Below are 55,554 nucleotides of genomic sequence, written 5' to 3'. Positions count from 1 at the left end.
ACCTCCACCAAGAGCAATGATTAATGAGCTGCGCTCCAGTTGATGCTCATAAGCGGCGTTATGAATTTTGGAAATGGAGGCAGGATTCTTTTGATCTTCTCCACTCGGCAGCAGTAGTAATTCAGTGAGAAAGCCTTCGCGGTTGAGGCCGCTTAGCAATTGCTGCCCGTAATGCTGAGCAACGGCTTGTTGGCTTACCACTAAAACCCGAGCGCCAGATTTAAAGCCGAGTTTGCTTATTTCTTGCCCCAGCAATTCAATGGCACCGCAACCGATCTGAATCGCATAAGAATTCTCGCCAAGCTCAACCAAAACCTTGCTCAAGGCCTTATCAACGTCCATTTGACTCCACTTCCGCAGCAATTAATGTATGGCCATCTAGCCCCAGAATGGAGCGGTTTGTGGGATTGATGATTGTCTAGATCACCCCTGCTCCCTTGGCTGTTCATTGCACCGGCCCTCCTGCTCGTGCTGCTCACTGTGCTGCTGCCAGCCCTGATGGCTTTAGTGATGAGTTTTACCCGATCAGGGCTTGATCTAGATGCACCGCTGCAATTCATCGGTTTGGCAAATTTGAGGCGCTTATCAACTGATCCTCTTTTTTTACGGGTTCTCGGCACCACTTTTTTATATCTGCTGGGGGTGGTGCCGCCAATGGTGGTTGGCTCCCTTGCTCTAGCGGTTTTAGTAAACCGTGCTCTGCCTGGAATGCATTTCTTTCGCGGTGCTTTCTACACTCCCGTGTTGGTTTCTGTGGTGGTGGCGGCCATTGCCTTCCGCTGGATTTATGCCGAAAACGGCCTGTTAAACGGTTGGGGTGGTTTCATTTTTGGTGAAAAATTTCAAGCAATTGGTTTTTTAAGCGACCCAAGCCTTGCCTTGTTTGCGGTGATGTTTGTAACTCTATGGAAAGGAATTGGTTATTACATGGTGATTTTTTTAGGAGGCCTACAGGGAATTTCAAAAGATCTCTATGAGGCAGCCGAACTTGATGGAAGTCGCGGCTGGCGCCAGCATCTTGATATCACCCTTCCACTGTTAAAACCCTATGTGGCATTGGTGGCTGTGATTTCATCAATTGCTGCAACAAAGGTATTTGAGGAGGTGTTCTTGTTAACCCAGGGCGGCCCAGCAGATTCCACTCGCACAGTTGTTTACTACGTATACGACCTTGCATTTCAGGAATTAGATATCAGCTACGCGTGCGCCGCAGGGCTCGCTCTATTCCTGGTGGTTTTACTGCTTAGTCTTTTGCAACAGCTTCTCAAAGGGGCAGGGTTGCCTAAATTGTTGGATTAAGCAACGCAGCTTTTGATGCCCGTTGGAATAGTTGGTAGCGGTCAGCTGGCCGGGATGCTTGCTGAGGCTGCCCAAAAGATGGGCCTGGAACTTCACCTCCAGGCCAGTGATCCAGATGATGCGGCGGTTGCTCTTGCAGCAGCAGCAGTTTTTGGGCCTTCTGAAAATGGTGATGCCACTACCCAATTGGCAAAACAATGCAAGCGAATCGGCTTTGAAAATGAATGGGTAGATCTTGAAGCAATTCAGGCCTTAGAGGTTGAGGGCGTTGAATTTCAACCCTGCGCTGAAGTGTTGGCGCAGGTGGTGGATAAACGCCAGCAACGCAACTTGTTGGAAAGGCTCAATTTGCCAAGCCCAGGCTGGTGTGACCTGGCAACTGTTGTTAGTGCTGGTGGCAAGCTGCCTGCGCAGTTTGAATTTCCATTGATGGCAAAGGCCGCCGCTGGCGGCTACGACGGGCGAGGTACGGAGAAATTGCTCAACCGTGCTGCCTTCGAGGCCCTATTGATGCGAGTGGATTGCCGCGAGTGGATTCTTGAGGAATTGGTGAATTATGAAAAAGAGCTCTCAATTTTGGTGGCAAGAAATTCAGCTGGTGAGATCAGCGTTTTCCCTCTGGTGGAAACCCACCAACACCAACATCAATGCGAGTGGGTGCTTGCCCCGGCCCATGTGAACCACGGCGTTGAAGCCCGCGCCCGATCCATGGCGGTTTCAATCGTTACCGCAATCAACTACGTGGGGCTGTTGGCCGTTGAATTTTTCCTTTCCCCCCAGGGTTTGCTGATAAATGAATTGGCGCCTCGTAGTCATAATTCCGGCCATTACACAATCGAAGCTTGTGTTACGAGTCAGTTTTGCCAACAATTAAATGTGCTCAGTAACCAACGGCTTGGTTCAACGGCCTTGTTGGTGCCTGGGGCATTGATGGTGAATCTGGTGGGCTTTGAAGAATCCAACAACACCTACCAAGAACAACGCAATTTATTGCAGGCTCTACCTCAGGCCCATCTGCATTGGTATGGAAAACGCTTAACCAGGCGTGGGCGCAAGCTTGGCCACATAACTCTGCTCTTGCAAGCTTGCGATCCGGTTTTGCGCCGCCGCGAGGCCTTGGAATTACTCGCGAGAGTGAGGAGTATCTGGCCTAACCCAGCTTGAAAGCCTTAGATTTGAGTTGAACTGCTGCGTTGGTGTTTGCCCTTTCCAGTGTTCTGATCTGACTCCCTTTTCGACATGGGAGTGGTGTCGCGATGGTGACGTATACCGGCCCCGTAGCCGGAAATGAAGCCCCGCTTTCCATTCCCTTCTGGTTCTTCCAGGTCGAAGACTGAGGGCACCACGGCATGGCGGTTCACCCCTTTCAAACACTTTCAATCACTTTCTAAATACTCTTTAATTTTAATCGATTGCAGCCAGCAGTTCCTTCAAAGCAGCTTGGCTCAATTTAGTTACTACAAATACCTCTTGGGCACTACTTCCCCTACGGGCAATTAGTTTGTAACCGCCTTTAATTTCAGTAGATACACGTATCTTTAATCCCTCACAGCGTCCGTTAACCCTGCTGATAACTGCTGGGGTAACTGTATCTATATACGGTTTACTAGCCAAAATTTTCAACAGGGGGATCAAGCCATCGAGGTAAGTGCTGTGGGTAATAACCAGCCTTCCCAATTCTTACCTCAGGCGCGCTCTAACGGAGCCATGGATAAACCCTCTGATCCGAGCTGCATGTGATAGAGCTCTGCTTGTTCCATCGGCCCCACCCAAACCACTGCCTGGCCTTCGTTATCAATGGCTTGGGCAAGGGCCCAAGCGCGATCAGGATTCATTGCGGGTATGTATTTCAACAAACAATCCACTACATGTTGAAATGTATTTATCTCATCATTTAAAACCACCACCTTGTAAGCCGGGTATGGAGCCCTTTCAAGAGTGGCGCTCCCGGATGGTTTGAGTTCGGGTGTGCTTGTCGTCACGATTGAAATCTAGATATTTTTATTCTGCTCCGCTCAGCGCCCCTTTCGGTAGGATTAACGAAATTGAATGCTTTCATATGTTGATCACTTTGGGCTGGGCTGCTCTAGCGGCTACTTTTACCTTCTCTATTGCGATGGTGGTGTGGGGTCGCAATGGTGATGGTTCGATTAATTTCTAAATTTTAAGCCGGCTGTAATGCCTGAATTACAACTCGATTTAACCTTAAACTCGGCTTTAGCTGGAGTGGCGGCACTGCTGCTGGTGTTTGTTAGTGGTGGAGTTGTTTATCTATCGGCGATGGAATGGAAAGACAAACGTCGCCGGGCGGCAGTGAGTTCCCCTCGCGCTCCTCGACGCCCCGGCAAAAATTGAAAGCCAGCTTTGGGGTATGCCTAATTCCCCTATTTGGCGGTTTTATTTTATGGATCACGGCCCCTAAGCCTCCGCAGGGTGATTTGAAATCACTGTTGAGCCAGGCATCCTTAGCCCAGAGCTTGCCGATTCAGCCGCAGCAACCATTGCCGCGGATCTGGAAACAACGCCTGCCTCCGCTTTTAGCAATGCGCTTGTGGCGGCAAGGCAAAGGTTCTTGGTTGCAGATTTGGGGTCCCCATGCGGATTCATCCCCTCTGCTATTGCTGAGAGCTGGTAGAGAAGCGGATACGGTTCCTTTAAGCCTGCGCTGGGGCCCATATCGCGTAGTGGCAGCTGATGCCTTGGGTTTGCAGAGTTTGCAGCAATCGCTTCGCAATCCAGCTCAGCATCGTTTTGGCCCCCGCTGTGCGGCCTTGGAGAGCTCAGACGCAGCCTTGTTTTGGTCGGGATCTGGCTTAGTGGCAACAACGGCTAATTGGTCGCCATTTTTAATGCCGTTGCAGCAGGGGTGTTTCCAGTTGCAAGGTATGCGCTGGTGGGGAAAAACAAGGGGTGGCGACGGGGTTTTGCGCTCCACTGCTCCTATGGCACAACCCCAAGAACCGGTTTGGCCAACCAGTGCAGCTCCTTTGTTACTGCAGGGGGATTCATTGGCCCCACTACTGGGGCCCTTGTTAGAGCCTTTGCTCGATGGGGCTAGCAAAAAACTTTTACTGCAAAGCCCCTTTCAGCTGCAGCTGCTTTTTAATCCAGCGAATAACCCCTATCAAGCCAGCATTTGGATCAGCCTTCAGCCCCAGGGCAAGCGAGCCCGGCAAGATTTTGAAAGGCTTTTAGAGCGTTTAAAAACACAATTGCCAGCTGAACTGCAGCTAAAAAGCCGAAACGGTGTTTCTGAACTGCGAAACCCTAAGGGTTGGGTGCAGGCCGGTTGGCGATGGCAGCAGAGCAACAAGCTTCTAATTGTGCTGGGCGCTTCTCCAAATAATCAGCTAGCGCCAGGTGTGGTTTTATCTGGTTTCAAGCAGTTGTCTGGTCTCACGCTTGTGGCGGCTCCCCGGCTTCTCGATCAACGCGGCCTGTTGCCAGGAGATATGCCTTTGGTATTAAAAAAGTCGGCCCTGTTTAAGGGCCATTGGCGAGCTGGTAGGGCAGGAGCTGCTGCTCAAGTGATAGGTGTTTCAGAAACGCTGGACTGACGCTCCCGCCGGCGTTTTACCGAAGCCACGGTTTCTTCCATCATTTCCACCGCTTGGGCCATCTTTTCTAAATTGCTTGCATAAAGACCCATGTCTTTATCAAGTTTTTCTTGTTGCAGCCCCATTTGTTCGCCAACGCTTGCAGCGCGCTTACGAATCGCTTCAGGTTCTTGATCATTGCCGCCGCTTAGATCCTGGATTAGGGCAATTAAGCCAACAGCATGGAGCCGGGAATAATGAAAATCGGCGCGAGTTGCCTGTTGCAACACTTGCTTAAGCGGTTCAGGTGCCCCCTCTCCGCGGGCTTCTAGCCAGCTGCTGATCTCCTTTTCCCCGTGGGGGGAAATTCCGTTTGTGAGTTCCGAGGCTTGCCGCCGCATTACTTCGGTGCTGAGGCTTGTGGCAACGCAGAGAGCTTCAAAAAGGTCTTCCCTGCGATCCTCCGGTTGGAAGCCCTTGGTGAAATTGTCGAATACTTGGGTGAGCCCAAGGGAGAAGAGAGCATCTGCCTGGAAGCCCTGTTGGCAGGAAAGAAGATGCAATTCCACAAGCAGCTCATCCACCACGCGGCGATAGAGCCCGGGGATCACCCTTGGATAAGCGGCGAAGAAACGCCTTTTGCTGTCTGCCACGGTTTGGCAATCACCCACTGGATTCCCTTTCTGATAAAAACGACCTTAGCGCTCGGCAGCCATAGGGCAGTTAGTAGTATTTGTGCAAATACTTTGAAGAACGCCATGATCCCTATTGTTATTGAAGATTCAGGTAGGGGCGAAAGGGCTTTTGATATCTATTCAAGGTTGCTAAGGGAACGGATCGTTTTCTTAGGAGAACCAGTTACATCCGATTCTGCAAATAGAATCGTTGCCCAACTTTTATTTCTTGAGGCTGAGGATCCAGAAAAAGATATTTTTCTATATATAAATTCCCCAGGTGGATCTGTTTACGATGGGTTGGGTATTTTTGACACAATGCAACATGTAAAGCCTGATGTGCAAACAGTTTGCGTTGGTTTAGCTGCCAGCATGGGTGCATTTCTTCTTGCTGCAGGAGCGGCTGGAAAACGCAGCAGCCTCCAACATTCGAGAATTATGATCCACCAACCTTTGGGTGGCGCTTCGGGTCAGGCTTCTGATATACGGATCCAAGCAAATGAAATTTTATATCTTAAGAATCGCCTCAACGAAGAGTTGGCCAGCCGTACCAATCAGCCTCTAGAAAGGGTTAAAAAAGACACAGATAGAGACTTTTTTATGTCTCCTGTTGAAGCTGTTAGTTATGGGCTTATAGACAAAGTTATAGATCAACGCCCAATTCACGCAGTATAGTTAATTATTTATTCAAAAGCTCTAAATGACTGTCTCTAAGTTGTTTCCATATTTGCTTGATTTCAGAATAAGCATGTTCTTGGCTTACTTTTCCGTTACCTTGCAAGGCAACGATTAAACCAACTCGTTCTGCAAACTGTTCTAAATTTTGATGGAAAGCTAGCTTTTCTGGGCTCCAATCTTCACCTCTATAACTTGTATGTGCTTCTAGAGGTGAATGAGTGCCATCTAATCCAGGTAAAATCGGATCTTCAAATGAACTTAAATCTTCTGACATTTTTTAAAAGTGATTGATGTTTTTATTGTGATTTATCAAGAGCCTGCAGGTAACAAAGGAGAGAACCTTTCTTTTTCGGGAATAGGGGAGAACTGACTCACCACCTCTCTAAATTTTTCGCCATCAAGGCTTTCGCTTTCTATTAATAGTTCAACCAAGCAATCCATGCAGGGGCGCTGCTTCTCAAGGAGCGCCAAGGTGTCTTGATAGCACTTATCAACGATCAGCCGCACTTGCCCATCAATACGATTTGTTATTGAATCTGATACGTCGCTGCGGGTCATTAAATCTCTACCAACAAATACCTCTTGATTACCAGCTTCTAACGACATTGGGCCTAAATCACTCATGCCAAAACGGGTAACCATTTGGCGGGCCATACCGGCCACCTGTTGAATATCGCCAGCAGCGCCAGTTGTTACCTCAGCATGGCCAAAAACGATTGCCTCAGCGGCCCTTCCCCCAAGCGCCCCCATGATGCGGGCCCTCAATTGTGCGCGGCTCACAAGCATTTGCTCTTCATCTGGAGCAAACCAGGTGAGGCCCTGGGCCTGCCCCCTTGGGATAAGAGTTACCTTTTGCACCGGGTCGTGGTGCTGCACAAGCGTGCCCACTAGGGCATGACCAACCTCGTGATAAGCAATTAAGCGCTTGCTACGCCCATCTGTGAGGGGCGTACCTTCCATACCCGCAATTACACGATCAACAGCATCGTCTATCTCAGCAAGGCTGGTGGCTGTTTTGCGACGCCTAGCGGTAAGAATCGCTGCTTCATTTAGTAAATTTGCAAGATCAGCTCCTGTAAAGCCAGGGGTGCGCCTGGCAATCATCTCAAGGCTTACATCTTCTGCAAGTGTTTTATTGCGGGAATGAACTTTCAAAATAGAAAGACGACCCTTTATATCTGGCGCATCAACAGTTACTTGGCGATCAAACCGGCCCGGGCGCATGAGAGCTGAATCCAACACATCGGGGCGATTTGTTGCAGCAATAATGATTACACCGTTATTGCCTTCAAAACCATCCATCTCAGTGAGAAGTTGGTTCAAAGTTTGTTCCCTTTCGTCGTTGCCTCCACCGATACCAGCCCCACGCTGACGACCAACTGCGTCGATTTCATCAATAAAGATCAAACAAGGTGCGCTCTCTTTAGCGCGCTTAAACAAATCTCTAACTCGGCTGGCACCCACCCCAACAAACATTTCAACGAATTCAGAGCCCGCAAGTGAGAAGAAAGGAACCCCTGCCTCCCCCGCAATCGCTTTGGCAAGGAGAGTTTTACCTGTTCCAGGGGGGCCAACTAATAGAACACCTCGGGGAATTGTTGCGCCAACAGCTGTAAATCTTTCTGGTTGTTTGAGGAAAGTAACTACTTCCTGAAGATCTTCTTTCGCTTCTTCTACACCTGCCACATCATCAAATTTCACGCCGGTTTCGGCTTCCATTGCAAAACGAGCTTTGGTTTTACCAAACTGCATCGCTTGGCCAGGGCCGCCGGGCATGTTGGAGGAACGGCGAGCCAGCAGAATAAGGGAGCCAATAAGTAATAACGGAAATAATAAATTGCCCAAAATACCTAGGGCAGGTGGCGTAGTGCGAGGGGGGTGTATATCAAAACTAATTCCTTCTTCTTTTAATTTGTTAACAAGCTCTGGAGCAAGGCCAGGAAGATCTACCCGTAAACGTTGCACGCGGTTGTCAATATCTGGATCCACCGCTTCAACAACAGCGCTGCGGCCGCCATCAAAAATATCAACAGATGTAACCCTGCCGGCGTCCACATAATCGAGGAAGCGCCCGTATGTCATTCGGGCAACAGCACTGTTGCGAGGAGCAAGGTTTGGTTGAGATACAACCTTGGCTGGGCCACCGTTAGACACCACTTGCCAGAGCAAAAACAAACCGAGGCCAATGGGAAGGGCCCAGAGAAGGATTGTGCGCCAGCGATTATTCATGGGTGCGATTGCAGCCTATGGCTAAAAATGTTTAGTAATTGTAAAGACCCAAAGAAGCCAGCGGAGTGGTTTAGCGCGAATTTTCTTGCAACATTTGATCTACAGCCCATTGCAGAGAAGGGGCAAAAGACCTTGTTTCACCGCAAACCTTGCTGCTTACCTGGCCGCTGCAAAGTTCCTCAAGGCTGGCAAGGGCCATGTCTTGCCCCTCCAGCAGTGTTAGAGCGCTCAGCGGCACTGTGAGAGCAGCGCGAAAGAAGTGGGCTATGCGCTGGGGGCTTGATTTACTGAACCAAGGCTCTAGCTGCGTAGTGGTCCAGTTGATTTCCTCCTTTAGCTCCCGTTGCACCGCTTGGGCGGGGCTTTCTCCGCTTTCAAGATGGCCACCAAACAATGCCCAGGTGCCTGGATAAACAATTCCATCGATGTCGTCGCGTAATTGCAAAAGCCATCTGCCTTCACGCTCAAGCATGGCAAGGGCAACCTCTGGGCAGTTCATAGCCTGCGTAGGGCAACGATGGGATCCATTCTTGCGGCTCTGCGCGCAGGCACCACACCAAAAAAGAGGCCGATTGATCCTGAAAGGGCCACTGTGCTGGCCACATTCCACAAACCAATTGCAGCCGGTAGTGGTGTTACAGCTGCCACGGCCATCACCGCGCCAAGCCCAAGCAAACTGCCAACTAAGCCCCCCAAGCTAGAAACCACTAAAGCTTCAATTAAGAACTGCAGAAGTACGTCGTTACTGCGGGCCCCAACGGCTTTGCGTAAACCGATCTCTTGGGTGCGCTCGCTTACGGAAACCAACATGATATTCATGATGCCGATGCCGCCAACCAAGAGAGATATGGCACCAATGGCCCCCAGCATCAAGGTGAGCCCGCCAGTGATAGTTCCTACGATCGAAAGGGCATCTTTTTGTGAACGCACCGCAAAATCATCTTCCCGCAGGATTTTGTGACGCAAACGCAGCAAATTACTAATTTGAAATTTAGCGGCGCTCACAGATCGTTCATCTTTTGCTTCCACACTTACGAAGCTCAGAGAAGTACCAAAAGTTGGATCTCGGCCACTTAAACGGCTCACCATCGTGCTTAACGGCACATAAACAGCATCATCTTGATTTTGTCCGAGGAAGGCACCTTTGGAGGCCATGATTCCCACCACCTGAAAAGACTGGTTGCGAATTCTCACCTCCTTGCCAATCGGGTAACCACCTGGGAGCAATCTTTCAGCAATGTCTGGTCCTAACACCGCCACATTGCGGGCCCCTTGCATATCGGCCTCGCTAAAAAAACGCCCTTGGGCCATATCAAAACGACGCACCGCTAAAAAATCAGGCGTAATCCCCGAAATTGTTGCTGTGGCGCTTAAATCACGGGCCCTAACTGTTTCGCTAAGGGTTATTTGAGGTGCAATTCGGCTAATGCTTGGCACCTGTTCAAGAATCGCGTTTGCATCTTCTAAAACAAGAGTTTTTGGTGTTTCGATGCCACGGCGTCGAGTGTCGTTGTTGCCTGGAACCACGAATAAAACGTTCGCACCAAGGGTGCTCAGTTGCCCCTCAGCTAGGTTTTGCGCCCCTTTACCAACGCCAACAAGAGTTATCACTGAAGCGTTCCCAATCACGATTCCAAGCATCGTGAGCGCGGAACGCAAGCGATTTGAACTCAACGCCCCAAGGGCCATGCCAATGGTGTCCCGCAAAGGCAGGCGCGCACTCATGGTGTTTCAACCAAAAGTTTTTCAACCAATGTTATCGGCGCTGCTGTGGTCGTGAACATGGGTGCCCCGGTGAACTAACCCATTGCGGATATCAAGGGTAACCACTTCTCCTTGCCTTACATCGCGGGTTGCATTGGCAACCCCCACAACTACGGGAATGCCGAGCCTTTGGCCAATTACAGCGGCATGGCTCTGGCTTCCATCCTCCTCTGTGATTACTCCACCAGAGCGGCGAATTGCCTCTAGGTAGGAGGCTGTTGTGTGAGCTACCACCAAGATTTCTCCAGGTTCGATGCTTGCAGCTTCTTCAGGGGTTTGAGCTAATCGAACCTTGCCACTCACAGAAGCGTTTCCAAATCCTGTGCCACGGCCAAGCACCGCCGAAACAATACCCACCGTCACAAGGTCGGTGGATCCGCTAACGCCTCTAAGGGTGCCAGCGGTTTGTACTACAAGATCACCATCTTCAAGTAATCCCTGCTCTTGGGCTACCCCCATAGCCATGCTGAATGTGCGGCTGGTGGAACTTTGCGTGCTGATAACTAAGGGATTTACACCCCATACCAATTGCAACTGCCGCGCCACTTTTACGTCGCTTGTTACAGCAAGAATTGGGGTAGAGGGCCGAAATTTGCTCACGTTTCTGGCGGTGGCTCCTGTTTTTGTGAGCGGCAAAATCGCGGCAGCATCCAATTGATTTGCGATGGTGCTCACCGCTTGGCTAATCGCGTTGGGGATGGTGCTAGCCAGCTGAGTATCGGGCTGACGATTTGGATAATTTTGTTCGATGCGTTTAGCGATGCGAGCCATCGTTTCCACCGCCTCTACCGGGTAAAGGCCTACGGCAGTTTCATTTGAAAGCATCACCGCATCAGTGCCATCAAGGATGGCATTGGCCACGTCGCTAACTTCAGCTCTAGTGGGCCTGGCGTTTGTTGCCATGCTGTCGAGCATTTGGGTGGCCGTGATGATGGGAATGCCCATCGAATTGGCTTTGCGGATAAGTTCTTTTTGCAGCAGGGGCACTTCTTCTGCGGCCATCTCAACGCCGAGATCACCACGGGCAACCATCACCCCATGGCATAAAGGCAAGATCGAATCGATTTGATCAATCGCTTCAAATTTTTCAATCTTTGCAATTACTGGTGTTCTGTGGCCGAGGGTGCGAATCAGTTCGCGTATTTCTTCCATGTCTGATGGATTGCGCACAAAACTGAGCGCTACCCAATCAACCCCCAATTGCAAACCAAAGGCGAGGTCGTTGCGATCTTTGGCTGTGAGAGCCCTCACTGAAAGCAATACATCGGGGAAATTCACCCCTTTGTTATTTGAAAGAACACCGCCCACCGTTACTTTGCAGTGGAGGGTTTGTTCCTGGTGATCTATCCAATCAACCTCCATCTCCACCTTGCCGTCGTCCATCAGGATTCGGCTGCCTGGGGGCACCTCAGAGGCGAGTTTGTCGTAGGTAACGGTGGCGATGTGCTGATCGCAAGCCACATCCCTTGCCGTGAGCGCAAAACTATCGCCCTTGGCCAGGGTGATAGGCCCTGCGTTGAAGCGTCCTAAACGAATTTTTGGCCCCTGCAGGTCTTGCAGGATGCCCACGTGCACCCCGAGTTGATGAGCTACTTGCCGGATTGTTGCTGCCCGCTGGGCATGTTCAGAGTGATCGCCGTGTGAAAAATTGAGCCGGAAGGTAGTGGCACCCGCAAGAATCAGTTCACGAATCATCTCCGGCGATTCGGTGGCGGGCCCGATGGTGGCGACAATCTTGGTGCGTCGCTGCAGGTCGGGCTTTGGCATTTACCGGGCTGGAGACGGTGCGGAAGCTATCACCCTACGGAACCAATGGACCTCAATTCGTATCAGTCGTTTGCCCGGCGCACCGCCAGATATCCCGATCTTGGTGCCAATATCCTTTACCCCACCCTGGGTCTTTGCGGGGAGGCCGGTGAAGTTGCAGACAAAGTAAAGAAGGTTTTACGCGATCAGGGGGGAGATTTCAGCAGCGCCAATAAGCAGGCGATCGCCCTTGAACTAGGGGATGTGCTCTGGTATGTGGCGCAGCTAGCGGATGAATTGGGTTTTAGCCTTCAGGCGATTGGGGAGTTGAATCTTGAAAAACTTCAGAGTCGCGCCGCCCGTAACGTGATCAGTGGAAGCGGAGACGATCGATGATGGCTTGCTTTTGGGGTTTTATTATTGCGATCGGCCTGTTTTTTTCTCTGCCAACAACAGCCTTTGCCGCAAATCTCCAGGTTTCAGGAATAAGCATTGAGCCCTGCCCCAAGGCTGATGTGGGGGCGCAACCCGATTTCCGTCGCCCCTTAGGGGCCAGTTGTTACGCCTTGCGCGGTGAGGTTCTTAACAACGGTTCTAAACCGGTTGTGGATACGGATGTATTTGCCCAAATTCTTGATGCCAGCGGTGAACCCGTGCTGCAAAATCGCACCCGAGTTGGCTCTATTGGCGACGTGCCGCCAGGCAGCTCCCCCTTTGCCTTGCGCTTAGCTGTACCAGCTGGTACTCCGGGGCCCCTAAAAGTAAGCAATGCAAAAGCAAAAGGATTCAATGCGCCAGTAAGGGCAAGGGCCGCGGCAGATGAATTGGATTTGCTGCCACTTGAGCAAGAATTGAACTTGCAGTGATGGGTTTTGGCAAAAAACTATTGAAAAGAACTATTGAAAAGAACTAAGGCCTGGGGCTGTGCTCATGGCTAATTGACTCAATAGGCCTCCGCTGATCTGTAGGGCAAAGAAGGCAACTAATGCTGATAAATCAAGCCCTCCTAATGGCGGAATCAAGCCGCGAAAGATATTCAGGTATGGATCTGTTATTGAGCTGAGGGCCGAGAGCAAAGGGTTGCCCCAATCAAGATTTGGAAACCAGCTCAACAACACGCGCACCACTAAAACGAGTGTATAAATACTCAGAGTTTGAGCTAATACCTGCAAAAAGAAGCTGATTTCCATGGAATTAAGGAAAGGGACTAACGAATTTCACCAAATCTATCCAGCTTCGGTGCCAGTACTGCTTTTTACGCTGAAAGTTCGGTGGAATTTTTCTGTAAGGCTGATCCAAAATGATCTGCCATCACTCTGGCGGCGCCTTTCGATGAACCCCTGCTCCACCAGCTCTTTGATGTGGTCGTAGGCGCCGCTGCCCCGTAAATCAACAAGTTCCGATTGGAGGATTCTTTTTTTAAGGGCAACAGTTGCCAGCGTGCGCAGGCTGGCGGTGCTCAGATCCACGGGTACTAATTCGCGCACTAATTCGCTTAGATCAGCCCTTAATTGCAAACTGAAACCAGCAGCCTCCTGACGAATTTCTAGGGCGGTATCGCGATGGGCATAATCGGCCATCAAAGTGATTAGTGCCAGTTCCACTTCTTCAGTGGGATAGTGCACCAATTCACTTAGCTGCCCCAAGCTGAGGCAGCGCCCCTTCAGGTAAAGCACCGCCTCTAGCTGTGCCGGCAAAGATAGATCGGGATTAGACAACGTTCACACCAAGAACAATTGATAAGCAGGGTTATCTGTTTCGTTTGTACAAGGCACTTTTAATTGATCCAGGAACTGTTGCCAATGGCTTAATTCATGGGGTGGCACCTGCACCCCAACAACGATGCGGCCCACATCAGAACCTTGGTTGCGGTAGTGAAAGATTGATATGTTCCAATTCGGATTTAACTCTTCAACAAAAGCCATCAAAGCGCCTGGCTTTTCAGGGAATTCAAAGCGATAAAGCAGTTCTTGTGCAGCGCCATCGCTTTTATGGGGTTGCGGTAAACGCCCCCCAACCATGTGGCGTAAATGCAGCTTGGCCAGTTCATTACCTGAAAGATCAACACAGGCAAATCCCCCATTGATCAGCTTTTTTGCTAATGCATCAGCATCGGCGCGATTAAGAATTTGCACTCCGATAAAAATCTGCGCTTTTGCGCCTGCCGCCATTCGATAACTAAATTCCGTGAGGTTGTGTTGGCCTAACAAACGACAAAACTGCCGCAGATGCCCAGGACCTTCTGGAATCTCTACTGCAAACATTGCCTCCCTCTCTTCACCTAGTTCGGCTCTTTCCGCCACGAAGCGCAATCTTTCAAAATTCATATTTGCCCCGCAAGCCACTGCCACCAATTGTTGGCCCTTAGGGCGCCTCGAGGCATCGGCTTTTAAGCCTGCGATGGCCAGGGCACCAGCGGGTTCAAGAATTGAACGGGTGTCTTCAAAAACATCTTTGATAGCGGCACAAATAGCGTCGCTATCAACAGTTACCATCCGATCCACCACCTGCTGGGCAAGGCGAAAAGTTTCAACGCCCACCTGGCGAACTGCTACGCCATCTGCAAATAGGCCCACCTGTTCAAGGCAGATACGTTTACCAGCGGCAAGAGAACGGGTCATGGCATCGGCATCAACAGGCTCTACCCCAATTATTTCCACCTGGGGCCAGAGGGATTTCACGTAGGCACCCACCCCTGCAATCAAGCCACCACCACCCACCGCCAGATATATCGCTGCTGGTGGCTCAGGGCATTGCCGCAGGATTTCAAGACCGATCGTGCCTTGGCCTGCAATTACATCTGGGTCGTCAAAGGGGTGAATAAAGCAGAGCCCCCGCTCTAATTCCAATTTCCGTGCTTCTTCATGGGCTTCGTCGTAGGTGTCGCCATGGAGCACCACCTCAGCGCCCCGCCTTTGCACCGCCTCCACCTTGGTGCGCGGGGTGGTGAGGGGCATCACGATTACTGCATGGCAACCAAGCTTTTGCGCTGCTAAGGCCACTCCTTGGGCATGGTTGCCGGCACTGGCGGCAATTACCCCCTGCTGCCGTTGTTCAACTGTGAGCTGCACCATTTTGTTGAAGGCACCCCGCAATTTGAAAGAAAAGACCGGTTGGAGATCTTCCCTTTTCAGCCACACCTGCTGACCCAGGCGTGCCGACAGGTTTGGGGCCAGCTCCAAAGGGGTTATTTGGGCTACGTCGTAGACCCGAGCCCTCAAAATTCTTTGTAGGTAGCCCTCCATAACGCCTCATTTCGTCCCTATATCTTCGACCTTGGTGTGGGGGGCCTAGATTCAATAGCCACAGAGCCCCGGCGGAATGCACCTCAGCGAGCTGAGTCATCCGAATCAATTGCACGGCAGCAGCATCCAGGAATTGGAAGCAGTTGCTCGGCAGATCCGCGAAAAGCACTTAGAGACCGTTTCCACCTCTGGAGGCCACCTTGGCCCGGGGCTCGGGGTGGTGGAACTCACCTTGGCCCTGTATCAAACTCTCGATCTAGATCACGATCGGGTGGTGTGGGATGTGGGCCATCAGGCTTATCCCCACAAGTTGATTACCGGTCGCTATAGCCAGTTCCATACCCTCAGGCAGCAGGGGGGAGTTGCGGGCTACTTAAAGCGTTCCGAAAGCCGATTTGATCATTTTGGCGCTGGCCATGCCTCCACGAGCATTTCCGCTGCCCTTGGCATGGCGATAGCAAGGGATCGCCAAGGGTTGAGCCATAAATGTGTTGCAGTTATCGGTGATGGCGCCCTTACAGGCGGCATGGCTTTGGAGGCGATCAACCACGCAGGTCATTTGCCCCAAACGAAATTCTTGGTGGTGCTAAACGACAACGACATGTCGATTTCACCGCCGGTAGGAGCGTTGTCTACTTACTTAAACCGGATGCGTTTAAGTCCGCCGGTGCAATTCCTTAGCGGCAGCGCAGAAGAGGCAGTGAAAAGCTTGCCATTTATGCATGGTCAGCTGCCATCGGAATTAAGTCGTTTAAAAGAGGGCATGAAGCGCTTAGCAGTGCCCAAAGTTGGTGCTGTATTTGAAGAACTGGGCTTCACCTACATGGGGCCGGTTGATGGCCACGATATGGGGGCGATGATCCGCACTTTCCAAGCGGCTCACCGCTGTGAAGGCCCTGTTTTGGTGCACGTTGCAACCACCAAGGGTAAGGGGTATCCATATGCAGAAGCAGACCAAGTTGGTTATCACGCTCAATCCGCCTTTGATCTTTCAACCGGTAAATCTTTTCCAGCGAAAAGGCCTAAACCTCCCAGTTACAGCAAGGTGTTTGGCCAAACTTTATTAAAACTTTGCGAACAAAATTCTAAAATTGTAGGAATTACTGCTGCCATGGCCACTGGCACTGGTTTAGATCTTTTACAGAAATCATTGCCGGAGCAATACGTAGATGTTGGTATTGCTGAACAGCACGCAGTTACCCTCGCAGCAGGCATGGCTGCCGATGGCTTAAGGCCTGTTGCAGCTATCTACAGCACCTTCTTGCAAAGGGCCTACGACCAACTAATTCACGATGTGGGTATCCAAAACCTTCCCGTATGTTTTGTGATGGATCGTGCCGGAATTGTGGGGGCCGACGGACCTACCCATCAGGGGCAATACGACATTTCCTATCTACGTTGTATCCCTAATTTCACTGTGATGGCCCCCAAGGATGAGGCTGAACTGCAGAGAATGTTGGTTACCTGCATCGCTCATTCAGGGCCAACAGCTTTACGCATCCCCCGGGGAGAAGGGGAGGGGGTTCCCCTTCTAGAAGAGGGTTGGGAACCCATTGAGATTGGCCGAGCTGAACAATTAGCGGAGGGAGACGATTTGATGATCGTTGCCTATGGCGCCATGGTTGCTCCCGCTATGGCTACAGCGGGGTTATTACAGGAGCAGGGGGTGCGGGCTGCTGTGGTGAATGCCCGTTTCTTGCGCCCTCTCGATGAAACCATGTTGCTGCCGATGGCTCGCCGGATCGGCCTCGTGGTAACGATGGAGGAAGGTTGCCTAGCGGGCGGTTTTGGGGCGGCTGTGCTGGAAGCATTTCAAGACAACGATCTTCTTGTGCCCTTACTACGCATCGGAATTCCAGATCGGTTGGTGGATCACGCCAGCCCCGAGCAATCCAAACAGGCTCTTGGCTTAACACCTCCCCAGATGGCCCAACGGATCCTGGACAAATTTGGTTCTGCCTTAAAGCAGCAACACCGCGAAGCTCAACCGGCATGAGTTGAAAATCTCTAGCGCAGCAGCAGTTGGATGACCGATTTTGAAGTGGTTGTAGTTGGTGCTGGGCCAGCTGGGGCGGAGCTTGCCCGTTGTTTAGCTCAAGCAGGGGTAAGCGTTTGCCTAATAGATCGCCTGCCCCATATGGCAAAAGCTGCCTTCAGCAGCGCTGCATTACCCCTTGCCAGCATTGATCGTTTTGGTTTGCCAGCGGAACTGTTGGCCGCCAGATGGTGTGGCTGGCAGCTACTAAGCCCAAATGGTGAATGGCACCACTGGCAACAAAGCCAGGCACTTGGTGCAGTTTTAGATTTTGCTGCTCTACGCCAATGGCTCACCGCCCAGGTGCAGATCCTGGGAGGTGAATTAATGCTTGGCTGCACCGTTACCGCTTGTGAACTTGAGCGCAGCGGCATGAAGCTCATAACGCATATGAGAAATCACAAAGCTGAAAGCAGCTCAATACGTTCCGATTGGGTGGTGGATGCCAGCGGCCAAAGCCGTTGCTTAATTGCTGAAGCTGGCACAAATGCCAGGGATCCACTTTTGCTGGGAGTGGGGCTCGAATGGCTACTGGAGGTGGATCAAAACAGTTGGCAGCGCTGGAGCCAGCGCCTGAGCTTCTTAATCGGCAGCAATTGGGTGCCCAATGGTTATGGCTGGGTATTTCCGATGCAGCCCGGTTGCCTCAAGGTGGGAGTGTGTCGTTTGCTTAATCCGAATAAGCAAGCTGGCCCCTCTCTTGGGGTTTTACAAAAAAAAGTGTTGGGTTTATTGGATTTAGACGGAGCAAGTGTGCTAGATCGCCATGGGGGTTTAATTCGCAGCCGAGTGGGTCGTAGCGATTGCCATGGCCGCGGCCGCTTACTAGCGATTGGAGATGCAGTGAGCACCGCCAACTTGCTGGGGGGTGAGGGCATCCGCCACGCAATGGAGAGCGCCAGAGTTCTCGCCCCATTACTACTGGCAAACCTAGCTAAGCCAAATAACTTGATTAAGAGCTACAAAAACAAGCTCAAATGCCAACTCGGTGCGCGCTGGAACCTAAGTGGCCACCTTGCCCAGCGCACTTGGCAAAAACTTCACACAAATCAGGCCGATCAACGCATGGAAAAATTGCTGCAGGGCTTAAAGCACTGCAGCGCCGCTGATCTTTCGGAACTGCTTTTTAACTATCGATTTGAACGGTATGGCCTGCGGGCCTTGCCGTATTTGTTTGGTATGGGCGGGCGCTCAAAGAGCTCCTGAGGCCGCTAAGCCTTGGATGGCACCAATACCAATGATGTGGCCAAGGCTGGTGGTGCCGAGCAGTGCGCCGTAGCCAAAACCACCAAAGAAACTGCTGTTGGGCAAACCAGGGCCCTCACTTGGATATTTGATGGTGGCCTTGCCTATAGCGATTGCAACCACATTGCAGAGAATCATCACGAGCCCCACTTTTGGTGTCCAAGAAACCACTGCAGGGGTTAGGGCTAGTACTGGGCTGATCAGATGGGGAATAAAGGTCATTGCTCCGAGGGCAATCGTGCTGCGATCTGATCATCTAACCCATTGGTGGATTTTGCCGGCCCCCGTAAGACTTGTTTACTACCAAAGCCCAAAAGCAATACCAAATTGCTAATGCTCAGAAATGCCTCAGCACCGCCATGAAGCCAATCCACATTTGCTAACTCTTCTCCGTAGCGGCTTAAGGCGATAGCAGCGGCAACAATTGTGATCGCAACAAATAAAAGGGTTAAGCCAAAGCCCCAAAGGGCAAGCACTGGAAACCTGCCACTTCGTTTTGCCCACCAAAGGAAAAGAAGGTATGGAAAGAGTGAAAGGGCAAATAAAGGGGCGGCAGGATCGTTCATCGCAGCCGCGCCAGAGGTGATCGAGCCAGCCACCAGGCAGCTGCAGCGAGGCAACAATTACCCAGCAGGGTTAAACCGGCTTGAAGCGTTACGAGCCAATGCAATTCCATGCTGTTGTCGAAAAGGTGCCAGGTGCAGGCGCAAAGGGCACTAACTAAAGCTGGCAACATTGCTAAGGCGAGCCAGCGCCATTCAGGTTCTTGGCGTTGCTCACCCCAAACCACCACAGCGGCAATAGCAAGCAGCCATTCCAATACAGAGCTGAGATGTATCACCCAGGTATGAAAGGAAAGAATGTGCATTGTTTGTTTTATTAAAGCCAATCTAGGAATGCCATGGCTCACACTGGCAGGCGCTTAAGCGATCGCCATGGTTTCTACCTCAAAAAAGCTGCTGATCTGCGGTTACTACGGCGAACACAACCTTGGCGACGACGCTTTATTGCAAGCCTTGCTAGCAGAGCTTCCAGCTGGATGCAGCGTTGTGGTTACCGCTGCCGATGAGGCTCAGGTTCGCAAACGCTTTGGTGTACAAACTTGTAACCGGCGCAGTTTTGTTAACACTTTTAAAGGTTTAATTCGCTGCAATTTTTTGATTTTTGGTGGCGGCAGTTTGCTGCAAGACAGCACAAGTTTTAAAAGCTTGTTGTTTTATAGCGCCTTGATTATTGCCGCAAGGTTGCAAGGCAAATCCATACTGCTTTGGGGGCAAGGTCTTGGCCCCCTCCGGCGCTGGTACAGCCGCTTGTTGGTGCGATTGCTTCTAGCCAATGTGCAATCTGCAAGTTGGCGTGATCCAGATTCCGCTGCTCTGGCGAAAGAGTTGGGAAGAAATCCCACCCCTTCCGATCCGGTGGGGGCTGATCCGGTGTGGGGGCTAGCAAGGGGGCATTGGCGCGGCAAGGGCGGTGCAATCGTGCTTGCCTGGCGACCAACCCCTTTGTTGCAGGCTCCTCAATGGCGAACATTGCTATGGGCTGTTTCGTTGCTAGCGCAACAAAGTGAAAGGCAAGTGTTGTGGTTGCCGTTTCATGCAAATCAAGATCGCGGCATGCTGCTTGATTTGTATCAAAAAGGGTTTATGCCTGAAGCGCTTTGGCAGTGCTCAAGAGAATTGAATTTGGAGCGGCCTGAAGAAGCAATGGCAGAAGCGTCTTTATCGGGATTGGTAATTGCGATGCGTCTGCACGCCTTAATTCTTGCAGCATTAACTGGTGCCCCCTGTGCCGCTTTGAGCTACGACCCCAAGGTTTCAGCTGCAGCAGCAGGACTCTCTTGCCAATGCCTCGATTTAGTCCTGCTTCAAAATGATCCAGAACAAATTAAAGATATTTGGATTAACCAGTTAGATAAACCTTTATCAAGCAACCAGATTGAAAGCCAAATTAATAGCTCTAAAAAACATCACCGAGGCCTCGCTTTAGAGCTTGGCCAAATTAACTCCAAGCTCTTTAGCAAAGGCACCTAAACCTTTCTTCTGAACAGTGCGTAGTGCCCTGGTGGAAAGGCGGATTTTGATCCAGCGATTGCCTTCAGCCCACCACAACCTGCGGTATTGCAGGTTTACCTGCTGCAGCTTTTTGGTGCGCACGTGGGAGTGACTAACGGACATGCCGTTGTTGGCCCGTTGACCTGTTAGCTGGCACACCCGAGACATTTAATCGATTCCCAATCTGGATTAGCTATTTACTTTAGCAAAATAGCTGCCCATACCTCAGAGCCCCCTTTCCATCAGTTGTCCCATCAGATCGCAGCTGCGTTGCTGAAAGCCAGCCAATTGATTTGGTTCAAGGCCACCAACCGCGAGCCTCGCCATTTCATAGAGATGGCGGCTTAGCTGTTGTGCAAGCTCAAGGCTTGGGGAGTTGGCCCCAGGGCTGGTGGTGATCACTGCTCCGGCTGAGAGTTTTAAAAGGCCATCCACCAGTCTGTGGCGTCTATTAACAAGCAGCACATGGTGATCGGGTAAGCCGGGTAAGCGTTGCTCCATCAAGGCGCCCATGTCATTTAGACGGCGCATCTGCTCTGGCAGCAAAATCAAAGCTGCAGGGGCATTGTCACCCTTGAGGCTCTGCACCTGAATGGTTATTTTTTCGTTTTCTAAAGATTGCTTAAAAAGGTCGCGCAACTTTTCACTTGCTTCTTTGCCATCGGCATCAGCAAGGCTTGGTTCTTGCTCCTGGAGGCTGGCATCAAGCTCTGAATCAACCCGTTGGAATTTCAATTCGCTATGGCGCATCTCCAGCCAGGGGATGAATTGAGCATCGATTAGAGAATCGGCAAGCAGCACTTCTGTTCCTTGCCCTTGCCATAGAGCTAGAGCCCCAGCTTGAGCCGCTTCATCGTTGCAATAAAGGATTCGATCTTTGCAAGCTGCTTCAGTGCGGGAGCGATAACCAGAAAGTGTGGTGAATGATTTTTGGCCAAAGGCGATCGGATCTGGATCTGCTGGCTCGCCCGATTCTGACTCAACAATATTGCTTGAACTTGATTTTAAAGTAGTTCCAAATAAGATAATTTCAGCAATTTGTTCGGCAAATTTATCATCTTCCATGGCACCAATTTTAATAAAAGGTGCAATAGATTCCCAGATTTCGGCATATCTATTTGGGTTACTGCGTTTTAAATCTTTTAAACGATCTCCCACTTTTTTAGCTACAAAGCCACCAATGGATCTAACTTTTCGATCGGTTTGTAACGCAGACCTACTCACATTGAGGGGGATATCTGGGGAATCAAGCACGCCCCTTAGGGGGAGAAGATAACGAGGCACCACCTCTTTAATTGAATCGCTTACAAAAACTTGATTGCAGTAGAGGCGAATTTCACCTTTATCCCAATCGCCTCTACCAGCCATTTGCGGGAAATATAAAATACCCTGCAAGTTATAGGGATAATCTGTATTCAAATGAACCCAAAGCAAAGGGTCGCCTTGAAAGGGGTATAGATAGCGGTATAGATTTAAATAATCCTCATCACTTAAATCTCTTGGGCTCTGTCTCCATGGTGCTTCTCGCTTATTGACTGTCTCGCCGTCTAACTGAACAGCAACTGGCATAAAGTCGCAGTATGTAGTTATTAGATTGCGAATTCTTGCCGGTTCAATATATTCGAGTTCTTCATCTTGAAGATGTAAAATTATGTCGGTACCAGCTTCGCTGCGATCTCCTGCTTGAAGGCTGAAATTTGGCGATCCATCGCAACTCCAGCGCACAGCTTCGGAGCCTTCCTTTGCACTTAGGCTGAGCAGCTCAACCTGCTTTGCCACCATAAAACTTGAATAAAAACCAAGACCAAAGTGGCCAATTATTGCATCACTTTCCCTTTTATATTTTTCAAGGAATTCTTCAGCACTTGAAAATGCAACTTGATTTATGTAGCGTTTTACTTCATCGGCATTCATGCCGATGCCATTATCGCTAATGGTGAGGGTTTTAGCTTCGCGGTTAATTCGGATTTGTATGCAACCTTCAGGGCCTTCGCTGCAATCCCCCGCCATTGCGGCCATTCGTCTTTTACTAATTGCATCCGTGCCGTTGCTAACTAATTCCCTCAGAAAAACTTCGTGGCCACTGTAAACAGCTTTTTTGATAATTGGAAATATATTTTCTGTATGTATCTGTATCTGGCCGTTTTCTTCAAGCACCGTCATGGGTGGAACTTATAAAAGCTCTTGAACCATAGGCAGTTGTTGCTCCCTAGCTCAAGGGGCTTTGAGGGTGGGTTCTCCGAACCGATTTAATTGCGTTGTTGCAACTCGGGCCTTTCTTCCTGCAAAATCGCTCCCTCCACCGGACACACCTGTAAGCAAATGCCGCAGTCGATGCAGGTTTGAAAATCGATCCAATAGAACCCAGTTCCTTTTTTATTTGCCCCTTGGCCGGGATGGATACAAGCCACAGGACAAGCGTCAACGCAATCTGCAATGCCCTCGCACACGTTGCTAATAATCGTGTGGGCCATAGAAAGGAACTCAATCCCTAGATTTTACGGATTAGGAGAGCCAATCGAGCAACTTGAGCCCCCGCGAACTTGCAAGCTTTTCTGCGTCTTCTTTGCTTTCACAGGGTTGGGGCCACAGTTCCGCCTGTTCGCCGCGACTGTGGCACTGTTGCAATAGATCGAGAGCAGGATTTAAGAGGGCTGAATTTTGAAAAGCTACCAACCAGCAATGCTTATTTGAATCTGGGGAATGACCGCTGGCGGATCCCAGTAATTGCCTCAAATCTCCAACTGCAAAACTAAAACCCACCCCTGTAGCGCCACTAGTTGATGGACTAAAACGATTAACTAAGTTGTTGTATCGGCCTCCGTTTGCTACTGCCACAGGCGCATGGGGGCCCTGGCACACAAGTTGCATTACCAAGCCGTCGTAAAGAGCAAATTGGGGTTGAAAGCTTGGATCAAGTTGCAAACGAATCCCATTAGCCACAGCTATCGGCGCTAAGGCCGCTAACAATTGCTCTAGTTGTTTTAAAAGAGGATCTTCCCCTAGTAACTCGCTGAGCTGTTTCAGCACCTGCGCTGGTGCCCCTCTCAATTTAATAACCCGCTCAAGCAGCAATAACTGATCTGGTGGCAGGGGTAATTGCTTTAAATCATGATGGTTCCCTTGGCAAAGGGCCCGGCGACAACTTTGTTGCATCGATTTCTCCACCTTCGCTAGCACTAACTCAAGTAAGCCTTGATGGCCGATTAGTAGGCAGGGGGCGTGGTGCGGGGCCAGGGGCAGATGGCCAGCAGCATCTATTAGCAGCCTGAGTAGTTCTGCATCACCGGCCGGGCTAGCACTACCCATAAGCTCCACACCGCTCTGGAGTTGCTCATTAATCCTGGGATTTTCCCCCTCTGTGCGTTCGGCAAGAAAAATTGAGCCGCTGTAGTGCAAGCGCAAAGGTCTTTGGAAACTGCCAAGGCGGGTACAGGCGGCTCGGGCGATGCTGGCGGTCATCTCTGGCCGTAGGCCCAAGGGCTCATCCGCCACCACCTGCAGCACTTGCTCTGAACAAATTGCACCACCGGCCTCGAGGGTGTCTAGTCGCTCGATACTGGGGGGTGTTATTTCGCTGTAGCCCCAAAGTTGATACACCTGGGCAAGGCGTTCGCAGATCCATCGATTTGCCCCCACATCCTGGGGCAAAAGATCCCGGGCGCCACTGGCGGGTTGTAAGGCCATGGGGCTTGTTCAACTTTGGCCAAATCTATGGAGCAACAAGCCCTTCAGCTTGCAATTGGTGGAAAACTGGCGCCATAGATCTCGCCGGGCATCGGTTCACAACTTTTAAGCCCTTCCACTAGCGGTTGCAAAAGTGCTGGGCTGCAGGCCAATACCCTGCCGTTATTTAGATTTAAAGGGGTGCTGTTGTAGTCGCAAACTACGCCTCCTGCTGCCAATATCAAGGCTGCACCTGCCGCTAGATCCCAAGGTTGCAGGCCCCGTTCCCAGTAACCATCAAGGCGTCCGGCTGCCACAAACGCCAGATCTAATGAAGCGGCGCCACCACGACGCACACCATGGCAGCGGTGAGAGAAATAACAAAACTCCGTGTAATTGTTGTTTTGCACCTCAAAACGGTCGTAGGCAAAGCCTGTAACCAGAAGTGCATTGGCTAATTGATCACAACCAGAAACCTTCAACTGTTCACCATTGCAGTAAGCGCCTAGGCCGATTCCGCCCCAGTAAGACTGTTGCAAAGCAGGGGCCTCGATTGCCCCCAGATGAGGTTGGCCGTTTTTGAGCAACCCCACGGAACAGGCAAATAAAGGAAATCCGTGGGCGTAGTTAGTGGTGCCATCAAGGGGATCAACACACCACTGCAAGGCACCAGCCGGACCTTGCCTACCAGCTTCCTCCGCCAATACACCAATTTCGGGTGTGTGCTGCTGGAGCACCTCCAGAACTGCTGCCTCAGCGGCGAGATCAGCTTCGGTTACTAAATCTCCAGGCCTTCCTTTACAGCGCACCTGCTCAAGTTTGCCCCAATGTTTTTTTAGGGCCAAGGCACCAGCACTAGCTGCGGCTTGTGCAATTTCAAGCAGCTGTTGATCGGTTTGTATTGCCACGTTTCAGTGCTCCTCAAGGGGAATTGCTTTACGCACCCTGCCACGGGCAAATACCTGGCCGAATTGCAACATATAAACCTCATCTTCGCTTTGAGTTTCAGCCACCACAGCACCGCATACTTTGGCAACACAAAGCAATGCGTAGCCCTTTTCTTTAAGGGAACGCGATAAGCCAAGGGCTTCAGGCTGCTCCACGTTCCCCTCCAATACCTTTACGGCGCAGGCGGTGCAAACACCATTGCGGCAACTAAAAGGCAATGGTGTTCCTAGGGCTTCAAAAGCTTGCAATACATAGGCACCTTCAGGAAGATCAGCGCTATGGGTTTTACCCCGTTGGCGGTCGTAAACCGTAACTCGATGAAACGCTGCCATAGGAATAATTGGGTGAACTGCTAGGTTGCCAGCTGCGCAGGATTGCACTGCCGGGGAGAGGTGGCCGAGTGGTCGATGGCGCAGCACTGGAAATGCTGTATAGGGGAAACTCTATCGAGGGTTCGAATCCCTCCCTCTCCGTTTCAAAATCTTGCTCTTTGGGTAATCCTTAAAGAACTCACAAAGAAGCGCGGTCAAGATTGAGAAAGTGAATTTGGGCTAACTATGGGTTTTGCGAGCAAACGCGCCGTTTCTGTTGTATTTGGGCTGGCTGTAGGGTTCACCGCGGTTGTTACGCCACTTGAGGCCTTAAGCGAATCAGTGAGAATCAGCGGCTCCAGCACCGTGGCGCCAATAACAGAGTTAGCAGTTAAAGAATTTCTAGTTACCAGAGCAGGGAAAAAGGCTAAATTTGAGCCAATAGTAATAAATGGAACTGGGGCAGGCTTTAGAGATTTTTGCAGTGGTAAAACTAGTATAAGTAATGCATCACGCCCTATAAATAACAAAGAGCTCAAGGCATGTTCAGAGGCAAAGATTAGTTTTTATGAGTTGCCCATTGGCTTTGATGCTCTAACAGTTGTTGTTAATTCAGCAAATACCTGGGCTAAAGACATCTCTTTAGTTGAATTAAAAAGATTATGGTCTCGCGATGCTCAAGGTAAAGTAGAGCGCTGGAATCAAGTAAATTTAGATTGGCCTGCGAAACCCATAAATCTTTTTGGACCTGGCAAGGATTCCGGAACATTTGAATATTTTAATAAGGCTATAACTGGCGATTCGGAGAATTCAAGATCTGATTATGGCAGCAGTGAGAATGATAATATAATTGCAAAAAATATTATTGCAGATCCAAACGCCATGGGTTATTTTGGCTTCTCCTACTTCAAAGCAAATCAATCTAAATTGCGCGCGCTTGCAATTGAAGGCCCTAGGGGCAATGTAATTCCATCGATGAAGAATGTTCAAAACGAATCATATCAACCACTTTCAAGGCCAATGTTTATTTATGTAAATAGTAGGCAGCTTGGCTCGGATGCTAATTTGAGAAACTTTGTTAACTTTTTCCTGAATAATGCAGACGGCTTGGTTAAGAAAGAGGGATCAATTCCTCTTTCCAGGTCACAGTATTTAATTGTTGAAAATAAATTATTACGCAATGTGCTTGGCAGTTCCTTTGCCGGAGATATTCCCGTTGGAACAAGGCTTGGTGAATTGCTGAATAGAAGTATAGATGGAATTAAAAGACCTGATTTTCGGAATTAATCGATAAGTTGGATTAGTTGGCACAAAAAAAGCCTCCCATTTGGGAGGCTTTTGAGATAATTTAGCTTAACTATTAGCCAAAGCGGCCGCTCACATATTCTTGAGTGGATTGTTGCTTTGGATTATTGAATATATTTGCAGTTTCATCAAATTCAACCAGATAACCCACCTTGCCACTGCCTCCTTCAACTGCCACAGCATTATAGAAAGCTGTCATATCTGATACGCGTACGGCTTGTTGCATATTATGTGTAACAATCACAATTGTAAATTCTTTTTTTAACTCGTGCATTGTTTCTTCCACTTTTAAGGTGGAGATTGGATCAAGGGCTGAACAGGGCTCATCCATCAAAATAACATCTGGCTGGGTTGCAATTGTGCGAGCGATGCAAAGGCGCTGCTGCTGGCCACCAGATAGAGAATAACCACTCTCTTGAAGTTTATCTTTGCATTCATCCCATACAGCTGCTCTGCGCAGGGAGCGTTCAACTAATTCGTCCATGTCCCCTGTGTAACCGTTAATTCGGGCGCCGAAAGCTATGTTTTCATAAATACTTTTTGGAAATGGGTTTGGCCTTTGAAAAACCATTCCAATACGCCTGCGCACCTCAACTGGATCAACTTTGGGCTCATATAAATCCTGGCCTTCGTAGATAATTCTTCCCTTCAAACTGAAGCTAGGAATTAAGTCGTTCATTCGATTAAAACAGCGCAGCACTGTGCTTTTACCGCAGCCGGATGGACCGATAAAGGCGGTTACCTTACCCCTGGGCACTTCAAGAAAAACACTCTTTACTGCTTCAAATGATCCATAGCTAATCGTTACGTTGTCGCAGGTAATTGCCACCTGGTCATTTGGTACGTCGGTGATGTGAGTGGTGAATGACATTTGAGTGGAAAATAGTGAGTGTTTTAAAAGTTTGACAGCGGCTTGTTAACGCTGGGCAAAGCCAGAGATCCAACGAGCAAATATGTTCATTCCCAAAATCATTACCACCAAAACAAATGAAGCAGCCCAGGCCAGGGTGATCTGAGCCTCGTAGGGCATAATTGCAAAATTGAATATCAATACAGACATTGTTGCTAAGGGTTTAAAGATCCCCTCTGGCCAAAAAGGTGAAAACAGAGCAGTGAAGATCAATGGAGCTGTTTCACCTGCTGATCTCGCAATTGCAAGAACCACCCCTGTGGCTATTGGTGCCACTGCTGCAGGCAACACCACTTTCATAGTGGTTACGAAAGTTGAGGCACCTACACCTAAAGCACCCCAACGCAACTCTTGAGGTACAAGTTTCAATCCCTCATCTGTTGTTTTAATAATAGTTGGTAACATCAATACAGCTAAGGCGAGCCCGCCCGCTACTGCTGAATAACTATTACCAAATAATACTCTTGTGGAAACAACTAATCCGTATATAAATACACCAGCAATAATCGAAGGAACTCCCGCTAATACATTTGTGCCAAACCTTACAAATTCTGCAAATTTATTTCCCTGGGAGAATTCTGCAAGGTAGATACCACCTCCAACACCCACGGGAACAGCAAAAACACACGATATGAGCGTAACCACAAGGGTACCAATCAAAGCATTACCTATGCCACCGCCATCTAAACCTGGGGGAGGAGGTAATTCAAAAAATATTGAGGGAGATAAAACTGTAATTCCTTTAATAAGCACATAAGCAATCACAAATATCAGCGGTAGAACTGCAATTGTGGCAAAGGTAGCGGCCACAGCAGTCATGGCAGCATTTGCACGATTACGAAGTAATCCAGGCTTGCGGTGCAGGGATGTGGTGCTGAAGTTTGGGGAGGAGAATGTCATGATTTTAATTAGTTAGAAGATTTAATTCAATCATATTTAAGGCTGAGACGCTTAACGATCCATTGCGCCAACACATTCACAATAAATGTAATAATCATCAACACTAATGCGGCATACATCAAGGCAGATACTTGAATGCCATCCGCCTCACCAAATTGATTTGCTAGTAGAGCTGCAATTGTGTTGCCGGGTGCGAACCAGGAAAGGTTAAATGAAGTTGAATTGCCAATGATCATTGTTACTGCCATTGTTTCACCCATCGCTCTACCGAGAGCGAGCATTATGCCGCCGATTATTCCAGAAATGGCTGCTGGCAAAATAACTTGAAAAATAGATGTCCAGCGAGTTGCGCCAATTCCGTAGGCAGCTTGGCGCAGATCAGGGGGTACTTGATTTAAACAATCCCTGGAAATAGCAGTGATGATCGGTAAAAGCATCACTACTAAAATCAACACGGCGGGCATAAATCCTGGGCCGTTAGCCGGTGTACTGAAGATTGGAATAAAGCCAAGTTTATTGTGAATTACGTTTAAAACTGGCCTAATCGTGGGCTCTAGCACAAAAATTGCCCACAATCCCAAAACAACAGATGGAATTGCAGCAAGCAATTCAACCATATTTGAAATAATAGTTCTATATTTTTGATGAATAAAATTTTCAGTTAAAAATATTGCTGTGCCAACCCCTAAAGGAACCGCAAGTAGCAAAGCGAGCACTGAAGTTAATATCGTTCCATAAATTGCAGTGAATGCTCCGAATTTTTCTTCAACTGGATTCCAAGTGGTGCTAGTAATAAAATTAAGGCCAAACAAGTGAATTGCTTCGCGGGCTTCCCAAAAAACAACTAGAAAAATAGCTAATAAAACAATCCCTACTAGAGCAGCGAGCGCAGTAACCAGAGAACGAAAGCCGTTGTCAACTAACTTGTCACTTGCTGGCCTGTGGCGAAGCGTGTAGAGCAGGTCTCTGCGGGTTGCTTCCATAATTCAAAGTAGGGAACTTTTACAATGATGCTGATGAATCATTAAAAAGGGGCGGGAATCCGCCCCAAAATAATCAAGTTAAACTAGATCACTTACCAATCTGTTTAACTGCAGCTTTGGCTTTCGCCAAAATTCCGCCTTCAAGGGGCACATAACCCAAATCGTCTGCAAGCTTTTGAGCATTTGGGCTCAATGCATAATTAAGAGCTTTTTGAATATCGTCTGCTTTTTCGCCGTTACCTGTTTTGTAGGCAAGAATCCAAGTGAGAGTAACAATTGGATAGCTCTTAACACCTGCTGGATTTGGATCTTCCCCGGCGTTCATCGCATCAAGCTTGATGTTGTCTAAACCGGCAGCTCCAGAAAGAGCTGTTGGTTTTACAAACTTGCCAGCTTTATTTTGAATGGCGGCAGCTTTGATAACTCCGCGTACATAAGACTGATTTAAGTAACCGATTGAACCTGGTGTCTGCTGGATAACACCGGAAACGCCTTCGTTACCCTTGCCGCCAATACCAACTGGCCACTGAACACTCTTGCCTTCGCCAACCTTGCTCTTCCACTCAGGTGAAAAGTTTGAAAGGCTATTTGTGAATGCAATGTGGTACCTGAACCGTCTGAACGGTGGGCTACAGAAATAGGTCCTGGAGCGCACTTCAGTTGCTTCCAATCATTAATTGTGCCAAGGAAAATATCTACAACTTGCTTCTGGGTGAGCTTCAGATCACAACCAGGCTTGTTGTAAGCAACGGCGATGGAGCCTCCAACCATTGGAATTTGAACTACACCGCGATCAACCTTGGCAGCTTCAGCCGCCTTGATGGGCTCGTCTGTTGCACCGAAATCAACGGTTCCAGCAACAAACTGACGAACGCCCGCGCCTGAGCCGACACTTTGATAATTAACTTGACCACCACCCTTTGTGTTTGCGAAATCCGCAAACCAGCGCTGATAAATCGGAGCTGGGAAGGTTGCGCCGGCACCACTGATGGTGGTTTGAGCAATTAGAGGCAGGAGAGTTGCAGTGCTAAGGGCCGCAATGGCACTAACAGCAATGGCTTTCTTGGCGACGGGCATGGAACCAAAATTTGTTCTTTTCAATTTTTAAGTGCAATTTCTTAAGACTGGATTATGTCATTAGGGGCTGACTCAACTGCGATGGCCCGTTAGCGTGAAAACATTCGCTCAGGTCCATGGGGAGGATCGTTGGCATCGACCTCGGCACCACCAACTCGGTGCTCTCAGTATTGGAGGGAGGTCGTCCTGTTGTAGTAGCAAATGCTGAAGGGATGAGAACCACTCCTTCTGTGGTGGGTTTCAACCGTGAAAGGGAGCTGCTGGTGGGACAGGCCGCTCGCCGCCAATTGGTGCTGAATCCGCGCAACAGTTTCAGCAATTTGAAGCGCTTAATTGGTCGTTTGTGGGATGAACTAGACGATGCCAGCCAGGCTGTTGCTTACACCGTAAGAGCCAACGATCAAGGGCAAGTACGGGTGGTTTGCCCAGGTATGGAGCGGGAATTTGCCCCTGAGGAATTGGTGGCTTGTTTGCTGCGCAAATTGGTAGACGATGCCAGCAGCTATCTGGGGGAAACGGTTGAGGCAGCCGTTATTACTGTGCCTGCATATTTTGATGATGCCCAACGCCAGGCCACAAGAGATGCCGGCCGCCTGGCGGGATTAAACGTTGAGCGGATTTTGAACGAACCCACCGCAGCGGCCCTTGCCTACGGCTTTGATCGCAGCCGTTCCCAAACGGTTTTGGTATTTGATCTTGGCGGCGGCACCTTTGACGTATCTGTATTGCGGATTGCAAATGGTGTGTTTGATGTGAAATCAACGAGTGGCGACACTCAATTGGGTGGTAACGACTTTGATCAACGCATTGTTGATTGGTTAGCTGATGCTTTCTACAAAACCAACCAGATTGATTTACGGCGGGATCGCCAAGCTCTTCAACGCCTTTTAGAGGTGTCTGAAAAAGCTAAACAAGAACTTTCTGGTACTCAGCAAACCCAGATTTCGCTCCCCTTTATTGCTACTTCCGCCGATGGCCCCTTGCATTTAGAAATCAATTTAGATAGACCCACCTTTGAATCGCTTTGCACCGACCTGCTTGATCGCTTGTTGAAGCCTGTGCAAGAGGCGCTGCAAGACGCGGGGTTAGCACCTGAAGATATCAACGAAGTTGTGCTTGTAGGTGGAGGTAGCCGGATGCCGATGGTGCAACAACTAGTGCGTACTTTGATTCCAAAAGAACCGAGTCAGAATGTGAATCCAGATGAGGTGGTGGCGATTGGCGCTGCTGTGCAGGCCGGAATCCTCACTGGTGAACTCCGAGATTTGATGCTCAATGATGTAACTCCGCTTTCGGTGGGTCTTGAAACCATCGGAGGCGTAATGAAGGTGATCATCCCCCGAAATACCCCTATTCCGGTTAGGCGCTCTGATGTTTTTAGCACTTCAGAAATAAATCAATCCTCCGTTGATATTCATGTTTTGCAGGGGGAGCGCCAAATGGGAAGCGATAACAAATCACTCGGACGTTTTCGTCTTGCCGGCATACCCCCAGCCCCAAGGGGAGTGCCCCAGGTGCAGGTTGCTTTCGATGTTGATGCCAATGGAATCCTGCAGGTTTCCGCCACCGATCGCACCACCGGCAGGCGTCAAAGCGTCACGGTGCAGGGCAGCTCAAACCTCAGCCAGCAAGAAATTGATCTACTTCTTGCCGAAGCGGCCAGTAAAGCTATTGATGATCGCCGTCGCCGTTTGGAGGTGGATCGTCGTAATCGAGCTGAAACCCTGATCGCCCAAGCGGAACGCCGCTTACGGGATGCTTCCCTAGAACTTGGCCCTTACGGAGCTGAGCGGCAACAACGCAGCGTTGAGGGTGCTCTGCGCGATTTAAGGGAGGGTGTTGATCAGCTCGATGAGCGTGAGTTGGATCTATTAATGAGTTCATTGGAAGAGGCTTTATATGGCCTCAATCGGCGCCTTAGCTCGGAACGTCGTGAGGCGGAACCTGCCGGGCCATTCCAGGGCATTCGCAGCACTTTGGGTTCCCTTAAAGATGAATTATTTGCAGACGACGATTGGGATGATTGGGATCGAGGTGGCAAGCGCCCTGATGATCCCTGGGGGCGCTATTGAGGCCGGTGATGGTTGCTCCAAACCCGCAAGACCACTGGGCTGCTTTAGGTGTAGAGCCCGGCGCTAATCAGCAGGCGCTAAAGCAGGCTTTTCGCCGCTTAGCTCGCCGTTGGCACCCTGATCTAAATGCAAACGACCCAATTGCGGAGGAGCGTTTTAAACGCATAAACGAGGCCTACGCGGTATTAACTGACCCCCGCCGCCGTCAGGCCTGGGAAACGTCTGAGCCCAGCGAAGAAGAAGATCGGTTTGCCGCCGGATTTCCAGAATTTGATGAGTACTTAGCTGCTTTATTTGGTAAAAAATATGCACCGGAGCCAGCTGCTTGGCCCGCTACAACCCCGCCACCTCCCCCTGCCCCCGTTCAGGTTCAGGGGGATTTCGAAAGCATCGTGAAACTTTCGCCCAATCAGGCCCTAGAGGGCAGCACGGTGCAGGTTTCCTTGCCCGATGGCTTAACGCTTGAAGTGCAAACCCCCCCTGAGGCGGGCGATGGCTGGCGTTTAAGGCTGGAAGGGGTTGCTCCAGGTGGCGGCGATCACTTTTTGTTGTTGCAGGTTCGCACTGCCGATGATCTCCGAATTGATGGTTTGAGGGTGCTTTATCGCTTAGATCTGCCGGCACCTCAAGGTGCTTTAGGGGTGCAGGCGGTGGTTCCCACCCTTGAGGGGCCAGTGCGGCTGAGGGTGCCACCTGGCACTTCCAGTGGGCAACTGCTGCGTTTGCGGGGCCGTGGCCTAGAGCGCCACGGCCGTAGTGGCGATCAGATCGTTGAGGTGAGGTTGGTGGTGCCTGAAATTTGTAGTGATGCAGAAGTTGCCTTATATCGGCGCTTGGCGGAATTGCTGGAAGAATGACTGTTCTGCGTGGGGGATAAGTTGAGCGAACGAGTTCATGTGCTGCTGTTTGATGCCGGCAGCGATGCAGAAGGGATCCATTCCCTTGAATTGAATGGCCGCACTGTTGTGTTGCTTTTTGCCAATCAAGACGATGCTGAACGCTATGCAGGCCTGCTGGAAGCCCAGGATTTCCCATGCGCCAGCGTTGAGATGCTTCTAAGGGAAGAGGTGGAAATTTTTTGCAGCCAGGCCGGATATGAAGCCCGCTTCGTGCCATCAGGTTTTATGCCGCAATCTGCTGAAGATCGCTTGCTGTTAGCTCCACCTGAGCAAAATCTTTCCACCGACAGCTGGAAAGAACAGCTCGAAACAACATCAGAAGAGGCAGACCTTGAGGCGTTTCGCCGCTCTTTGGAGGGTTTGTTGTGAATGTTGATCGCGGTTATTTGTTAACGGAACAGATAAATAGGGCCAGTGAAAATCTTGATCAACTGAGCTCGCTGCAGTTGGCACAACTATTTGCGAACGAAGATAAATTGCCGCAACAGGCGGTTGAAGCGGCGGTGCCAGAGCTTGCTGCAGCAATTGAGGCAATCGGTGCACGTCTAGCAAATGGGGGGCGTCTTTTTTACCTAGGGGCAGGCACATCAGGGCGATTGGGGGTTTTGGATGCTGCTGAGTGCCCGCCAACTTTTTGTAGTGATCCAGAAATGGTTCAAGGGCTATTAGCTGGTGGTGCTCCAGCGTTACTGCGCAGTTCCGAAGGTTTGGAGGATTTGTTTGATGCGGGGAGGGCAGATTTGCAAAAATCAGATTTCAGTGCGGATGATGCCCTGGTGGGTATCGCTGCTGGTGGCACCACTCCATATGTGCATGGGGGCTTGAGTTATGCCATGGAGCTTGATGCTCTAGCGGTGGCATTGGCTTGCGTTCCCACCAGCCAGGTGGAAATGCCTTGTCATATCGATATCCGATTGCTCACCGGCCCTGAATTGCTCACTGGTTCCACACGGCTTAAGGCGGGTACCGCCACCAAGATGGCCCTCAACATCATTTCAACCGGCGTGATGGTGCGCCTTGGCAAGGTTTATGGCAACAGCATGGTGGATGTAGCTGTTACCAACACCAAGCTGGAAGATCGCGCCCTGCGTATTCTTTCAAGCCTTGCGGGGCTAAACCGCGAGCAAGGTTTGCTTTTGCTAAAGCAGGGGGGCGGATCGGTAAAGGTTGCTCTTTTGATGAGTGTAGCCCAGTTGCCAGCAACTTCAGCAATAGCACTACTAGAAAAAGCCCAGGGCAATTTGAGGCTCGCTTTAGAGGTAAACGGCTTTCAGTTGCACGGCCCCCAGTAGCTACTTGTGAATAGATCAAGTCGTTTGCGAGTTTCAGCCGGCACATGATCCTTGTTTGTCATTAGGGCAAAGGCCAAGGCGCTGTGGGCTTCGCTGCTTGGCCGCTCCTGATCTACGAGTGCCGCTGCAGCCTGCACCACCTTTTGGGCAAGGCTGGCATTGGCCTTCAAATTGGCGATCACCATCTCAACCGTTACTGAGTCGTGGTTTGGATGCCAGCAGTCGTAATCAGTAACCATTGCAAGGGTGGTGTAAGCGATCTCAGCTTCTCGAGCTAATCGTGCTTCTGTGTGGTTTGTCATTCCGATCACATCACAGCCCAAGGAGCGATAAAAATTTGATTCGGCTTTAGTTGAAAAGGCCGGACCCTCCATGCAGAGATAGGTGCCACCTTTGTGTAATTTTCGATCTGCTGGCAACACCTCTTCGATGGCCTGGCAGAGCAGCTTTGACAAAACCGCACAAAAGGGTTCCGCCAGTGATACGTGGGCTACTGCCCCTGCCCCAAAAAAACTGCAGGGTCGTTGATGGGTGCGATCTAGAAATTGATCCGGCACCACAAAATCCAGAGGTTTCACTGCCTCCTGCAATGAGCCCACAGCGGAACAGGAAAGTATCCAGCGCACTCCTAAAGAACGCATTGCCCAGATATTGGCTCGGTAGGGAACTTCTGTTGGCAAAAAACTGTGGTGGCGGCCATGGCGAGCCAGAAAAACCACAGGTGCAGCTCCCAGGCGGCCTTTTAGTAGTAGGTCGGAGGGTGCGCCAAAGGGGGTTTCGATCTGTAGTTCTTCCACATCACTCAAGCCCTCCATCCCATAGAGACCACTGCCGCCAAGCACACCAATTAAGGCATCAGACAGTTGGGGTTGATTTGGATTCGCAGGGGCCATCTCGATGTGCCAAGGTTCACCCATTCCACATGGGAACCACTCCAATGACCAAGGCTTTGATGGAAACAGATGCAGGCCAACTTGAGATCGAGTTGTTCGACGCCGATGCACCGCAAACCGTGGCTAATTTCGTCAAGTTGGTAAATGACGGTTACTACGACGGCCTTGCCTTCCACCGGGTTATTGATGGTTTTATGGCCCAGGGGGGTTGCCCCAACAGCAGAGAAGGGGCAAAAGGGGTAGCTGGCACCGGTGGCCCTGGCTACACAATTAACTGCGAGATCAACAGCAAAAAACATCAAGCTGGCAGTCTTTCAATGGCCCACGCTGGAAAGAACACCGGCGGGAGCCAGTTCTTCCTTTGCCATGGAGCCCAGCCTCACCTTGATGGTGTGCATACAGTTTTTGGTGTTACTGGAAATCTTGACGTAGTTCTCGCCATTAAAAATGGTGCACGCATCAATAAGGTAACCATCCAATAAACAACTGAAATTCAACCCATTAGATGGCCGAGTTTTTCGGCCTTAGTGTTCAAATAAGCAGCGTTATGTTCCCCTGGATTTATCACCAGGGGGCAGCGTTCCACCACTTCAAGCCCGTAGCCGCCAAGGCCTGCAATTTTTCGAGGGTTATTGGTGATTAGCCGCAGGCGATGCACCCCTAAATCAAAAAGGATTTGAGCGCCAACTCCGTAATTGCGTAAATCTGCCGCAAAACCAAGTTTCTCATTTGCTTCAACGGTGTCTAAGCCTCCATCTTGAAGGGAGTATGCCTTCAGTTTGTTTATTAAGCCGATACCGCGCCCTTCTTGGCGTAGATAAACCACCACACCACAAGCTTCTGCTTCGATCATGCGTAAGGCGGCTTCCAGTTGGGGCCTGCAGTCGCAACGTAAAGAGCCAAATGCATCGCCGGTGAGGCATTCCGAATGAACCCGAACCAATACAGGTTTATTGCTGGCTTTTGGATTCCCTTTAACAATTGCAAGATGATCTTGTCCATCGAGACTATTGCGATAACCAATGGCTTCAAAATGGCCAAATTGGCTGGGTAAGTTTGCTGCTGCTTCGCGCACCACGAAGCGTTCATTGCTAAGCCGATAACTTATTAAATCTGCAATCGTGATTAGGCATAGTTGATGTTGTTGAGCATATTTATGTAAATCTTCCAACCGTGCCATTGAACCATTGGCATTTTGAATTTCGCAAATAACCCCAGCGGGATAAAGACCCGCAAGGCGTGCCAAATCGATCGCTGCTTCTGTATGGCCAGCGCGTTTCAACACCCCTCCGGCTTTAGCCCGCAGCGGAAACACATGGCCTGGCCTTCTTAAGTCTTGGGGGCGGCTATGGGGATTGAGGGCAACTTGAATTGTGCGGGCGCGATCCTCAGCAGAAATACCAGTGCTTACTCCCTGCTCTGGGCCAGCATCGATGCTCACAGTGAAGGCGGTTTGATTCGAATCTGTGTTGTTGTCCACCATCAGTGGCAACTCGAGTTCATCGAGCCTTGAGCCTTCCATTGCAATACAAATCAAGCCCCGGGCTTCTGTGGCCATGAAATTGATTTGTTGCGGCGTAGCAAATTGAGCAGCACAGATCAAATCCCCTTCGTTTTCACGATTCTCATCGTCTACCACCACCACGCAGGCCCCTTCCCGGATCGCCTGGAGTGCTTTTTCGATCGTATCGAATTGAATTTCAAGGCTTTTGGCAGTTGAGCTAACCATGGGCCGTAAACGCTGTTATTCCTTATAGAGCTTCTATCAGATCTATCGATCCCTACAGTTTGCGCTCCTTGAGTGGTTCGATGGCTGGCACTAGCAATTCCCCTCGGCGGGTGGCAGTGATTGGAGCATCTGGTTATGGCGGGTTGCAAACCTTGCGATTGCTGCAAGATCACCCTGAATTTCAGGTGTCTTTTCTTGGCGGAGAGCGCAGCGCAGGGAAACGTTGGAGTGATATGTGCCCTTTTTTACCATTAGCTGAAAATTTGTTAGTTCAAAACCCTGAACCAAAGGAAATTGCAGCTGCAGCTGATTTTGCGGTGCTAAGCCTCCCAAACGGTCTCGCCAGTGCCCTAGTGCCTGAGTTACTTGATTTAGGGGTAAAAGTGGTGGATTTATCCGCCGATTACAGATTTCCAAGCCTGGCTCAATGGGCAACTACCTACAGCGCTGAAGCAAAGGAATGCAATCGCCAAGATCAGAAGCTTTGCTCAGAAGCTGTTTACGGCTTGGTGGAATGGGCGATGGAGAGCCTGCCCCTTGCCCGGTTGGTTGGGGCACCTGGCTGTTTCCCAACCGCAAGTTTGTTAGCGCTGATGCCTTTATTGCAACAGGGATTAATTGAAGGGGAGGGCATTGTTATCGATGCAAAAACCGGCACTTCAGGTGGGGGTCGAGCCCCAAAAGAAAATCTATTGTTTGCGGAAGCAGGGGAAGCAGTTGCCCCCTATGGAGTGGTAGGCCATCGCCACACAGCGGAGATTGAATTGTTAGCTAGCCGGGCAGCCGGTAGAACTATTCAGCTGCAATTCACTCCCCATTTAATTCCCATGGTTAGGGGGCTTTTGGCAACGGTTTACGGCCGCTTGCGCGATCCAGGTTTAACGGCCGAAGACCTCACTACATTGTTTCAAGTAACCTATAAAAATCATCCCTGCGTTGAGATTTTACCAGTGGGAATTTATCCATCAACAAAATGGGTAAGGAATACAAATAAGGCTCTTATTTCGGTGGCAGTTGATAAACGCACAAGCCAAGTAATTGTTATGTGTGTAATTGATAATATGATAAAGGGGCAGGCAGGTCAAGCGATTCAATGCTTAAATGTGATGACTGGATTGGCCCCAGAAGTGGGTTTGCCGATGCTCCCTTTCTACCCATAATTTTGAGCTAGATGCCTTGCTTTGGCAAGAACAATTGGAGGCAGAATCAAATGCTCTTGCTGATGTATTTTTGCACTTAAGGATTCATGATCATCTGCTTTTGTAATTAATACTTCCGCCTGAGCCAGGATGGGCCCTGCATCAACAACTAATACCACTTCGTGGACACTGCAACCGGTTTTAACCACCCCAGCCAATAATGCATCGGCAATTGCCGCACCCCCTTTAAAAGCCGGAAGTAAGCTGGGGTGAATATTCAGTAAGCTCCCTTTAGGGAAGGCATTTATTAATTCTGATGTGATAATTCGCATCCAGCCTGCCAACACAACCAAATCAATATTTTCTTTTTTTAGTGTATTTGTAATGGCCGCATCATGGAGCTCGCGACTATCAAAATCTCTATGATTGATAAGGATCCAGGGAATTCCCAGGCGCTCAGCTCTTGCCTTGGCGCCGCAGCCTGGGTTGTTAACGATTAACAAACAAACTGTTGCTACTAATACATCTTTTCTGCGGCAGTAATTCACCAAAGCCTCAAAATTGCTGCCCGATCCGGATGCGAGCACGGCAATTCTTTGCTTTTTGCAGCTAAGCTCAGAAGAGTTAACACTAGAACTTTGGGGCATCTAAGTACACTCGATGTAAATGGCATTTAAGCGATGGACGGACCCCATTATTTTCTTAATCTAAAGGAGGCTAGTAGCCAACGTTTTGAAGTTGAGCTCAGATTCATTCCTCAAATGCAGCGTCTCAAGCTTCAGCTTCCAGTATGGACGCCTGGATCATATTTAGAACGTGCCTACAGTCGCCATTTAGAAGGTATTACTGCGCTTCAGGGCTCAACCCCCCTTAAGCTAAAACGATTTAGCAGTGATGCTTGGCTGCTTGAGGTGCAACCTCAGATCAGTGTAATTGTTAAATACACGCTTTTAGCTGTTACCGAAAGCGTGAGAACAAATTGGCTAGATCATAACCACGGCTTTCTTACTGCAGCCGCATGGGCTTTAGAGGTGGAGGGGCAGCGCTGGCTCAGCCATAGGGTGAGCTTGGATCTGCCAAATGATTGGCAGGTTGCGACATCTCTCACTAAATGCGCTGCTAATACTTTTAGTGCTACAAATTTTGATCAGTTTCTCGATTCCCCCCTGGCTCTGGGGCATTTTTCAGAGCTTGTTTTTGAGGTGGGCGGCGTACCCCATCGCTGGGTGTGGCAGGGCTTGACTCAAGCAGCTCCCATTGATCAGTGGCGCTGGCAATTGCCTATTCTTTGCCGCAGCGTGTGTAAATTGCTCGGAGTTGAGAAACCGCCAACAAATAGTTATCTATTCTTGATACGATTCTGCGATCAGGGTTACGGAGGCTTAGAACATACTGATAACACCGCTTTAATATTTAGCAGGAACGACTTAAAAACCTCTGAAGGGCAGCGACGCCTATTGCAGTTGGTAGCCCACGAGTATTTGCATCAATGGAATATAAAACGCATCAGGCCGCAGGAATTAAGGCCCTACAACTATTCAGATGAAACCATCTTTCCAACACTTTGGTTTGCGGAAGGTGTTACCAGTTACTACGATTCAATTTTAGTGCTCAGGGCTGGGCTTTGTTCCGAGCTTGATTATTTAAAAGATTTAGCTAAAGAGATAAGTCGATATCGGCTAACGCCAGGCAAGAGGATCCAAAGCCTTGAGCAAAGTAGTGAAGAGGCCTGGGTTAAGCTGTATCGCCGCGATTCTCATAGTGATAATCAGCAGATCAGCTATTACCTTAAAGGCCAACTGGTGGCGTTGATGTTGGATTTACATCTGCTTGCTATCGGGTCATCGTTGCAGGCACTCTTGAGGGAAATGTGGAAAATTTATGGAATACAAGAGAGGGGATATACTCAGCAAGATTTAATTAATATTTCTGCTACATTTGATTCTAGTTTATTCACTCTGCTGCCAGCCTGGCTTGAGGAAACCACTGATTTGGGCTTGGAAGAGCAACTGAAATCTGTGGGTATTAATCTTTTGGCTGATAATAATACGCAGGCATATAGTGGAATAAATTTAGCTTCATGCGGCGCCGAGCTACGTATCAATATGGTAGATCGCAACAGCCCAGCAGAGAGTGCCTGCCTATATGCAGGTGACGAAATTCTTGCAATAGACAATGTGCGTTGTAAAACGATAGATTATTTTGAAAAAAATCTAAATGTTGATCAAATTCATACTTTAATCGTATCCCATGACGGCCTTGTGCAAAAGCGGGAACTTATTCCCCAGATGCCCCAACCAAAGGCTTGGAGCCTCACAATTGATGAAAATGTGGTGGCTGAGATAATTAATCGACGCCAGCTTTGGTTGCATGGCTAGATTTTTAGTTACCTACAAAAGGAATCTCTCTGCACTAATCCTCTGTTTTTGTTTCCTGCTTTTTAGTGGCGTTCTAATATATTTTATGCGCCAACAAAAAGCTATTCTAAATCAACTAAAGCAGCCTATTAATATTGTTGAGCAAACCACAAAAACTCCAAAGCCCCCATCACAGTTGCGATGGAAATCCCCTCTAATTACAAATTGCCACTCCGCTGATCTCAGGCTAAGGGCACATTTATTGTCTATGCCATTAAGGATTAAGCAGATCGAGGCACATCCCACAAATTTTGGTTTGCGTCTAAGAAAAGATCTTTATTCCCAAAGGCTGAATCCAAATCCAACAGTGATTGTGCTTCATGAAACAGTATACGATTTGGATTCAGCTGTGAATACGTTATTAACTCCACATCCCAGTGATGTTGATCAAGTTAGTTATCACACTCTTGTTGGTAGATCGGGAGATATTGTTCAGTTGGTTGATCCTTCCTTCAGGGCTTATGGGGCTGGACATTCTGCTTTTAACGGCCGATGGGTATTCTCAAACAGAAATTTAAGCGGCTCTTTAAATAATTTTGCATTACATGTAAGCCTCGAAACACCGCGGGATGGAAGCCATAATTTAGATGTTCATAGTGGTTACAGCCCAAGCCAATACGATGCCCTCGCCAGGGTTCTAGCGGATTGGATGGTGCGTTACAAAATTCCGGCAACTTCTATTACCACCCATCGTTACGTAGATCTTGGTGGTGCGAGGGCAGATCCAAGGAGCTTTGCTTGGAGTGAATTACAAAAAAGACTCACAGCATTGCAATTAGTGTGTAATTAAACTAATTACTCAAATTAAATCAAGTAAAATTAAATAATAGAACTGGGGCTAGGCTCTCTTGAGCTATAAACTAAACCGTGGAGTGCCGGATCTTGCATATATTTAAGAATGCGAGTTGGATAATCAAGCTTTCCATTGTGAAGATATGCAAGTGTTGCCATTAGATGTGCATCTCTGTAGCTGGTGCTTGCATTTAAATTTGCTTTTGTTGTGCCTTTTAGGGCTTTTATTAGACGCTGCATTTTCCCCGCCAGAATAGATACATTACGTTCCGGATTGAGAAGCTCCTGCTGTGCCCATGCCATTTGGCTAGGGCTTGGTTGTTTTGGAAGCAACCCTTGGTGAATCAATTCTTCAATTCCGAGTTGAGCCACTCCGTGAGTTTGGAAAAGGCCTGATTGCATTGCTAATGCTGAATCTTCACCAGGTTTTGCATGCTGCATTTCGTCGTAGAGGATTGCAGTTAGAAGCATTGGATTTAAGTTCCGATTTTTTGCTTCTTGTTTTATGAGAGGCATCAGTGCTTCCAACCGAGTAATGGTGTGGCTCCGCAAAGGGATCCAATGATCTAGGCCCGCTGTAAATAGTTGAGCTAGAGGCGTTTGGGGGCCGTGCACACCAAATCTGCGTTGCAATTGCTGCAATTCAGCTGCACTGAAATCAGCAGGATCTGTCCGTGCCGTTTCGCTGATCAATGGAAGTGGTAAAGGTGTACTAGATGCTAAATCTGGCTGATGAGTTGATCCAACTACAAAAAAATTTAAAGCCAAGCCAATACCAGCTAGAGCAGTGGCTCTCAAGCATTCTGTAGGTGGCAGAGCTGCTTTTTGGATCTTTTAAGTGCCTGTGCACTTATGTTAAGCCATTTTTTTTATGGGCTCTATTCAGAGGTGCCAGTAGTTCAAATGCTTAAGCCCTTGCCATCTCATAACCCCTTCTCCTCCAAAGCTGCATAACCTGAGGTGCAGATCTTTTTGGGCATCAGATGGGTACTACGAGCGGAGCTGGCTCCCTTCCTGATCTTGATATCACAGATGTAGCTGGGCAGTGGCAGCGGTTTTGTTCTTTGCTTTGGAACAACGAAGCCCTCGGCATGTGGCTAGATGTAAGCCGGATGCAACTTAATAAAAAGCAGTTAGATCAGCTTGAGCAGCCCTTTACCAAGGCGTTTGAGGCGATGAATGCCTTAGAGGCAGGTGCAATTGCAAATAAGGATGAAAATCGCCAGGTGGGTCATTACTGGTTGCGTAATGCAGCTCTAGCGCCCAATGCTGAAACAACTACCCACATTAATTCTGAAATTGAGCGCATGCAGCGCTTTGGCGCTGAATTGCTAGAAGGAAAGATAAAAGCTCCTAATGGCAGCTGTTTTACCAATGTGCTCTGGATTGGTATCGGTGGCTCCGCACTGGGGCCTGTATTGATGATTCGAGCCCTTCAGGAGCATGGCAAGGGCTTGCCATTCCATTTCTTGGATAACGTTGATCCTGATGGAATGAGCCGCTTGTTTAATGCAATCGGCGAGGAGCTTCAAACAACTCTGGTGGTAGTGGTAAGCAAATCAGGCGGCACACCAGAACCGCATATCGGTATGGTGCAAGCCCGCCACCGTTTGGAAATGCATGGTTGCAACTGGAGTGGCCAGGCTGTGGCAATCACCATGGATAGCAGCAAGTTAGATCAAGAGGCAGTTGATCAAAAATGGTTAAACCGTTTTGACATGTTTGATTGGGTTGGCGGACGCACATCAATTACCAGTGCAGTTGGCATTTTGCCTGCAATTTTGGCTGGTATCGATAGCAGTGCTTTTCTTGCAGGTGCAGCCGAAATGGATGCTTTAACAAGAATTCCAATTCTGCTTCAAAACCCTGCTGCACTTATGGCTGCCAGTTGGTACGTGGCAGGCGAAGGCAAAGGAAAACGCGACATGGTTGTGCTCCCCTATCGCGATCGCTTGGAGGTATTTAGTAGGTATCTGCAGCAATTAGTAATGGAATCTATTGGCAAACGCCTTGATCGCCAAGGTGAGGTGGTGCATCAGGGCATTGCTGTTTATGGCAATAAGGGTTCCACTGATCAACACGCCTATGTGCAGCAGTTGCGAGACGGAATTGATAATTTCTTTGCCACTTTTATTGAAGTATTAGAAGATCCAACTGATATTCCCATGCTTGAGGATTCTTTACCTGGTGATTTTTTAGATGGATTTCTACAAGGAACTAGAGCTGCACTTTCAGAGGGTGGCAGGCAAAGCATAACAATCACCCTTGAAAAATTTAACCCCAAGAATCTTGGTGTTTTAGTTGCACTATTTGAAAGTGCAGTGGGTCTTTATGGAGAGTTGGTTGATATAAATGCCTACCATCAACCGGGTGTGGAGGCCGGCAAAAAAGCAGCCGCTGAAATCCTTTCTCTGCAAAAACAAGTTGAATCCTTAATGCGGGATGGCACTGAAAGATCTATAGAGCAAATTGCTCTTGAATTATCAAATGCAAATGCAAGTGAGGCTATTTTCTTTATTCTGCGGCACCTTTGTGGTAACTCTCGTGGTTTAACAGCGATTGGCAACTGGTCTGAACCGGAGAGTCTTCGTTTTCAAAAAAATTAAAACAACTATGAAGCGCTCTGTTCAGGCCTATATCGATGAAATTCCAACTTGGCAAGATGGCTCTTCAATGGGCAATGCCCCACTTTCAGCTATGCAGTGGCTGGTGTGGAGCCTTGCTACAGCAGGGAAGTTTTTTGAAGGTTTAATTGTATTTATGGGTGGCATTGCTCTTCCTTTAGTATCTGATCAGTTTTCAATTGATCAAACAGGTAAGGGATTAATAACAGCTGCAACATTAGCTGGAATACTCTTAGGCGCTTTGTTGTTAGGCGGTTTGGCTGATCGCTTTGGCCGCAAGCCTGTTTTTATTGGTGAGATGCTGTTGTTGTTGGTTGGTTTACTTGGCGCTGCTTTTAGTTCTAGCAGCGAAGCGCTTATTTTTTGGTTGTTTGTTATGGGCTTAGCCCTTGGGGCTGATTACCCAACAGCCCATCTGGTTATTTCAGAAAGTATCCCTGCTTCAATAAGAGGGCGGCTGGTTTTAGGTGCCTTTAGCTTTCAAGCGCTCGGTGCAGTAATTGGTACTGCAATTAGTGCGGTATTGCTCAGTGCAAAACCCGAACTAAGTACATGGAGAATATTTTATTTATTGCCAGTTATTCCTGTTGCCCTAGTGGCTTGGGGAAGGTTGTTTTTACCTGAGAGCAGCCACTGGTTGCTTAGTAAAGGGCATCTCACTAAAGCTGAAAAACATTTGCGTAAACTTTTAAATAGACAGGATATTGAATTATTAAAAATAGAAATTGCTGAGGAAGGTTCTCTAAAATATTCTTCTACTAATTGGGGCGGTTTGTTTCAAGGTAAACAGTTGCGTTCCACTATCCTTGCCTCGTTACCTTGGTTCCTTCAGGACATATCAACTTATGGCATTGGAATTTTCACACCAATCATAATTGCTTCTGCTTTTGGCGCTCAGGCACAGGAACACAATCTTGCTGCAATTATTCATAATGATTTAATTGGAGCAAAAGGTACGGCGTTAGTAGATGTGGGCTTTTTAATTGGCATTGGTTTTGCAATTTGGCTTTCGGATAAACTTGGTAGAATTCCTCTGCAGATTGCAGGATTTATTGGTTGTTCTATCGGTTTAATACTCGCTGCATTTGGAAGCAACCCAGATTCTTATAATTTTATTTTAATAGTATTTGGCTTCTTTTTGTTCCAATTCATGACAAACCTTGGCCCAAATTCTCAAACTTACTTAATTGCAGGTGAAGTATTTCCAACAAAAGTAAGAGGGATTGGAGCAGGTTTTGCCGCTGCTTGTGGAAAAGTTGGTGCTGTTATTACAGCGTTCTTCTTTCCAGCCGTATTAAATAATATTGGGGCTGAGCGTTTATTGCCACTGCTAGCTTTGGTTTCTTTAGTGGGCGCATTGGTTACCTGGTTATATCGAGTGGAAACAAAGGGGATTAATCTTGAAACTATTTAAGTGTAAATTAATAGACCTTTTGAATTTTACTTTTTGATCTTATTTCTTAGATTGGCACATCTGCAAGTTTTGTGAGCATTTGAACCTTATCTGGATAATCTTTTACCCCAAGGCCTGGCGCTGGCAGCACAAATACTTCGCAGCCTGCACTCAAAGCTGCAATTGCTCCCGCCGGTGAATCCTCAAAAGCCCAGCAATTGGAAGCTGGTATGCCTAGTTGGCGGGCAGCTTCTAGAAAGAGATCTGGAGCTGGTTTACCTTTTTTTATTGATGCATCATCGCCATGTACCCGCACAGTAATTTGCTCTAACCAGGGATGTGGTTTTGTTTTAATTGCTACAGCCTCACGGCCGCTGCTGGTAGCTATTGCCATTGGAATATTTTTTTGCTGGCAACAAGCCACAAGATCTGATGCACCAGCCATTGCTTTTGCGTGGGCTACCAAGCTTTGAGAAATTGGTTGCTGAATTGCTAATAGTTGAGCCGTTGATATGCCAAGGTTTAATTGTTTTATCACTGCGGTTGCATTATCAATCCGATTTCGCCCCCTTAATTCCATCAAAAGCAATGGGGAAATAGAAGCACCAAAATATTCAATGCTTTCCCGCCAGGCCTGGCTATGTAGCGGTTCAGTATCCAGCAAAAGACCATCAAGATCAAATAGGCAGGCGTTTGGCTGCGCTTGCCTCAAGTTGTGGAACACAGCCATAGAAAAGGCAATTGATGCCATATTGATCGCTGATCTCACTTTCACGGGGCAGCCCTTGTCGGTTAGATAACTGTTTAATCAACAACTCAAGCTTCCCCCTTCAGCGATGACAGACACATCAATTGAATCTGTTCTCAAGGAAAAGCGGCTATTTCAGCCGCCTGAGGCGCTAGCGGAGGCGGCAACGATTGGCAATATGGCCAGCTATCGCAAGCTCGTAGCAGAGGCAGAGGCGCAGCCAGAACAGTTTTGGGGTCGCTTAGCCAACCAAGAGCTTCACTGGTTTAGTCCATTTCAAGAGGTGCTCAACTGGAGCAACCCACCTTTTGCTCGCTGGTTTGAAGGGGGCACCACCAATATTTCCTACAACTGCCTCGATCGCCATCTTCTCGGGCCCAAGGCTGATAAGCGCGCATTGATATGGGAGGGGGAGCCAGGTGACACCCGCATTTTTAGCTATCGCCAACTGCATACGGAGGTTTGCAAGGCTGCAAATGCCCTTAAGGCTCTTGGTATTAAGAAAGGCGATTTGGTTGCCCTTTATATGCCAATGGTGCCTGAGGCTGCCATCTCGATGTTGGCCTGCGCTCGCATTGGTGCGGCTCATTCGGTGGTTTTTGGTGGATTTTCTTCAGAGGCTCTACGAGATCGTATTAATGATGGCGAGGCCAAATTAGTAATTACAGCCGACGGGGGATTTCGCAAAGACAAGGCGGTGGCCCTTAAGCCCGCCGTTGATGCAGCCCTAGCTCAAGGTTGCCCAACTGTTGCAAACGTTTTAGTAGTGCAACGCACCGGTGAAGCAATAACTTTGCAGGCTGGGCGAGATCATTGGTGGCATGAAATTGTTGATATTCAGCAACACCATTGTGAAGCTGAAGAGATGCAAAGCGAAGATCGTTTATTTGTACTTTATACATCAGGTTCCACCGGAAAGCCAAAAGGGGTTGTTCATAGCACCGCTGGATATAACCTTTGGGCACATCTCACATTCCAATGGATTTTTGATCTAAAAGAGGATGATATTCACTGGTGCACTGCAGACATTGGCTGGATAACGGGCCATAGTTATATTGTTTACGGTCCATTATCAAATGGAGCTACAACATTAATGTATGAGGGCGCACCGAGAGCTTCAAATCCCGGTGCTTTTTGGGAAATCATCCAAAAACATAAGGTGAGTTTGTTCTATACAGCTCCAACAGCAATACGTGCATTTATGAAAAGTGGAAGAGAGGTTCCCGATCAATTTGATATGAGCTCCTTGCGAATTCTTGGCACTGTTGGTGAACCGATAAATCCCGAGGCTTGGATGTGGTACCGCGATGTTATTGGTTCTAACCGCTGCCCGATTATTGATACCTGGTGGCAAACAGAAACCGGCGGTGTAATGATTAGCCCGCTTCCTGCTGCAACACCAACAAAACCTGGTTCAGCCACCTTGCCTTTGCCGGGAATTTCAGCAGCAATCATGAATGGCGAAGCTGAAATTGTGCAACAAAATGAAGGTGGTTATCTTGTAATCTTGCGGCCTTGGCCAGGAATGATGCGCAATCTGCAGGGAGACCCTGAACGTTTCTGTTCTAATTATTGGAGATATCTAAAACCTGCGGATGGTTCATATGTTTATTTTGCTGGTGATGGTGCCCGTCAGGATGAAGATGGTTATTTTTGGGTGATGGGTAGGGTAGATGATGTGATCAATGTTTCTGGTCATCGCTTAGGCAGTATGGAGATTGAATCTGCTCTTGTGAGCCATCCTGCGGTGGCAGAGGCTGCCGTTGTTGGACGTTTTGATGAATTAAAAGGTGAGGCGATTGTCGCCTTTGTTACGCTTCAAACGGGCTGCAGTGGTAGCAAAGAATTAATTGCGGAATTAAGAGCTCATGTAGGTAATGAAATTGGTGCTATCGCTAAGCCAGACGCTATTAATTTTAGTGATTCGTTGCCAAAAACTCGTAGTGGCAAGATCATGCGTCGCATTCTTCGTGCACTGGCATCTGGAGAAGAGATCAGCGGCGACACAAGCACCCTGGAAGACCGTTCAGTTCTTGATCAGTTGCGCAATGATGCTTGAGAATTCCACCACTCGGTGATACTTACTGCTAGTCGATTTAATTCACGCTGGCGTGCACCATCAGTAATGCCGCCAAAAAATTGTTGTCTCAATCCAGCGCTTGCGGGAGTGAGATGATCGCCCGCCAGCTCCAGCTGCTTCACAGAACTATGATCTAAGTTTTTAAGGCAGCTATATAGTATTTGGCTTTGGTCTAATTGATCATCGCGAAATTTTATTATCAATTGCTGTTTTGGGCCGAGAATTTTTGAGATAATCTCCAGGGTTTCTGCGGGTGCCGGACTAAATTCGCTTACTATTCCAAAGCGAGGAGCCAATTCACTGAATAATGGAATTGAACGTTCCGCTGAAAAATTATTAAAACTCATATGCACTTGGCCTTTACATCCCCGCCCTTGATCGGGTGCTAATAGATGTAATTTGCAACCCATGCTATGACCAACCCTCAAGCAAGGTAACTTAATCTCTTGCTTTTGTTGAATTTTGCGAAATGAACGCCATGCCTCCACCGCAAGAAACTGATGATCAAAATTAGGTACAAAAGGCCAGCAATGCACCAGCCAGCCTTGCTTAGTTAATGCTTCTAGAAGCCTGCGATAACTTAATTGTGGTGTAGCGCCGAGGCCACTACCTCCTATAAATTGAAGTAAGGCTTTGGGGTTACTTGGCCTAGATATCCAAATGTCATCAAGTTGTTGCCAAGACATCAGGAACCCAGCTGCTCTAAAATAGTTTTTGAATTTGAAACGTGGCCGCTTGCATCTAGCATTGCATTGAATATCAAGCGAACGATCTGTTCTTTGTCAATTACATAAGTTACCCGTCCGGGAAGTACAAGTAATGAGCGTGGCACCCCAAAAATCTCGCGCAATTTATTTTTCTCATCTACTAACAAAGGGAAAGGCAATTGATGCCTCTCGGCAAAGCGACGATGGCTAGATGCTCCGTCGCCACTAACACCCCACACCTCAGCATTTAGGCCTTGAAATGTTGGATATTGATCGCGAAAAGCACATGCCTCCATCGTGCAACCAGGAGTGTCGTCTTTTGGATAAAAGAACAGCACTAGTGCTTTGGCACCGAGTGTATTTAGAGATCTCTCTACACCGTTTTGATCTTTGAGGCTGAAGGCGGGTACCTTGTCTCCAACTTTTATTGACACAGGACAAACGCACAGGCTTACTGAGAGGATAGGTGGAGCGAATCGCATTCCATGGCCGATATGGAGCTTCCCGCTTGGCAGCAACCCAGTTTGTTAACTGCCTTGGCCATGCCGCCTCCAGTGTTTCTGCCAAAGCAGTTATTGATTATTGATGTTGAAACAACTGGGTTAGAGCCGGATCGTTTCGAGTGCCTTGAAGTGGGAGCAATTCTTTTTTCTGTTCCACACCGCTCGGTGTTAAGCCAGCTTTCCTTTTTGCTCCCGGTAAGCGCTAATCCAGCTGTTGCAGTGAACGGCATTAATCCTTTAGCAACGCAAGAACCCCAACCATGGCAGCAATGTTTGCTTTTACTTGATGCGATGGCCCGCGATGCTCAGCTAGCAGTGGCCCACAACGCCTCATTTGATCGTCGTTGGTTTGGTTGCGGCGCCTTACCTGAGCTTTTCATGCCTTGGTTATGCACTATGGAGGATATTGCTTGGCCTAAATCCCTTGGCCTTCGCCCAAGGCCCTCATTAAGAGATTTGGCTCTTGCCTTTGCGGTTCCTGTCTGGGCTGCTCATCGAGCTCTAACCGATTGCATTTACTTAGCCCAAGTATTTGAACGCTGCGATGATTTAGAAAATATGTTGCTTGAAGCTCTTGAACCGCGACAACTATATCGAGCCCAAGTGAGCTACAGCCAACGCCAACTTGCTAAGGATGCGGGGTTTCGCTGGAACGAACCTGTGCGAGGAGCTTGGACTAGACGCTTAAGTGAAAGACAGTTGAAAACAATGGATCTACCTTTTGAAGCAGAACCCGTTGAAAAAGAGGTTGCTTAAATTCCTAGCTGATTTCTTCTGCGGCATTGCTTTTGATTGAGCAATCAGCAGTGGGATAACTCACGCAGAGCAAGGCATACCCTTTTTCCATTTGAGCATCGTCTAAAAAACTTTGATCTGCTTGATCTACCGCACCGCTGAGTAATTTCCCCGCACAGGTGGAGCAGGCTCCAGCCCTGCAGGAATAGGGGAGATCAACACCTGCGGCATCGGCTGCATCAAGGATGTAACTGTCGTCTGCGCATGAAAAACTTTTGCCGCCATCGATCGTGATTGTGTAGCTAGCCATGATTCAAATATTAGACACCCTTCTTTAGCAGAATTTTCAATTAATTGGCAAAAAAAAACCGGTATTACCGGTAGTTTTTATTATTAATCGGAGCGGCGGGATTTGAACCCACGACCCCCACTACCCCAAAGTGGTGCGCTACCAAGCTGCGCTACGCCCCGAACCCTTAGAAATTACCACAGCAGCAAGATGCTCAGCGTTGTTTTCGCAATTGCTTGAGCAAGCGAAGATTGAGTTCATCCCTCAGTTCCCGTTGATATCCAAATAAACCGCGGCTGCGTGCTAACCCCCTCAGCTCCTGCAGGCTTAATGAGGCCAGCATCAATTCAGGCACCCTTTTCCAGGCCGCAGAAGTGGCGGGTAGGGATGCTTCTGAGTTGTTGTCTTGAAACTGAGCAAGGGCATTGCCCGCTAGCCATTCGGGCACCAACACAAATAAAACAGCTAGTAGGCCATAAAATTCCACCAAACCCTTCGGTAAAGGGTGTAAGGGCTTCCTTTCTGGGAGGGGAGGGGGAGATGTCACACCTGTTCAGTGCGTTGGCAACGGGTTTTACTCAGCAAGTCCTCAATGATCAATTCATCTCCATTAAGTACAACACTCAAACGTTCATTGGCATAGCGTTTTAGAGCAAATGCTTTTTGATCGCGAAATAAGTTTGATTTATAACCTTGGTGGTAAAGCGATGCTTGGTGGTCGTTGTGCTCTAGAAGCAATTCGCTGCTGTCGCCGCAACGATAAATTTGCTTGCTTTCATAATTTTCCCACCATGGAGAAACTCCAGCCTGGAGCGTTAATGGGAACAAAAATATTCCTAGGGCAAGGGGCCCCAGGAATTCCCTCTTAAACAGTGATCGGGCTGTTGTCACCACGCAGCACACAGTGATTCACAGACCAGTCGTAGTTGCTCCACACTATTTCTGGAAGTAGATAGTGGCAGCCTGCAAAGGGGCCAAGCTTGATTTTTGTAGGCTGAGCGGAGCAGTAAGGCCGACTTCCCGGTTTAGCTAAATATTGCTGGTGTTCTGGTTCCGCGGCATAAAAAACTTGATCCAATTTGATTTCAGTAGTGATAGCTGGAAAGCCCTTTTCACTCAGCAACGCTTGATATGAGTTTTTGCTGGCCTTTGCTAAACCATCTAGCTCTTCCGAATGCGTGTAGATCACAGATCGATATTGACTGCCGCGATCGTTTCCCTGGCGATCCCCTTGGGTGGGATCGTGGCATTCCCAAAAAAGCTTCAACAGATCGCTGAAATCGATTACTTCGGGATTCCACACCACTCTCACCACTTCGGCATGGCCAGTGCGTCCACCACAAACAGCGTTGTAACTAGGAGATGGGGCACTCCCTCCGGCGTAACCAACGGCGGTAGAAACCACCCCAGGCAATCGCCAAAACCCTTTCTCGGCTCCCCAGAAGCATCCACAACCAAAGATTGCTTCAGCTTCATTGGGGCCAACTGGAGCATCGATGCTGCTACCAAGAACGAAGTGTTTGTTTGAATCCGCCATTAAGCGTTGCCGCTGCTCTGCACTTTTGGTTCTAAAGCAATGTGATTAAGCAGTGTGGTGGTGAAGGCAAAAACTAAAAACGGCAGCGATAAAACAAGGATCAGTCCCACGGCCACAAGGGCAAAAATTGGACGGCTCGCCCCCATCAAGCTGAGGGCGGTGGCAAGGCTGATGAAGATCAGCCCGATCCAGGCCAGCACCTGGCCGTAGATATCACCGAAGGTAAGGGTGCAGCGCATCCGATAGGTGTGAAGGTTTTCCATTTCGCTGAATTTGCTAGTGCCTCAACTATGGAGAAATTGTGGGCCACAAAGATAAAACTGATTAGTTCTTAAAAAAGTTTGCTTAACCAGCAGCAGCTTCTAGTTCGCTGCTGGCTTTTTCCCTTTCCCATAGCTTGCGATAGGTGCCTTCTTGAGCCAGGAGCTCCCGGTGAGTGCCCTCTTGCACCAAGCGCCCCTCAACGATTACCAAAACTCGATCACAGGCAGCAGCAGCGGATAGTTGGTGGCTGATAAATAAAACGGTGCGATGTAGATCAATGGTTAGCGATTGCAAAATTGCAGCTGCAGTTCGGTTGTCTACGCTTGCAAGGGCATCATCAAGAACTAAAAGTGGAGCATCAACAAGTAGGGCCCTAGCCAGTGAGGTGCGCTGCCTTTGCCCCCCGCTAAGGGTGATACCCCTCTCTCCCACAATTGTTTGATAGCCCTCTGGAAAACTGTCTAGATCAGATTGCAATTGAGCTTGCTGCACCACTTGATTTAACAGAGCTTCAGCTGCATCAGGGGCGCCGTAGCTGAGGTTTTCTCTCAAGGTGGCTGAGAATAAATAGCCCTCTTGGGGCACCATTGCAATTTGTTGGCGTAAATCAGCCAATTTCAATCGCGTTACATCTTGGCCGTTTAACCAAAGTTGAGTTGGCGGCACTTCCAGCATTCGCCCCAAGGCGCGGGCCAATGTTGTTTTGCCACTGCCCACCGGGCCAACAACAGCTACGAGTTCACCGGGTTTAATTCGAAAACTGAGCCCCTCTAGGGAGTTTCTATCTGCTCCTGGATAGCGAACGCATAAATTTCGAGCCTCGATGGCTGCGCCAGCGTTATTGGGCTCCAGATCAATGGCATGGTTTGGATCTTGAATAGAAGCCTCCCTACTGAGCAGATCTTCAACCCGTTCAAGGCTCACCTGCCCGGTTTGAAAGGAGCTCAAGGTGAAGCCCAATAGAGCGGTTGGAAAAACAAGACGCTCGATGTAAAGGATGAGGGCAATTAAGCCGCCCAGGGTGAGGCTGCCCCGCTCTAGTTGGCCACTACCAAGGGCCAGCAGCACCAATAGCGAAAGGGAGCTGATGCCCTCCAGTAAAGGAAAAAGAGTGCTGCGGGTGCGGGCTAGGGCTATGGCGGCATCGCGATAACGACGGCTAAGGACCGCGAAAGCGCCAACTTCGGTTGGTTCCTGTCCGTAGATTTTGATTGCGCTGATCCCTGAGAGATCTTCCTGAATCAGATCGCTTAATTCCGCCAGATTTTGTTGTTGTTCGCGCTGCTGGCTCATCATGCGCCCACCAGAGGCACCAACCACCACAAGCATTAAGGGGTAAAGCACCACAGCGGCCAAGCTGAGACCTGGATCAATAGCAAGCATTGCCGGCAGGGTAAATGCGTAGGCGAGAGCAGTATTTGCAAGGCTTAAAACAGCAAATCCAAGTAGACGCCGCACATTTTCCACATCACTTGTTGATCTGCTGATTACCTCTCCGCTGCCGGCGCTTTGCACCCAGCCAGGTTCTTGCTTGAGTAGATGATCAAAAATTTGTTGCCGCAACAAAACTTCCACCTGCCTGCCTGCGCCGAATACCAGCACCCGCGACCAAAGCCGCACCCCAGCCATCGCACTAGCTAGCAAAGCAATCCAGAGGGCTTGATGCAGGAGATCCCTTAAGGAAAAACCAGGAGTGAGGCTGTTAATTGTTTTTTGAACCAGCAGAGGCAATGCGGTGCCGAGCAGGTTCACCACCAGCAAAGCAAAGGCACCTTTAAGCAGTTGCTTTCTCTGCGGCCGCAAATATCGAGCGATCAAACCTAGTTTCAATGAAGCAAACATCCATTACCGGCTCCAGCGCCCCAAACTACGAAGCAAACTCCACCGATGGCGGTCTTATGGCAGATGAGTCTTCACAATCCCATCCACTCCATGCCATTGATCGCAACATTGTTGACGCTTTGCTAGCGGCAAAGGAACCAAACAGCGAACAATTGCTTAATGCCGCAAGGCTCTTTATCCGTTATGAGGGATTTCCAGGCGAAGCAGATTTAAAATTAGATCTTGAAAAATTGCTGCGTTTTTGGGGCCTTGATCGCATCGAGTTAAACAGTCGTTGCAGGGAGCTTTGGGCTTCTGGTTATCGCCCTGGACAGCCAAACATCGAAGCTGTAAGCCCCGTTGGCAGTGGTTTTGATTCAACCGATAGTGAAAATGACGTTTAAAACACCCCTGTTTAGAGCTTTTCAAGCGAATATTGAGCAGTCCCCATCACCTGGCCCGCGATGCTTTGCATCCGGGTCTTTTTTTTATCTAAATCCAAATGGTTAAGGCTCTACCAGCACTACTTGAGCAGCTTCTTTGTGGAGAGTGCCTTGATCAAACCCAGGCCACTGGCTTGATGCAGGCCTGGTTAAGTGATGGCCTTAGCCCTGCTCAAACCGGTGCGTTTCTTGCGGCATTGCGTTGCCGAAGCCCCCAGGCCGTGGAGCTTGCAGCGATGGCAAAGGTTTTGCGGGCAGCGGCACCACTACCTTGTGCTAGGCCTGCTGGCCCCTTACTCGATAGCTGTGGCACCGGCGGCGATGGTGCCAACAGTTTCAATATTTCCACGGCTGTTGCTTTTACTGCCGCCAGCTGTGGGGTGCGCATGGCAAAGCACGGCAACAGAAGTGCTAGCGGCAAGGTTGGTTCTGCGGATGTGTTGGAAGGGCTTGGAATTTGCCTTGAGGCCCAGCTTGAAAAAGTAGTTGCTGCCCTAGATCAAGCCGGCGTTACTTTTTTGTTTGCCCCTGGATGGCACGGATCCCTTGCAGCACTTGCTCCTCTACGCCGC

The 55,554-nt window shown here is 49.0% G+C and carries 61 protein-coding genes, 2 tRNA genes, 1 other RNA gene and 3 pseudogenes (1 of these 67 only partly in view); 28 read left to right on the top strand and 39 right to left on the bottom strand.

Features of this window, described 5'->3' with window-relative positions:
* A protein-coding gene (gene aroB / locus KB557_RS00335) for a 3-dehydroquinate synthase (protein WP_255130793.1) crosses the window boundary here: on the bottom strand, positions 1-342 show its 5' portion. The gene continues 774 nt to the left of window position 1, outside the view; 342 of the gene's 1,116 nt are visible here — the first part of the coding sequence; its start codon is at positions 340-342; the stop codon falls past the left edge of the window.
* Between the two features lie 156 nt (positions 343-498).
* Here aroB and KB557_RS00330 point away from each other — a divergent pair, with 156 nt between their 5' ends.
* The 3 genes from KB557_RS00330 to ssrS all read left to right on the top strand — a co-directional run bounded on the left by KB557_RS00330 (position 499) and on the right by ssrS (position 2,662).
* The gene (locus tag KB557_RS00330) at positions 499-1,299 is read left to right on the top strand and encodes a carbohydrate ABC transporter permease (RefSeq protein WP_255130814.1); all 801 of its coding nucleotides are present in this window, start codon (positions 499-501) and stop codon (positions 1,297-1,299) included.
* A gap of 15 nt (positions 1,300-1,314) precedes the next feature.
* Complete coding sequence (locus KB557_RS00325; RefSeq protein ID WP_255130792.1) at positions 1,315-2,463, top strand: 5-(carboxyamino)imidazole ribonucleotide synthase; 1,149 nt, start codon at positions 1,315-1,317, stop codon at positions 2,461-2,463.
* Positions 2,464-2,478: 15 nt separating this feature from the next.
* Positions 2,479-2,662, top strand: a non-coding RNA gene (gene ssrS, locus KB557_RS00320) — 6S RNA.
* Between the two features lie 41 nt (positions 2,663-2,703).
* Here ssrS and KB557_RS00315 read toward each other — a convergent pair.
* Positions 2,704-2,976, bottom strand: a complete 273-nt coding sequence (locus KB557_RS00315; protein WP_255130791.1) for a DUF2103 domain-containing protein — start codon at positions 2,974-2,976, stop codon at positions 2,704-2,706.
* A gap of 8 nt (positions 2,977-2,984) precedes the next feature.
* Positions 2,985-3,290, bottom strand: a complete 306-nt coding sequence (gene clpS, locus KB557_RS00310) for an ATP-dependent Clp protease adapter ClpS (protein WP_399218400.1) — start codon at positions 3,288-3,290, stop codon at positions 2,985-2,987.
* A gap of 68 nt (positions 3,291-3,358) precedes the next feature.
* Between clpS and petN the strand changes: the two genes are divergently transcribed.
* The 3 genes from petN to KB557_RS00295 are packed head-to-tail and all read left to right on the top strand — an operon-like array spanning position 3,359 to position 4,856.
* Positions 3,359-3,460 (top strand): cytochrome b6-f complex subunit PetN, encoded by a 102-nt coding sequence (petN, locus tag KB557_RS00305; protein WP_106499011.1) that lies wholly within the window; start codon positions 3,359-3,361, stop codon positions 3,458-3,460.
* Between the two features lie 17 nt (positions 3,461-3,477).
* Entirely contained in the window at positions 3,478-3,654 is a 177-nt protein-coding gene (locus KB557_RS00300) for a hypothetical protein (protein WP_255130789.1), read from the top strand.
* On the top strand, positions 3,651-4,856 hold the full coding sequence (locus KB557_RS00295; RefSeq protein ID WP_255130788.1) for a hypothetical protein: 1,206 nt from the start codon (positions 3,651-3,653) through the stop codon (positions 4,854-4,856). The genes KB557_RS00300 and KB557_RS00295 overlap by 4 nt, the downstream gene beginning before the upstream one ends.
* Here KB557_RS00295 and psb29 read toward each other — a convergent pair.
* Positions 4,823-5,488, bottom strand: coding sequence for a photosystem II biogenesis protein Psp29 (psb29, locus tag KB557_RS00290; RefSeq protein WP_255130787.1), 666 nt, complete (start codon positions 5,486-5,488; stop codon positions 4,823-4,825). The two genes, KB557_RS00295 and psb29, sit on opposite strands and share 34 nt — an antisense overlap.
* Before the next feature lie 105 nt (positions 5,489-5,593).
* On the opposite strand from psb29, the gene clpP reads away from it, so the two are divergent.
* Positions 5,594-6,184: an ATP-dependent Clp endopeptidase proteolytic subunit ClpP gene (gene clpP, locus KB557_RS00285; protein ID WP_255130786.1), complete on the top strand. Its 591-nt coding sequence runs from the start codon at positions 5,594-5,596 to the stop codon at positions 6,182-6,184.
* 4 nt (positions 6,185-6,188) lie between these two features.
* Here clpP and KB557_RS00280 read toward each other — a convergent pair whose 3' ends face one another.
* From KB557_RS00280 to pyk, 5 genes are all read right to left on the bottom strand, one after another.
* Positions 6,189-6,461, bottom strand: a complete 273-nt coding sequence (locus tag KB557_RS00280) for a hypothetical protein (protein ID WP_255130785.1) — start codon at positions 6,459-6,461, stop codon at positions 6,189-6,191.
* 35 nt (positions 6,462-6,496) lie between these two features.
* Complete coding sequence (gene ftsH, locus KB557_RS00275) at positions 6,497-8,416, bottom strand: ATP-dependent zinc metalloprotease FtsH (protein WP_255130784.1); 1,920 nt, start codon at positions 8,414-8,416, stop codon at positions 6,497-6,499.
* Between the two features lie 70 nt (positions 8,417-8,486).
* Positions 8,487-8,915 (bottom strand): NUDIX hydrolase, encoded by a 429-nt coding sequence (locus KB557_RS00270; protein ID WP_255130783.1) that lies wholly within the window; start codon positions 8,913-8,915, stop codon positions 8,487-8,489.
* Positions 8,912-10,141, bottom strand: a complete 1,230-nt coding sequence (locus tag KB557_RS00265) for an ABC transporter permease (RefSeq protein ID WP_255130782.1) — start codon at positions 10,139-10,141, stop codon at positions 8,912-8,914. The genes KB557_RS00270 and KB557_RS00265 overlap by 4 nt, the downstream gene beginning before the upstream one ends.
* A gap of 21 nt (positions 10,142-10,162) precedes the next feature.
* A complete protein-coding gene (gene pyk / locus KB557_RS00260; protein WP_255130781.1) occupies positions 10,163-11,947 on the bottom strand; it encodes a pyruvate kinase in 1,785 nt (594 codons plus the stop codon).
* A 45-nt stretch (positions 11,948-11,992) separates the two neighbouring features.
* On the opposite strand from pyk, the gene KB557_RS00255 reads away from it, so the two are divergent.
* Together KB557_RS00255 and KB557_RS00250 are read left to right on the top strand one after the other, a co-directional pair.
* Positions 11,993-12,322: a nucleoside triphosphate pyrophosphohydrolase family protein gene (locus tag KB557_RS00255; RefSeq protein WP_255130780.1), complete on the top strand. Its 330-nt coding sequence runs from the start codon at positions 11,993-11,995 to the stop codon at positions 12,320-12,322.
* A complete protein-coding gene (locus KB557_RS00250; RefSeq protein ID WP_255130813.1) occupies positions 12,322-12,792 on the top strand; it encodes a hypothetical protein in 471 nt (156 codons plus the stop codon). Before KB557_RS00255 ends, KB557_RS00250 begins: the two co-directional genes overlap by 1 nt.
* 30 nt (positions 12,793-12,822) lie before the next feature.
* Here KB557_RS00250 and KB557_RS00245 read toward each other — a convergent pair whose 3' ends face one another.
* Genes KB557_RS00245 through ilvA form a run of 3 tightly spaced genes read right to left on the bottom strand, consistent with a single transcriptional unit; the run spans position 12,823 to position 15,171 of the window.
* Positions 12,823-13,116: a YggT family protein gene (locus KB557_RS00245; RefSeq protein WP_255130779.1), complete on the bottom strand. Its 294-nt coding sequence runs from the start codon at positions 13,114-13,116 to the stop codon at positions 12,823-12,825.
* 36 nt (positions 13,117-13,152) lie between these two features.
* Positions 13,153-13,644, bottom strand: a complete 492-nt coding sequence (gene scpB / locus KB557_RS00240) for an SMC-Scp complex subunit ScpB (protein ID WP_255130778.1) — start codon at positions 13,642-13,644, stop codon at positions 13,153-13,155.
* Between the two features lie 3 nt (positions 13,645-13,647).
* Positions 13,648-15,171: a threonine ammonia-lyase, biosynthetic gene (gene ilvA, locus KB557_RS00235; RefSeq protein WP_255130777.1), complete on the bottom strand. Its 1,524-nt coding sequence runs from the start codon at positions 15,169-15,171 to the stop codon at positions 13,648-13,650.
* A gap of 76 nt (positions 15,172-15,247) precedes the next feature.
* Here ilvA and dxs point away from each other — a divergent pair, with 76 nt between their 5' ends.
* Together dxs and KB557_RS00225 are read left to right on the top strand one after the other, a co-directional pair.
* Positions 15,248-17,167: a 1-deoxy-D-xylulose-5-phosphate synthase gene (dxs, locus tag KB557_RS00230; RefSeq protein WP_255130776.1), complete on the top strand. Its 1,920-nt coding sequence runs from the start codon at positions 15,248-15,250 to the stop codon at positions 17,165-17,167.
* Between the two features lie 30 nt (positions 17,168-17,197).
* A complete protein-coding gene (locus KB557_RS00225; RefSeq protein WP_255130775.1) occupies positions 17,198-18,412 on the top strand; it encodes an NAD(P)/FAD-dependent oxidoreductase in 1,215 nt (404 codons plus the stop codon).
* On the opposite strand, the gene psaK is transcribed toward KB557_RS00225, so the two are convergent.
* The 3 genes from psaK to KB557_RS00210 are packed head-to-tail and all read right to left on the bottom strand — an operon-like array spanning position 18,398 to position 19,319.
* Positions 18,398-18,673, bottom strand: coding sequence for a photosystem I reaction center subunit PsaK (gene psaK / locus KB557_RS00220; protein ID WP_255130774.1), 276 nt, complete (start codon positions 18,671-18,673; stop codon positions 18,398-18,400). The genes KB557_RS00225 and psaK overlap by 15 nt on opposite strands.
* Entirely contained in the window at positions 18,670-19,017 is a 348-nt protein-coding gene (locus KB557_RS00215) for a DUF3593 domain-containing protein (protein ID WP_255130773.1), read from the bottom strand. The genes psaK and KB557_RS00215 overlap by 4 nt, the downstream gene beginning before the upstream one ends.
* Positions 19,014-19,319 carry a DUF2499 domain-containing protein gene (locus KB557_RS00210; RefSeq protein ID WP_255130812.1) on the bottom strand — a complete coding sequence of 102 codons (306 nt, stop codon included), beginning with the start codon at positions 19,317-19,319 and terminating at the stop codon, positions 19,014-19,016. Before KB557_RS00210 ends, KB557_RS00215 begins: the two co-directional genes overlap by 4 nt.
* Positions 19,320-19,386: 67 nt before the next feature.
* On the opposite strand from KB557_RS00210, the gene csaB reads away from it, so the two are divergent.
* Positions 19,387-20,484 (top strand): polysaccharide pyruvyl transferase CsaB, encoded by a 1,098-nt coding sequence (gene csaB, locus KB557_RS00205; protein ID WP_255130772.1) that lies wholly within the window; start codon positions 19,387-19,389, stop codon positions 20,482-20,484.
* Here csaB and rpmB read toward each other — a convergent pair.
* The 6 genes from rpmB to KB557_RS00175 form a co-directional block, all read right to left on the bottom strand.
* Positions 20,437-20,673, bottom strand: a complete 237-nt coding sequence (gene rpmB, locus KB557_RS00200) for a 50S ribosomal protein L28 (protein ID WP_255130771.1) — start codon at positions 20,671-20,673, stop codon at positions 20,437-20,439. The genes csaB and rpmB overlap by 48 nt on opposite strands.
* 57 nt (positions 20,674-20,730) lie before the next feature.
* Entirely contained in the window at positions 20,731-22,668 is a 1,938-nt protein-coding gene (htpG, locus tag KB557_RS00195) for a molecular chaperone HtpG (RefSeq protein WP_255130770.1), read from the bottom strand.
* 86 nt (positions 22,669-22,754) lie between these two features.
* The gene (locus KB557_RS00190; RefSeq protein WP_255130769.1) at positions 22,755-22,979 is read right to left on the bottom strand and encodes a ferredoxin family protein; all 225 of its coding nucleotides are present in this window, start codon (positions 22,977-22,979) and stop codon (positions 22,755-22,757) included.
* Positions 22,980-23,010: 31 nt separating this feature from the next.
* On the bottom strand, positions 23,011-24,192 hold the full coding sequence (locus KB557_RS00185; protein ID WP_255130768.1) for an ATP phosphoribosyltransferase regulatory subunit: 1,182 nt from the start codon (positions 24,190-24,192) through the stop codon (positions 23,011-23,013).
* Between the two features lie 44 nt (positions 24,193-24,236).
* A complete protein-coding gene (locus KB557_RS00180; protein WP_255130767.1) occupies positions 24,237-25,079 on the bottom strand; it encodes an inositol monophosphatase family protein in 843 nt (280 codons plus the stop codon).
* A gap of 3 nt (positions 25,080-25,082) precedes the next feature.
* Positions 25,083-25,451 carry a 2Fe-2S iron-sulfur cluster-binding protein gene (locus KB557_RS00175; RefSeq protein ID WP_255130811.1) on the bottom strand — a complete coding sequence of 123 codons (369 nt, stop codon included), beginning with the start codon at positions 25,449-25,451 and terminating at the stop codon, positions 25,083-25,085.
* Between the two features lie 54 nt (positions 25,452-25,505).
* On the opposite strand from KB557_RS00175, the gene KB557_RS00170 reads away from it, so the two are divergent.
* Positions 25,506-25,592 (top strand) — tRNA-Ser (locus tag KB557_RS00170).
* Between the two features lie 84 nt (positions 25,593-25,676).
* Positions 25,677-26,717, top strand: coding sequence for a PstS family phosphate ABC transporter substrate-binding protein (locus KB557_RS00165; protein WP_255130766.1), 1,041 nt, complete (start codon positions 25,677-25,679; stop codon positions 26,715-26,717).
* Between the two features lie 73 nt (positions 26,718-26,790).
* On the opposite strand, the gene pstB is transcribed toward KB557_RS00165, so the two are convergent.
* From pstB to pstS, 4 genes and pseudogenes are all read right to left on the bottom strand, one after another.
* Positions 26,791-27,606, bottom strand: coding sequence for a phosphate ABC transporter ATP-binding protein PstB (gene pstB / locus KB557_RS00160; protein WP_255130765.1), 816 nt, complete (start codon positions 27,604-27,606; stop codon positions 26,791-26,793).
* A gap of 45 nt (positions 27,607-27,651) precedes the next feature.
* A complete protein-coding gene (gene pstA, locus KB557_RS00155) occupies positions 27,652-28,545 on the bottom strand; it encodes a phosphate ABC transporter permease PstA (protein WP_255130764.1) in 894 nt (297 codons plus the stop codon).
* A 26-nt stretch (positions 28,546-28,571) separates the two neighbouring features.
* Complete coding sequence (gene pstC / locus KB557_RS00150; protein WP_255130763.1) at positions 28,572-29,528, bottom strand: phosphate ABC transporter permease subunit PstC; 957 nt, start codon at positions 29,526-29,528, stop codon at positions 28,572-28,574.
* 88 nt (positions 29,529-29,616) lie between these two features.
* A pseudogene (gene pstS / locus KB557_RS00145) lies at positions 29,617-30,605 on the bottom strand (phosphate ABC transporter substrate-binding protein PstS).
* Between the two features lie 116 nt (positions 30,606-30,721).
* Between pstS and dnaK the strand changes: the two are divergent.
* The 4 genes from dnaK to murQ are packed head-to-tail and all read left to right on the top strand — an operon-like array spanning position 30,722 to position 34,868.
* Positions 30,722-32,677, top strand: coding sequence for a molecular chaperone DnaK (dnaK, locus tag KB557_RS00140; RefSeq protein WP_255130762.1), 1,956 nt, complete (start codon positions 30,722-30,724; stop codon positions 32,675-32,677).
* Positions 32,678-32,685: 8 nt separating this feature from the next.
* Positions 32,686-33,534: a DnaJ domain-containing protein gene (locus KB557_RS00135; protein ID WP_255130761.1), complete on the top strand. Its 849-nt coding sequence runs from the start codon at positions 32,686-32,688 to the stop codon at positions 33,532-33,534.
* A 9-nt stretch (positions 33,535-33,543) separates the two neighbouring features.
* Entirely contained in the window at positions 33,544-33,945 is a 402-nt protein-coding gene (locus KB557_RS00130; protein ID WP_255130760.1) for a DUF3110 domain-containing protein, read from the top strand.
* The gene (murQ, locus tag KB557_RS00125) at positions 33,942-34,868 is read left to right on the top strand and encodes an N-acetylmuramic acid 6-phosphate etherase (RefSeq protein WP_255130759.1); all 927 of its coding nucleotides are present in this window, start codon (positions 33,942-33,944) and stop codon (positions 34,866-34,868) included. Before KB557_RS00130 ends, murQ begins: the two co-directional genes overlap by 4 nt.
* On the opposite strand, the gene mtnP is transcribed toward murQ, so the two are convergent.
* Complete coding sequence (gene mtnP / locus KB557_RS00120; RefSeq protein WP_399218384.1) at positions 34,847-35,785, bottom strand: S-methyl-5'-thioadenosine phosphorylase; 939 nt, start codon at positions 35,783-35,785, stop codon at positions 34,847-34,849. The two genes, murQ and mtnP, sit on opposite strands and share 22 nt — an antisense overlap.
* Before the next feature lie 20 nt (positions 35,786-35,805).
* Between mtnP and KB557_RS00115 the strand changes: the two genes are divergently transcribed.
* Positions 35,806-36,243 (top strand): peptidylprolyl isomerase, encoded by a 438-nt coding sequence (locus KB557_RS00115; protein ID WP_255130809.1) that lies wholly within the window; start codon positions 35,806-35,808, stop codon positions 36,241-36,243.
* A 17-nt stretch (positions 36,244-36,260) separates the two neighbouring features.
* Here the strand turns inward: KB557_RS00115 and ribBA are convergent.
* Positions 36,261-37,490: pseudogene (gene ribBA, locus KB557_RS00110) on the bottom strand (bifunctional 3,4-dihydroxy-2-butanone-4-phosphate synthase/GTP cyclohydrolase II); the annotation flags it as partial.
* Between the two features lie 80 nt (positions 37,491-37,570).
* On the opposite strand from ribBA, the gene argC reads away from it, so the two are divergent.
* Complete coding sequence (argC, locus tag KB557_RS00105) at positions 37,571-38,650, top strand: N-acetyl-gamma-glutamyl-phosphate reductase (protein WP_255130757.1); 1,080 nt, start codon at positions 37,571-37,573, stop codon at positions 38,648-38,650.
* Here argC and purN read toward each other — a convergent pair.
* A complete protein-coding gene (gene purN / locus KB557_RS00100) occupies positions 38,641-39,216 on the bottom strand; it encodes a phosphoribosylglycinamide formyltransferase (RefSeq protein WP_255130756.1) in 576 nt (191 codons plus the stop codon). The genes argC and purN overlap by 10 nt on opposite strands.
* Positions 39,217-39,309: 93 nt before the next feature.
* Here purN and KB557_RS00095 point away from each other — a divergent pair, with 93 nt between their 5' ends.
* Positions 39,310-41,007: a M61 family metallopeptidase gene (locus tag KB557_RS00095; RefSeq protein ID WP_255130755.1), complete on the top strand. Its 1,698-nt coding sequence runs from the start codon at positions 39,310-39,312 to the stop codon at positions 41,005-41,007.
* 247 nt (positions 41,008-41,254) lie between these two features.
* The gene (locus KB557_RS00090) at positions 41,255-41,836 is read left to right on the top strand and encodes an N-acetylmuramoyl-L-alanine amidase (protein ID WP_255130754.1); all 582 of its coding nucleotides are present in this window, start codon (positions 41,255-41,257) and stop codon (positions 41,834-41,836) included.
* A 29-nt stretch (positions 41,837-41,865) separates the two neighbouring features.
* Here KB557_RS00090 and KB557_RS00085 read toward each other — a convergent pair whose 3' ends face one another.
* Positions 41,866-42,636: a helicase DnaB gene (locus tag KB557_RS00085; RefSeq protein WP_255130753.1), complete on the bottom strand. Its 771-nt coding sequence runs from the start codon at positions 42,634-42,636 to the stop codon at positions 41,866-41,868.
* 185 nt (positions 42,637-42,821) lie between these two features.
* On the opposite strand from KB557_RS00085, the gene KB557_RS00080 reads away from it, so the two are divergent.
* Together KB557_RS00080 and KB557_RS00075 are read left to right on the top strand one after the other, a co-directional pair.
* On the top strand, positions 42,822-44,444 hold the full coding sequence (locus KB557_RS00080) for a glucose-6-phosphate isomerase (protein ID WP_255130752.1): 1,623 nt from the start codon (positions 42,822-42,824) through the stop codon (positions 44,442-44,444).
* A 7-nt stretch (positions 44,445-44,451) separates the two neighbouring features.
* A complete protein-coding gene (locus KB557_RS00075) occupies positions 44,452-45,876 on the top strand; it encodes an MFS transporter (RefSeq protein ID WP_315856171.1) in 1,425 nt (474 codons plus the stop codon).
* A gap of 46 nt (positions 45,877-45,922) precedes the next feature.
* On the opposite strand, the gene KB557_RS00070 is transcribed toward KB557_RS00075, so the two are convergent.
* Complete coding sequence (locus KB557_RS00070) at positions 45,923-46,630, bottom strand: HAD family phosphatase (protein WP_255130751.1); 708 nt, start codon at positions 46,628-46,630, stop codon at positions 45,923-45,925.
* Positions 46,631-46,691: 61 nt separating this feature from the next.
* Here KB557_RS00070 and acs point away from each other — a divergent pair, with 61 nt between their 5' ends.
* Positions 46,692-48,662 carry an acetate--CoA ligase gene (gene acs / locus KB557_RS00065; protein ID WP_255130750.1) on the top strand — a complete coding sequence of 657 codons (1,971 nt, stop codon included), beginning with the start codon at positions 46,692-46,694 and terminating at the stop codon, positions 48,660-48,662.
* Here acs and KB557_RS00060 read toward each other — a convergent pair.
* Together KB557_RS00060 and KB557_RS00055 are read right to left on the bottom strand one after the other, a co-directional pair.
* Positions 48,641-49,369, bottom strand: a complete 729-nt coding sequence (locus tag KB557_RS00060; protein WP_255130749.1) for a DUF1350 family protein — start codon at positions 49,367-49,369, stop codon at positions 48,641-48,643. The genes acs and KB557_RS00060 overlap by 22 nt on opposite strands.
* Positions 49,369-49,824, bottom strand: coding sequence for a peroxiredoxin (locus KB557_RS00055; protein ID WP_255130747.1), 456 nt, complete (start codon positions 49,822-49,824; stop codon positions 49,369-49,371). Before KB557_RS00055 ends, KB557_RS00060 begins: the two co-directional genes overlap by 1 nt.
* A 51-nt stretch (positions 49,825-49,875) precedes the next feature.
* On the opposite strand from KB557_RS00055, the gene KB557_RS00050 reads away from it, so the two are divergent.
* A complete protein-coding gene (locus KB557_RS00050; protein WP_255130746.1) occupies positions 49,876-50,649 on the top strand; it encodes a 3'-5' exonuclease in 774 nt (257 codons plus the stop codon).
* Between the two features lie 4 nt (positions 50,650-50,653).
* On the opposite strand, the gene KB557_RS00045 is transcribed toward KB557_RS00050, so the two are convergent.
* From KB557_RS00045 to KB557_RS00015, 7 genes are all read right to left on the bottom strand, one after another.
* Positions 50,654-50,938, bottom strand: coding sequence for a 2Fe-2S iron-sulfur cluster-binding protein (locus tag KB557_RS00045; protein ID WP_255130745.1), 285 nt, complete (start codon positions 50,936-50,938; stop codon positions 50,654-50,656).
* 87 nt (positions 50,939-51,025) lie between these two features.
* Positions 51,026-51,099, bottom strand: a tRNA-Pro gene (locus tag KB557_RS00040).
* A gap of 32 nt (positions 51,100-51,131) precedes the next feature.
* The gene (locus tag KB557_RS00035; RefSeq protein WP_255130744.1) at positions 51,132-51,464 is read right to left on the bottom strand and encodes a hypothetical protein; all 333 of its coding nucleotides are present in this window, start codon (positions 51,462-51,464) and stop codon (positions 51,132-51,134) included.
* Positions 51,461-51,808: a hypothetical protein gene (locus KB557_RS00030; RefSeq protein ID WP_255130743.1), complete on the bottom strand. Its 348-nt coding sequence runs from the start codon at positions 51,806-51,808 to the stop codon at positions 51,461-51,463. The genes KB557_RS00035 and KB557_RS00030 overlap by 4 nt, the downstream gene beginning before the upstream one ends.
* Positions 51,783-52,454, bottom strand: a complete 672-nt coding sequence (gene msrA / locus KB557_RS00025) for a peptide-methionine (S)-S-oxide reductase MsrA (RefSeq protein ID WP_255130742.1) — start codon at positions 52,452-52,454, stop codon at positions 51,783-51,785. The genes KB557_RS00030 and msrA overlap by 26 nt, the downstream gene beginning before the upstream one ends.
* Positions 52,454-52,717 carry a hypothetical protein gene (locus KB557_RS00020; RefSeq protein WP_255130741.1) on the bottom strand — a complete coding sequence of 88 codons (264 nt, stop codon included), beginning with the start codon at positions 52,715-52,717 and terminating at the stop codon, positions 52,454-52,456. The genes msrA and KB557_RS00020 overlap by 1 nt, the downstream gene beginning before the upstream one ends.
* A gap of 82 nt (positions 52,718-52,799) precedes the next feature.
* Positions 52,800-54,560 (bottom strand): ABC transporter ATP-binding protein, encoded by a 1,761-nt coding sequence (locus tag KB557_RS00015; protein ID WP_255130740.1) that lies wholly within the window; start codon positions 54,558-54,560, stop codon positions 52,800-52,802.
* Between KB557_RS00015 and KB557_RS00010 the strand changes: the two genes are divergently transcribed.
* Positions 54,548-54,943, top strand: a complete 396-nt coding sequence (locus KB557_RS00010; protein WP_315856170.1) for a DUF3288 family protein — start codon at positions 54,548-54,550, stop codon at positions 54,941-54,943. The genes KB557_RS00015 and KB557_RS00010 overlap by 13 nt on opposite strands.
* A gap of 98 nt (positions 54,944-55,041) precedes the next feature.
* Positions 55,042-55,554 (top strand): annotated as a pseudogene (locus tag KB557_RS00005) (anthranilate phosphoribosyltransferase); the annotation flags it as partial.

Source organism: Synechococcus sp. Cruz CV12-2-Slac-r (genome assembly GCF_024346075.1).
In the GTDB taxonomy this organism is placed as follows: domain Bacteria; phylum Cyanobacteriota; class Cyanobacteriia; order PCC-6307; family Cyanobiaceae; genus Synechococcus_D.
The sequence above is the reverse complement of the archived record's forward strand: the minus strand, read 5'-3'. Positions and strand labels throughout refer to the sequence as shown.

Coding starts and splice junctions, on each gene's coding strand:
- pstB (WP_255130765.1), bottom strand. CDS start 27,606: ATGTCATTCACCACTCACATCACCGACGTACCAAATGACCAGGTGGCA.
- msrA (WP_255130742.1), bottom strand. CDS start 52,454: ATGGCGGATTCAAACAAACACTTCGTTCTTGGTAGCAGCATCGATGCT.
- KB557_RS00280 (WP_255130785.1), bottom strand. CDS start 6,461: ATGTCAGAAGATTTAAGTTCATTTGAAGATCCGATTTTACCTGGATTA.
- KB557_RS00075 (WP_315856171.1), top strand. CDS start 44,452: ATGAAGCGCTCTGTTCAGGCCTATATCGATGAAATTCCAACTTGGCAA.
- petN (WP_106499011.1), top strand. CDS start 3,359: ATGTTGATCACTTTGGGCTGGGCTGCTCTAGCGGCTACTTTTACCTTC.
- pyk (WP_255130781.1), bottom strand. CDS start 11,947: ATGCCAAAGCCCGACCTGCAGCGACGCACCAAGATTGTCGCCACCATC.
- KB557_RS00095 (WP_255130755.1), top strand. CDS start 39,310: ATGGACGGACCCCATTATTTTCTTAATCTAAAGGAGGCTAGTAGCCAA.
- KB557_RS00225 (WP_255130775.1), top strand. CDS start 17,198: ATGACCGATTTTGAAGTGGTTGTAGTTGGTGCTGGGCCAGCTGGGGCG.
- KB557_RS00210 (WP_255130812.1), bottom strand. CDS start 19,319: ATGCACATTCTTTCCTTTCATACCTGGGTGATACATCTCAGCTCTGTA.
- csaB (WP_255130772.1), top strand. CDS start 19,387: ATGGTTTCTACCTCAAAAAAGCTGCTGATCTGCGGTTACTACGGCGAA.
- dxs (WP_255130776.1), top strand. CDS start 15,248: ATGCACCTCAGCGAGCTGAGTCATCCGAATCAATTGCACGGCAGCAGC.
- KB557_RS00135 (WP_255130761.1), top strand. CDS start 32,686: ATGGTTGCTCCAAACCCGCAAGACCACTGGGCTGCTTTAGGTGTAGAG.
- KB557_RS00010 (WP_315856170.1), top strand. CDS start 54,548: ATGAAGCAAACATCCATTACCGGCTCCAGCGCCCCAAACTACGAAGCA.
- KB557_RS00300 (WP_255130789.1), top strand. CDS start 3,478: ATGCCTGAATTACAACTCGATTTAACCTTAAACTCGGCTTTAGCTGGA.
- psaK (WP_255130774.1), bottom strand. CDS start 18,673: ATGACCTTTATTCCCCATCTGATCAGCCCAGTACTAGCCCTAACCCCT.
- KB557_RS00250 (WP_255130813.1), top strand. CDS start 12,322: ATGGCTTGCTTTTGGGGTTTTATTATTGCGATCGGCCTGTTTTTTTCT.
- mtnP (WP_399218384.1), bottom strand. CDS start 35,785: ATGGGTGAACCTTGGCACATCGAGATGGCCCCTGCGAATCCAAATCAA.
- ftsH (WP_255130784.1), bottom strand. CDS start 8,416: ATGAATAATCGCTGGCGCACAATCCTTCTCTGGGCCCTTCCCATTGGC.
- KB557_RS00115 (WP_255130809.1), top strand. CDS start 35,806: ATGACCAAGGCTTTGATGGAAACAGATGCAGGCCAACTTGAGATCGAG.
- acs (WP_255130750.1), top strand. CDS start 46,692: ATGACAGACACATCAATTGAATCTGTTCTCAAGGAAAAGCGGCTATTT.
- KB557_RS00015 (WP_255130740.1), bottom strand. CDS start 54,560: ATGTTTGCTTCATTGAAACTAGGTTTGATCGCTCGATATTTGCGGCCG.
- pstA (WP_255130764.1), bottom strand. CDS start 28,545: ATGACATTCTCCTCCCCAAACTTCAGCACCACATCCCTGCACCGCAAG.
- KB557_RS00190 (WP_255130769.1), bottom strand. CDS start 22,979: ATGGCCCACACGATTATTAGCAACGTGTGCGAGGGCATTGCAGATTGC.
- KB557_RS00255 (WP_255130780.1), top strand. CDS start 11,993: ATGGACCTCAATTCGTATCAGTCGTTTGCCCGGCGCACCGCCAGATAT.
- KB557_RS00245 (WP_255130779.1), bottom strand. CDS start 13,116: ATGGAAATCAGCTTCTTTTTGCAGGTATTAGCTCAAACTCTGAGTATT.
- KB557_RS00325 (WP_255130792.1), top strand. CDS start 1,315: ATGCCCGTTGGAATAGTTGGTAGCGGTCAGCTGGCCGGGATGCTTGCT.
- KB557_RS00090 (WP_255130754.1), top strand. CDS start 41,255: ATGCCATTAAGGATTAAGCAGATCGAGGCACATCCCACAAATTTTGGT.
- KB557_RS00185 (WP_255130768.1), bottom strand. CDS start 24,192: ATGGCCTTACAACCCGCCAGTGGCGCCCGGGATCTTTTGCCCCAGGAT.
- KB557_RS00265 (WP_255130782.1), bottom strand. CDS start 10,141: ATGAGTGCGCGCCTGCCTTTGCGGGACACCATTGGCATGGCCCTTGGG.
- ilvA (WP_255130777.1), bottom strand. CDS start 15,171: ATGGAGGGCTACCTACAAAGAATTTTGAGGGCTCGGGTCTACGACGTA.
- KB557_RS00050 (WP_255130746.1), top strand. CDS start 49,876: ATGGCCGATATGGAGCTTCCCGCTTGGCAGCAACCCAGTTTGTTAACT.
- pstC (WP_255130763.1), bottom strand. CDS start 29,528: ATGGAAGCAACCCGCAGAGACCTGCTCTACACGCTTCGCCACAGGCCA.
- htpG (WP_255130770.1), bottom strand. CDS start 22,668: ATGACGGTGCTTGAAGAAAACGGCCAGATACAGATACATACAGAAAAT.
- KB557_RS00330 (WP_255130814.1), top strand. CDS start 499: ATGGCTTTAGTGATGAGTTTTACCCGATCAGGGCTTGATCTAGATGCA.
- rpmB (WP_255130771.1), bottom strand. CDS start 20,673: ATGTCTCGGGTGTGCCAGCTAACAGGTCAACGGGCCAACAACGGCATG.
- KB557_RS00215 (WP_255130773.1), bottom strand. CDS start 19,017: ATGAACGATCCTGCCGCCCCTTTATTTGCCCTTTCACTCTTTCCATAC.
- KB557_RS00270 (WP_255130783.1), bottom strand. CDS start 8,915: ATGAACTGCCCAGAGGTTGCCCTTGCCATGCTTGAGCGTGAAGGCAGA.
- KB557_RS00045 (WP_255130745.1), bottom strand. CDS start 50,938: ATGGCTAGCTACACAATCACGATCGATGGCGGCAAAAGTTTTTCATGC.
- KB557_RS00060 (WP_255130749.1), bottom strand. CDS start 49,369: ATGTCTTGGCAACAACTTGATGACATTTGGATATCTAGGCCAAGTAAC.
- clpP (WP_255130786.1), top strand. CDS start 5,594: ATGATCCCTATTGTTATTGAAGATTCAGGTAGGGGCGAAAGGGCTTTT.
- KB557_RS00080 (WP_255130752.1), top strand. CDS start 42,822: ATGGGTACTACGAGCGGAGCTGGCTCCCTTCCTGATCTTGATATCACA.
- argC (WP_255130757.1), top strand. CDS start 37,571: ATGGCTGGCACTAGCAATTCCCCTCGGCGGGTGGCAGTGATTGGAGCA.
- KB557_RS00165 (WP_255130766.1), top strand. CDS start 25,677: ATGGGTTTTGCGAGCAAACGCGCCGTTTCTGTTGTATTTGGGCTGGCT.
- KB557_RS00020 (WP_255130741.1), bottom strand. CDS start 52,717: ATGGAAAACCTTCACACCTATCGGATGCGCTGCACCCTTACCTTCGGT.
- dnaK (WP_255130762.1), top strand. CDS start 30,722: ATGGGGAGGATCGTTGGCATCGACCTCGGCACCACCAACTCGGTGCTC.
- KB557_RS00175 (WP_255130811.1), bottom strand. CDS start 25,451: ATGGCAGCGTTTCATCGAGTTACGGTTTACGACCGCCAACGGGGTAAA.